Annotated in this window: 49 protein-coding genes and 1 riboswitch (2 of these 50 only partly in view); of the genes, 31 read left to right on the top strand and 18 right to left on the bottom strand. The window is 38.4% G+C overall.

Annotation, left to right across the window (positions count from 1 at the left end; genetic code table 11):
* Positions 1–482 carry the 3' portion of an antiholin-like protein LrgB gene (gene lrgB / locus ACFX4E_RS10075; RefSeq protein ID WP_050689329.1) on the top strand. It extends 199 nt beyond the left edge of the window, so the window shows 482 of its 681 coding nt (coding positions 200–681); its start codon lies off the left edge, out of view; its stop codon occupies positions 480–482.
* A gap of 55 nt (positions 483–537) precedes the next feature.
* On the opposite strand, the gene ACFX4E_RS10070 is transcribed toward lrgB, so the two are convergent.
* Complete coding sequence (locus tag ACFX4E_RS10070) at positions 538–972, bottom strand: hypothetical protein (RefSeq protein WP_050689328.1); 435 nt, start codon at positions 970–972, stop codon at positions 538–540.
* A gap of 337 nt (positions 973–1,309) precedes the next feature.
* On the opposite strand from ACFX4E_RS10070, the gene nirB reads away from it, so the two are divergent.
* The gene (gene nirB, locus ACFX4E_RS10065) at positions 1,310–3,655 is read left to right on the top strand and encodes a nitrite reductase large subunit NirB (protein ID WP_377258332.1); all 2,346 of its coding nucleotides are present in this window, start codon (positions 1,310–1,312) and stop codon (positions 3,653–3,655) included.
* 19 nt (positions 3,656–3,674) lie between these two features.
* Positions 3,675–5,825 (top strand): assimilatory nitrate reductase catalytic subunit NasC, encoded by a 2,151-nt coding sequence (nasC, locus tag ACFX4E_RS10060; protein ID WP_263034574.1) that lies wholly within the window; start codon positions 3,675–3,677, stop codon positions 5,823–5,825.
* A gap of 49 nt (positions 5,826–5,874) precedes the next feature.
* On the opposite strand, the gene ACFX4E_RS10055 is transcribed toward nasC, so the two are convergent.
* A complete protein-coding gene (locus tag ACFX4E_RS10055; RefSeq protein WP_028407520.1) occupies positions 5,875–7,056 on the bottom strand; it encodes an MFS transporter in 1,182 nt (393 codons plus the stop codon).
* A 363-nt stretch (positions 7,057–7,419) separates the two neighbouring features.
* Here ACFX4E_RS10055 and speE point away from each other — a divergent pair, with 363 nt between their 5' ends.
* Entirely contained in the window at positions 7,420–8,307 is an 888-nt protein-coding gene (speE, locus tag ACFX4E_RS10050; RefSeq protein ID WP_028407521.1) for a polyamine aminopropyltransferase, read from the top strand.
* A 3-nt stretch (positions 8,308–8,310) separates the two neighbouring features.
* Here the strand turns inward: speE and ACFX4E_RS10045 are convergent, their stop codons facing one another.
* On the bottom strand, positions 8,311–8,985 hold the full coding sequence (locus ACFX4E_RS10045; protein ID WP_377258329.1) for a hypothetical protein: 675 nt from the start codon (positions 8,983–8,985) through the stop codon (positions 8,311–8,313).
* Positions 8,986–9,230: 245 nt separating this feature from the next.
* Here ACFX4E_RS10045 and ACFX4E_RS10040 point away from each other — a divergent pair, with 245 nt between their 5' ends.
* The 6 genes from ACFX4E_RS10040 to ACFX4E_RS10015 are packed head-to-tail and all read left to right on the top strand — an operon-like array spanning position 9,231 to position 18,176.
* The gene (locus ACFX4E_RS10040) at positions 9,231–11,852 is read left to right on the top strand and encodes a putative amidoligase domain-containing protein (RefSeq protein ID WP_377258326.1); all 2,622 of its coding nucleotides are present in this window, start codon (positions 9,231–9,233) and stop codon (positions 11,850–11,852) included.
* A complete protein-coding gene (locus ACFX4E_RS10035; RefSeq protein WP_028407524.1) occupies positions 11,849–13,258 on the top strand; it encodes a Mur ligase family protein in 1,410 nt (469 codons plus the stop codon). Before ACFX4E_RS10040 ends, ACFX4E_RS10035 begins: the two co-directional genes overlap by 4 nt.
* Positions 13,259–13,271: 13 nt before the next feature.
* Positions 13,272–14,789: a phosphoenolpyruvate mutase gene (aepX, locus tag ACFX4E_RS10030; protein WP_377258323.1), complete on the top strand. Its 1,518-nt coding sequence runs from the start codon at positions 13,272–13,274 to the stop codon at positions 14,787–14,789.
* Positions 14,782–15,912, top strand: coding sequence for a phosphonopyruvate decarboxylase (aepY, locus tag ACFX4E_RS10025; protein ID WP_063670581.1), 1,131 nt, complete (start codon positions 14,782–14,784; stop codon positions 15,910–15,912). The genes aepX and aepY overlap by 8 nt, the downstream gene beginning before the upstream one ends.
* Positions 15,905–17,746, top strand: coding sequence for a 2-aminoethylphosphonate aminotransferase (locus tag ACFX4E_RS10020; protein WP_377258320.1), 1,842 nt, complete (start codon positions 15,905–15,907; stop codon positions 17,744–17,746). The genes aepY and ACFX4E_RS10020 overlap by 8 nt, the downstream gene beginning before the upstream one ends.
* 7 nt (positions 17,747–17,753) lie before the next feature.
* Positions 17,754–18,176, top strand: a complete 423-nt coding sequence (locus ACFX4E_RS10015) for an NUDIX hydrolase (RefSeq protein ID WP_377258317.1) — start codon at positions 17,754–17,756, stop codon at positions 18,174–18,176.
* Positions 18,177–18,286: 110 nt separating this feature from the next.
* On the opposite strand, the gene budA is transcribed toward ACFX4E_RS10015, so the two are convergent.
* The 6 genes from budA to ACFX4E_RS09985 all read right to left on the bottom strand — a co-directional run bounded on the left by budA (position 18,287) and on the right by ACFX4E_RS09985 (position 22,784).
* Complete coding sequence (gene budA, locus ACFX4E_RS10010) at positions 18,287–19,000, bottom strand: acetolactate decarboxylase (protein WP_060744847.1); 714 nt, start codon at positions 18,998–19,000, stop codon at positions 18,287–18,289.
* Positions 19,001–19,016: 16 nt separating this feature from the next.
* On the bottom strand, positions 19,017–20,696 hold the full coding sequence (alsS, locus tag ACFX4E_RS10005; protein WP_098433421.1) for an acetolactate synthase AlsS: 1,680 nt from the start codon (positions 20,694–20,696) through the stop codon (positions 19,017–19,019).
* Between the two features lie 226 nt (positions 20,697–20,922).
* Complete coding sequence (locus tag ACFX4E_RS10000) at positions 20,923–21,087, bottom strand: aspartyl-phosphate phosphatase Spo0E family protein (protein ID WP_081731992.1); 165 nt, start codon at positions 21,085–21,087, stop codon at positions 20,923–20,925.
* 869 nt (positions 21,088–21,956) lie between these two features.
* Positions 21,957–22,154, bottom strand: a complete 198-nt coding sequence (locus tag ACFX4E_RS09995; RefSeq protein ID WP_028407531.1) for a YwbE family protein — start codon at positions 22,152–22,154, stop codon at positions 21,957–21,959.
* The gene (locus tag ACFX4E_RS09990) at positions 22,154–22,333 is read right to left on the bottom strand and encodes a hypothetical protein (RefSeq protein ID WP_060744848.1); all 180 of its coding nucleotides are present in this window, start codon (positions 22,331–22,333) and stop codon (positions 22,154–22,156) included. The genes ACFX4E_RS09995 and ACFX4E_RS09990 overlap by 1 nt, the downstream gene beginning before the upstream one ends.
* Positions 22,334–22,415: 82 nt before the next feature.
* Positions 22,416–22,784, bottom strand: coding sequence for a winged helix-turn-helix transcriptional regulator (locus tag ACFX4E_RS09985; RefSeq protein ID WP_013055500.1), 369 nt, complete (start codon positions 22,782–22,784; stop codon positions 22,416–22,418).
* A 329-nt stretch (positions 22,785–23,113) separates the two neighbouring features.
* Between ACFX4E_RS09985 and ACFX4E_RS09980 the strand changes: the two genes are divergently transcribed.
* The 8 genes from ACFX4E_RS09980 to ACFX4E_RS09945 all read left to right on the top strand — a co-directional run bounded on the left by ACFX4E_RS09980 (position 23,114) and on the right by ACFX4E_RS09945 (position 31,880).
* A complete protein-coding gene (locus ACFX4E_RS09980) occupies positions 23,114–24,313 on the top strand; it encodes an MFS transporter (RefSeq protein WP_028407533.1) in 1,200 nt (399 codons plus the stop codon).
* 57 nt (positions 24,314–24,370) lie between these two features.
* On the top strand, positions 24,371–25,327 hold the full coding sequence (locus ACFX4E_RS09975) for an LLM class oxidoreductase (RefSeq protein WP_377258314.1): 957 nt from the start codon (positions 24,371–24,373) through the stop codon (positions 25,325–25,327).
* A 455-nt stretch (positions 25,328–25,782) separates the two neighbouring features.
* Entirely contained in the window at positions 25,783–26,709 is a 927-nt protein-coding gene (gene mdcH, locus ACFX4E_RS09970) for a malonate decarboxylase subunit epsilon (protein ID WP_377258311.1), read from the top strand.
* A gap of 37 nt (positions 26,710–26,746) precedes the next feature.
* Positions 26,747–28,399 (top strand): malonate decarboxylase subunit alpha, encoded by a 1,653-nt coding sequence (gene mdcA / locus ACFX4E_RS09965; protein WP_377258308.1) that lies wholly within the window; start codon positions 26,747–26,749, stop codon positions 28,397–28,399.
* 5 nt (positions 28,400–28,404) lie between these two features.
* On the top strand, positions 28,405–29,271 hold the full coding sequence (locus ACFX4E_RS09960) for a triphosphoribosyl-dephospho-CoA synthase (RefSeq protein WP_098332469.1): 867 nt from the start codon (positions 28,405–28,407) through the stop codon (positions 29,269–29,271).
* Between the two features lie 23 nt (positions 29,272–29,294).
* Positions 29,295–29,597 carry a malonate decarboxylase subunit delta gene (locus ACFX4E_RS09955; protein ID WP_028407538.1) on the top strand — a complete coding sequence of 101 codons (303 nt, stop codon included), beginning with the start codon at positions 29,295–29,297 and terminating at the stop codon, positions 29,595–29,597.
* Positions 29,584–31,284, top strand: a complete 1,701-nt coding sequence (mdcD, locus tag ACFX4E_RS09950; RefSeq protein WP_377258305.1) for a biotin-independent malonate decarboxylase subunit beta — start codon at positions 29,584–29,586, stop codon at positions 31,282–31,284. The genes ACFX4E_RS09955 and mdcD overlap by 14 nt, the downstream gene beginning before the upstream one ends.
* Complete coding sequence (locus ACFX4E_RS09945) at positions 31,272–31,880, top strand: malonate decarboxylase holo-ACP synthase (protein ID WP_098790865.1); 609 nt, start codon at positions 31,272–31,274, stop codon at positions 31,878–31,880. The genes mdcD and ACFX4E_RS09945 overlap by 13 nt, the downstream gene beginning before the upstream one ends.
* A 39-nt stretch (positions 31,881–31,919) precedes the next feature.
* Here ACFX4E_RS09945 and ACFX4E_RS09940 read toward each other — a convergent pair whose 3' ends face one another.
* Positions 31,920–32,858: a response regulator gene (locus ACFX4E_RS09940; RefSeq protein WP_028407541.1), complete on the bottom strand. Its 939-nt coding sequence runs from the start codon at positions 32,856–32,858 to the stop codon at positions 31,920–31,922.
* A 4-nt stretch (positions 32,859–32,862) separates the two neighbouring features.
* Positions 32,863–34,113: an ATP-binding protein gene (locus ACFX4E_RS09935; protein ID WP_217599001.1), complete on the bottom strand. Its 1,251-nt coding sequence runs from the start codon at positions 34,111–34,113 to the stop codon at positions 32,863–32,865.
* Between the two features lie 266 nt (positions 34,114–34,379).
* Between ACFX4E_RS09935 and ACFX4E_RS09930 the strand changes: the two genes are divergently transcribed.
* Both ACFX4E_RS09930 and ACFX4E_RS09925 read left to right on the top strand, forming a co-directional pair.
* Positions 34,380–35,369, top strand: a complete 990-nt coding sequence (locus ACFX4E_RS09930; protein WP_028407543.1) for a glutaminase — start codon at positions 34,380–34,382, stop codon at positions 35,367–35,369.
* A gap of 102 nt (positions 35,370–35,471) precedes the next feature.
* Entirely contained in the window at positions 35,472–36,902 is a 1,431-nt protein-coding gene (locus ACFX4E_RS09925; protein WP_050689307.1) for an alanine/glycine:cation symporter family protein, read from the top strand.
* A gap of 29 nt (positions 36,903–36,931) precedes the next feature.
* Here the strand turns inward: ACFX4E_RS09925 and ACFX4E_RS09920 are convergent, their stop codons facing one another.
* From ACFX4E_RS09920 to ACFX4E_RS09910, 3 genes are all read right to left on the bottom strand, one after another.
* Positions 36,932–38,431, bottom strand: coding sequence for a sodium:solute symporter family protein (locus tag ACFX4E_RS09920; RefSeq protein WP_028407545.1), 1,500 nt, complete (start codon positions 38,429–38,431; stop codon positions 36,932–36,934).
* Positions 38,431–38,634 carry a DUF3311 domain-containing protein gene (locus tag ACFX4E_RS09915; protein ID WP_028407546.1) on the bottom strand — a complete coding sequence of 68 codons (204 nt, stop codon included), beginning with the start codon at positions 38,632–38,634 and terminating at the stop codon, positions 38,431–38,433. The genes ACFX4E_RS09920 and ACFX4E_RS09915 overlap by 1 nt, the downstream gene beginning before the upstream one ends.
* A gap of 377 nt (positions 38,635–39,011) precedes the next feature.
* On the bottom strand, positions 39,012–39,611 hold the full coding sequence (locus ACFX4E_RS09910; protein WP_081085187.1) for a cupin domain-containing protein: 600 nt from the start codon (positions 39,609–39,611) through the stop codon (positions 39,012–39,014).
* Positions 39,612–39,996: 385 nt separating this feature from the next.
* A riboswitch (ZMP/ZTP riboswitch) is annotated at positions 39,997–40,075 on the top strand.
* A gap of 56 nt (positions 40,076–40,131) precedes the next feature.
* Here ACFX4E_RS09910 and ACFX4E_RS09905 point away from each other — a divergent pair.
* The 6 genes from ACFX4E_RS09905 (at position 40,132) to ACFX4E_RS09880 (ending at position 48,907) form a co-directional block, all read left to right on the top strand.
* Positions 40,132–41,727, top strand: coding sequence for a glutamate/serine transporter AimA (locus tag ACFX4E_RS09905; RefSeq protein WP_028407547.1), 1,596 nt, complete (start codon positions 40,132–40,134; stop codon positions 41,725–41,727).
* Between the two features lie 182 nt (positions 41,728–41,909).
* Positions 41,910–42,956, top strand: a complete 1,047-nt coding sequence (locus ACFX4E_RS09900; protein WP_377237759.1) for a DUF5105 domain-containing protein — start codon at positions 41,910–41,912, stop codon at positions 42,954–42,956.
* Positions 42,957–43,107: 151 nt separating this feature from the next.
* Positions 43,108–43,617 (top strand): acyl-CoA thioesterase, encoded by a 510-nt coding sequence (locus tag ACFX4E_RS09895; protein ID WP_013055518.1) that lies wholly within the window; start codon positions 43,108–43,110, stop codon positions 43,615–43,617.
* Between the two features lie 460 nt (positions 43,618–44,077).
* A complete protein-coding gene (gene ppc / locus ACFX4E_RS09890) occupies positions 44,078–46,846 on the top strand; it encodes a phosphoenolpyruvate carboxylase (RefSeq protein WP_098966068.1) in 2,769 nt (922 codons plus the stop codon).
* A 217-nt stretch (positions 46,847–47,063) separates the two neighbouring features.
* The gene (locus tag ACFX4E_RS09885) at positions 47,064–47,507 is read left to right on the top strand and encodes a hypothetical protein (RefSeq protein WP_050689301.1); all 444 of its coding nucleotides are present in this window, start codon (positions 47,064–47,066) and stop codon (positions 47,505–47,507) included.
* A gap of 392 nt (positions 47,508–47,899) precedes the next feature.
* Positions 47,900–48,907, top strand: coding sequence for an aromatic ring-hydroxylating dioxygenase subunit alpha (locus tag ACFX4E_RS09880; RefSeq protein WP_028407551.1), 1,008 nt, complete (start codon positions 47,900–47,902; stop codon positions 48,905–48,907).
* Between the two features lie 31 nt (positions 48,908–48,938).
* Here the strand turns inward: ACFX4E_RS09880 and ACFX4E_RS09875 are convergent, their stop codons facing one another.
* From ACFX4E_RS09875 to ACFX4E_RS09865, 3 genes are all read right to left on the bottom strand, one after another.
* Positions 48,939–49,694: an ABC transporter permease gene (locus ACFX4E_RS09875; protein WP_028407552.1), complete on the bottom strand. Its 756-nt coding sequence runs from the start codon at positions 49,692–49,694 to the stop codon at positions 48,939–48,941.
* Entirely contained in the window at positions 49,691–50,428 is a 738-nt protein-coding gene (locus ACFX4E_RS09870; RefSeq protein WP_028407553.1) for an ABC transporter ATP-binding protein, read from the bottom strand. Before ACFX4E_RS09870 ends, ACFX4E_RS09875 begins: the two co-directional genes overlap by 4 nt.
* 97 nt (positions 50,429–50,525) lie before the next feature.
* Positions 50,526–51,833, bottom strand: a complete 1,308-nt coding sequence (locus tag ACFX4E_RS09865; RefSeq protein ID WP_028407554.1) for a homocysteine synthase — start codon at positions 51,831–51,833, stop codon at positions 50,526–50,528.
* A 337-nt stretch (positions 51,834–52,170) separates the two neighbouring features.
* On the opposite strand from ACFX4E_RS09865, the gene yknW reads away from it, so the two are divergent.
* Genes yknW through ACFX4E_RS09845 form a run of 4 tightly spaced genes read left to right on the top strand, consistent with a single transcriptional unit; the run spans position 52,171 to position 55,867 of the window.
* A complete protein-coding gene (gene yknW / locus ACFX4E_RS09860; RefSeq protein WP_098248652.1) occupies positions 52,171–52,857 on the top strand; it encodes a YknW family membrane protein in 687 nt (228 codons plus the stop codon).
* On the top strand, positions 52,858–53,988 hold the full coding sequence (locus ACFX4E_RS09855; protein WP_028407556.1) for an efflux RND transporter periplasmic adaptor subunit: 1,131 nt from the start codon (positions 52,858–52,860) through the stop codon (positions 53,986–53,988).
* The gene (locus tag ACFX4E_RS09850; protein WP_028407557.1) at positions 53,985–54,674 is read left to right on the top strand and encodes an ABC transporter ATP-binding protein; all 690 of its coding nucleotides are present in this window, start codon (positions 53,985–53,987) and stop codon (positions 54,672–54,674) included. The genes ACFX4E_RS09855 and ACFX4E_RS09850 overlap by 4 nt, the downstream gene beginning before the upstream one ends.
* On the top strand, positions 54,671–55,867 hold the full coding sequence (locus ACFX4E_RS09845) for an ABC transporter permease (protein ID WP_016763129.1): 1,197 nt from the start codon (positions 54,671–54,673) through the stop codon (positions 55,865–55,867). Before ACFX4E_RS09850 ends, ACFX4E_RS09845 begins: the two co-directional genes overlap by 4 nt.
* A gap of 69 nt (positions 55,868–55,936) precedes the next feature.
* Here the strand turns inward: ACFX4E_RS09845 and ACFX4E_RS09840 are convergent, their stop codons facing one another.
* On the bottom strand, positions 55,937–56,923 hold the full coding sequence (locus ACFX4E_RS09840; RefSeq protein WP_098966075.1) for a S8 family peptidase: 987 nt from the start codon (positions 56,921–56,923) through the stop codon (positions 55,937–55,939).
* Positions 56,924–57,276: 353 nt separating this feature from the next.
* On the opposite strand from ACFX4E_RS09840, the gene folP reads away from it, so the two are divergent.
* Positions 57,277–57,671, top strand: partial view of a dihydropteroate synthase gene (folP, locus tag ACFX4E_RS09835; protein WP_102813466.1) — the beginning only. It continues 454 nt past the right edge of the window; only the first 395 of its 849 coding nucleotides appear in the window; its start codon is at positions 57,277–57,279; the stop codon falls past the right edge of the window.

Genomic DNA, 57,671 nt, shown 5'->3' with positions numbered 1-57,671 from the left:
CAGCAACGATTGCTTTTGCCATCCCTTTATATAAACAAGCTGATAAATTAAAAAAGTACTGGTGGCAAATCCTTTCTTCTATTGCGGTAGGATCAATTTGTTCGGTAGCGATTATTTTTGCGATTGCGAAAGGTATTCATATGGATGAAGTCGTGATGAAATCAATGCTTCCACAAGCAGCTACAACAGCGATTGCGCTGCCATTGTCTCAAGATATTGGAGGTATTCCTGCTATTACTTCCTTTGCTGTTATTTTTAATGCAGTCATCGTATATGCGCTGGGCGCTTTATTTTTAAAAGTATTCAAGGTGAAGAATCCAATTTCGAAAGGATTAGCTCTTGGCACTTCTGGACATGCGCTAGGAGTAGCCGTAGGGATTGAAATGGGAGAAGTAGAGGCAGCCATGGCAAGTATTGCAGTTGTTATTGTAGGCGTCGTCACAGTTGCCGTTATTCCACTTTTTGTTCAGCTAGTCATGTAACAAAAGCCTGAAGGAGTCAGAGATTTTCTGACTCCTTCAGGCTTTTGTTTGTTAATTAATACACCACTCCAAAATGTCGTGATGCGCAGTTTTGACAGGTTGTATGGTCAAAAAGACTCTCAGGAATGATAAATTCAAAACAAAATTGACATTGTTTGAATTGACTTTGTCTATAAAACATTGTCTCTAAGAAAATAGCTGTAATATGTTCGGTTATGTGCTTATGGGAACGTTGTTCTAAAGTGGACCATGGAATAGACTGATGCTCTATGTAAATCGGAAAGGAAGTATAGGGTGTATCCCATTGAATGGCTTGATATCCAAACGTAAGGCCATGATGAGCTGCAGATGTAAATATGATCAGGTTTTGATGGAATTCTGGCAGAGGTAATTCTAGTTTTTGATCTTTAAGCGATCTCGTTTTGGAATGAAGGTTATACAATTTAATTTGAAAATGAATCCACTGAGTGGCGTGAACGGTTATTGACATGTTTTAAACCTCCAATTCAGACTCTTTCTTTTATCATAATTGATTTCAAAATAAATAAATAGTAGGCAAAAAGAAGATAATAAAATTTTATATAGATTACTTATAAGGCGTAGGGAAAGGTGATATAAGCATAGCATCCTTTTTTCTACCCCTTTTTAAAGTATATTAATCTTCTATATAAGAGCTTGCTTTCAACGAATGGTATCGGCGTACTCCTACGCTTTAAACAGATTTTAATGTTAGAAGTTATAACAAGGTTCATTTCTTTTAGAGAAGTTTATGAAATAATAAAAAATGTATATTTTACGGTCTGAATCTATGTGTTGGAGGTTTTTATATGACGAAACAAAAGTTGATATTAATCGGAAATGGAATGGCGGGAATGCGCTGTATTGAAGAAATTCTTATTCATTCTCCAGATTGTTTTGATATTACTGTTTTTGGAAGTGAGCCTCACGTTAACTATAATCGAATTTTATTATCAACCGTTTTACAAGGCAGTACAAAGCTTGAAGATATCAATATTCATTCTTTGGTATGGTATAAGGAAAATAATGTCACTTTATTCAAAGGAGAAAGCGTTACGCACATAGACACCAAGAGAAAAATAATAAAAACAGATAAAAACAGAGAGACGAGGTACGACAAGCTTATTCTTGCTACTGGCTCGAGCCCGTATATGCTCCCCGTTAAAGGGCTTGAAAAAGAAGGTGTTCTCGGTTTTCGTACCATTGAAGACTGTCAAAAAATGATTGAAATTTCCAAACAGTATAAAAAAGCAGCGGTTATTGGAGGAGGCCTGTTAGGACTGGAAGCTGCTAGTGGGCTATTGAATTTAGGAATGGATGTTCAAGTTATTCATCATTCGGGTTTCTTAATGGAACGACAGTTAGACAAAGCAGCATCTAATATGTTAAGAGAAGAATTGGAACAGCAAGGCATGAGTTTTCTATTAAACAAACGTACGGATGAGGTTATAGGGGAAAGCCGAGTAGGAGGCATCCGGTTTGATGATAACAGTAAAATTGCAGCTGATTTAGTTGTAATGGCTACAGGAGTGAGGCCAAATGTTAATCTAGCTAAAAAAAGCGGAATAGAAACAAATAGAGCAATTATCGTAAACGATTATTTGGAAACGAGCATTCCAGATATCTATGCAGTAGGTGAATGCGCTGAACATCGAGGGATGACATACGGTCTTGTTGCGCCTCTTTACGAACAAGGAAAAGTTTTAGCGCGCACCCTTTGCCAAATAAAAAGCGAAGGTTATCAAGGTTCTGTTCTTTCCACTCAGCTGAAAATATCAGGAATAGACGTGTACTCAGTCGGAGAGTTCAAGGAAAATCAAGGTGCAAAAGCTATTACGATTTCGAATATGCTAGATGGCATATACAAAAAAGTTGTTTTTCGCGAAGGGAAAATAGTGGGAGCTGTTCTTTTTGGAGATACCAGTGATGCTGTAAAGCTATCAAAAATGATTAGTGAAAAAAAGGATTTATCACAAGCAGAAAAAGTACAGTTATTTCCTTTTCAACATGAAAAAGAAAATGCAGTAGCTTCCATGTCACTTCCAGATATCGTATGCAACTGTAACGGTGTAACAAAGGGAGCTATTATTGAAGCTGTCCAGAAAAATGATTTAACGACAGTAGATGAAATCAAAAATTGTACAAAAGCTTCAGGTTCATGCGGAGGATGTAAACCTCTTGTAACAGATCTTTTAACATATATTCAAAGCGATGAGTTTGATGAAGTTATTGAAGAAAAGGCTTTTTGTGCGTGTACACACTTATCAGAAGATGAGCTGGTAAGAGAGATGCAGCGATATCAATTTGAAACGGTTCAGCAAGTGAGGGAAGTGTTGAAATTTGAAGACATAAAAGGCTGCTCGTTATGTGAAGGCGGTCTTCATTACTATTTAGAAATGATGAATCCTCATCATGAAAGCGATCCACATTCTTTATTTATTACCGAGAATGAACAGGCCGTTTTGCTTCATGACGGGACTTACTCAGTGGTACCGCAAATTCACGGTGGTCTGACAAATGTACAGGAATTAAGAAACCTAGCAAATGTAGCTGAAAAGTACAACATCTCTACTATTCGTTTAACAAATGATCAGCGCATTCAACTCATTGGAGTGAAAAAAGAATATCTTCCGTTGGTAAGGGAGGAAATAGATAGAGGACTTCAGCAGCTATATGAACGTACAGTTAAAAATGTATCTGTTTATATAGGAAAAGGAACGTGTATTTGTCAGTATGAACCTGCTCTTGCTTTATCAAATGAATTAGATAAACAGCTTGAATATGTAAAGACTCCATGTGATATCAAAATCAGTATTGCTTCGTGTTCTCACATTGCAGAGAATGTAACAACAAGTGATATAGGATTAAGAAGAATAGACAGAGGATGGGAAATATATGCCGGCGGGAGCAGCGCAGAAGCTAGAAGCGGCGAGCTGTTTTATGTGGCCGAAACAAACGAAGAAGCAGTAGAAATCAGCTGTTCTTTGATTCAATATTACCGTGAAACGGGGAACTATTTAGAAACTGTCGGGACCTGGATCGAACGAGTGGGAATTGTTCATGTCAGAGAAGTTTTGTTTGAGGTAGACAATCGAGAGTATTTAATGAAGCAGCTCAGCTCAGAACGCTCTCGTGCAATCACATATTTATTATAGGAAAGAAGGGTGATCTACGTTGACTGAGATGCTATTGAAATATTTTCGTGAGCAGCAAAAGCAAGTTGAAACCGAGCGTATCTATAATACTCAGTGTCCTTACTGCAGCATGCAGTGCAAAATGCAGTTAGTTGAACAAACACATGTAAAAAGGAAAACGTATAAAACAATTGGAACAGACAACCCTACTTCTCAAGGAAGGTTATGTATCAAAGGAATGAATGCGCATCAGCATCCTTTGCATAAAGATCGCATTCAATATCCTTTATTAAAAGTAAAAGGAGAGTTTGTAAAGATTTCTTGGAAAGAAGCTCTTCACTATATTAAAGAAAATGTTACAGAGATTCAAGAGAAGAATGGAGCAGATGCGCTAGGTGTTTATGGAAGTGCCTCTATTACAAATGAAGAAGCTTATTTATTAGGGAAATTCGCTCGAGTTGCGTTAAAGACAAAGTATATTGATTACAATGGACGCTTATGTATGTCGGCTGCTGCTTCTGCTGCTAGTAAAACATTTGGCATGGACCGAGGATTTACAAATAGCTTGCAAGAGATTCCGTTTACTGAATGTATTATGTTAGCTGGAACAAATATTGCGGAATGTCAGCCAACGATTATGCCTTATTTTGAGAAAGCAAAAGAAAACGGAGCTTTTATTATTGCAATTGATCCAAGAGAAACCGCTACAACTAAAATAGCTGATTTACACTTGAAACTTAAACCGGGGAGCGACGCGGCATTAGCCAATGGAATCTTGAAGGTCCTTATCGAAGAAGATTATCTAGATGAACGATTTCTACAAGAACGTGTCAATGGATTTGAAGAAGTAATTCAATATGTGGCGTCTTTAGAATTTAATATCATTGAAGAAATAACGGGAGTGCCACGTGAAGAGATGTATCAAGCTGCCCGTATGTTTGGTCAAAGAAAAACGGGAATGATTTTTACTGCTAGAGGGGTAGAGCAGCAAACAGACGGAAGTGCTGCGGTGCGAAATTTTTTGAATATTCTACTTTCCGTTGGGAAAATCGGTAAACCTCGCTGCGGATATGGGGCCATTACCGGTCAAGGAAATGGGCAGGGAGCCCGAGAGCATGGTCAAAAAGCGGATCAGCTTCCAGGCTACCGTTCAATCGAAAATCATGAGCACCGGATTTATATAGCAGATGTGTGGAACATAGAGGAGAAAGATCTTCCTAGAAAAGGTGTTTCTGCATATGAGATGATTGAAAAAATTCATGACGGTGAAATTAAAGGGCTGTTTTTGATGTGTTCAAATCCAACAGTTTCAAATCCAAACGCTAATTTTGTTAAGAAGGCTTTTGAAAAGCTTGAATTTCTAGTGGTAGCAGATATGTTTGAATCAGAAACGGCAAAATTAGCAAACTTGATCTTACCAGCATCTTCCTACTTGGAAGATGAAGGAACCATGACAAATGTAGAGGGAAGAGTTACATTACGCGAAGCTAGCTTTCCATGCCGCGGCGAAATCAAACACGACTGGGAAATACTATGTGAAATTGCTAAAGTTTTAGGGAAAGAGGAATATTTTTCGTTTTCATCAGCTGAAGAAATATTTAATGAACTGCGAATGGCAAGTAAAGGAGGGATCGCTGATTACTCCGGTATTACGTACGAACGATTACGAGAGGAAAAAGGAATTTTATGGCCATGCAGAAGCTTAACAGATAAAGGAACCGAGCGCCTGTTTGAAACGCGTTTTGCTCATAGTGATGGAAAAGCGATGATGGTCCCTGTCTCGAATCAAGCTATTGTACCTAAAGCAAAAATAACGGAAAAATATCCTCTCTATTTAACAACGGGAAGAGTGATGTCGCACTATTTAACGGGTGTACAAACGCGAAAAAGTGCGTCTTTATCTGCTAGAAATTTCGAATCTTTTATGGAAATCCACCCTTCAACAGCGAAAAAATATGAAATTTCGAATCAAGAATTAGTACAAATTGAATCTTCATATGGAAGGATTGTGGTAAGAAGCAAATTTTCAGAGGGCATTCGGCCAGATACCGTATTTGTTCCTTTTCACTGGGCGGATTCTCAAAATGTTAATAATCTTGTTTCTGAAAAATTAGATCCCGCCTGTAAGATGCCAGGGTTTAAAGTAAGTGCTGTGAAGATTAGCCCTTCTGTAAAAAGAAGCAGCTATTAAAAATGCTGATGCAAAAAGCCTCTTGAAAAAAGAGGCTTTTTGAATGGAATCAGGCAAGGTGCTTTTGGTTAATACGTACATCTTGTTTTTTGAATCCAGAATAATTTAGTAAGAGACAGAATAGGGCAAAAAGCGCTAGTAAAGAAAAACCGACAACGTAATCTCCGCTTGTATCTTTTATAAAGCCTAGCACAATAGGAGGGAAAAAGCCGCCTATTCCTCCGAATGCTCCTACGATCCCGGTAACAGCTCCAATATTTCCTGTTGAAACAGATGGAACCATTTTAAAAACAGCTCCATTTCCGATACCAAGAGTAATGGCTGCAAGTAAGCAACCTACGCTAAATAGGGAGAAGGCAGTGATGGTAAATGCAATAAATAACCCTATTAGTAGCATTCCGGTAAAGACGAAGGTAAGTACTTTTTTTGCTCCGAATACATCCGATAAATATCCTCCAAGAGGCCGTACAAACGTTGCTAGTACGACAAATACAGCTGTTTTCAGCCCACTGTCTACAGTTGAAGCATTAAATTGATCATGCAAAATGGTAGGAAGATAGATGCTGAACGTTACAAACCCACCAAATGTTAAAAAATAGAAAACGGATAAAAACCACGTTTCTTTAAATTTTAATACCGATAAAGATTCCTGCAGCGTTTTGGGGGAAGCAGCAGAAGGGTGGTCTGAAGTTCCTACCCATAATAAAAGAGCCATTAAGGCTACCGCAATTGCTAAACTCCAAAATACCCAAGGCAAGCCAAAAGAAGAAAAGATAAGTGGAATACTAAAGCTTGCTACCGCCGATCCTAAGTTGCCCATCCCGGCAATTCCTAAAATAAAACCTTGCTTTTGAGGTGAATACCATTTAGAGACATATGTAATGGAAATAGCAAAGGTTGTTCCGGCCATGCCAATAAAAAATGCCCAAAAGAGCAGCATGGTATAAGAATGAGTAAAGCCTGCACAAACGGTAGGGAGTAGAAGAGCCAGCATCGTCAAAGAATACACTTTTCTTCCTCCGAAGCGATCTGTTAAAATCCCCATCGGAATTCGCATAAGAGAACCTAATAAGACGGGAGTGGCAATTAAGATACTTTTTTCAGCATTGGTTAATGAATACATCACTTGAATATCTGCAGCGATAGGTGCGAAGACAGACCATACTGAAAAAGCAATAATCATAGATAAAGTCGAGATAAGAAGTACAGATAAAGGCCGTTTAGAAAACATTACTTAAAAACCTCCTTTTTTATATGCAGCGTAAAGCTGTTGCAATATGGTAATTATGATACTACGCTTTCTTTTTTATGTATCATTCTGTGTTAGGTTTTCTTCCGTACTTTTGCTGAAGAACGGACGCAGATAAAAGTGGAGAGATAACTTACACTCTATCTAAGTGCTGATGAAGAAACGGTTAAAAAGCTTTAAAAGAACAGTAAGTAGAAATATTGTCGAAAGAATGGAAGGAAAATTGAAATTAGAAGAGATTAATAGAGTCAGCACCTATAAATTTGTGCTATCGAATTATAGCCAAATCAAAAAAAATTCATATTTTATATAGAACACAAATTTTTGAAATAGAAGGTGGAAAAAGTGACAGAAAAGCATCCTCTTTCAGGTTATAAAAAGGATGATTATGGAGTTCTCTGGATATGGAGTTATGTTGGACAGGCTAGAGTAAAAATGGGGTATAAAGTAAAAAGTCTGCTTCACTATGAGCAATCTTCCTATCAACAAATCAGTATTGTGGATACAAAATGGTATGGGAAAATGTTGGTGCTAGATGGTACTCCACAAATTTCAACAGGAGAAGGATTTATTTATAATGAAATGATTAGCCATGTGCCGATTATAACGCATTCAAATCCTAAAAAAGTCGCGATGATTGGCGGAGGGGATTGTGGTCCTGCACGAGAGGCAATGAAGTATGACGGAATTCAACAAATCGATGTAGTCGAAATTGATCCAAAAGTTACAGAAATATGCCGCACATGGCTAACTCCGGCTTCTTGTTATGATGGTGAAACGAGGCTCAATATGATACATCGAGATGGAATAGAGTGGATTCAAGAACAAAAGGGAGTTTATGATGTTCTTATCATTGACCGACCTGACCCTGTTGGACCTGGAAAAAAATTATTTCAACCTGATTTTTATCAATATGTCTACAATAGCCTTAAAGATGATGGCGTAGTTGTTTTTCAATCGGGATCTCCTTATTACAATACTTCCACGCTACAAGGAACAGTTAAAAATTTAAAGGAACTGTTTCCAATTGTCCGCACATATTTAGTGACGATACCTCTTTTCCCATGCGGCATTTGGAGTTTTACGATTGCTTCTAAAAAAATGGATCCTCTTCAGGCCGATTTGACGAAGCTGCAGCATACACATACTCAATATGTTGATCCTGAAATTGTCCGCGCATCATTTGTTTTACCTAAATATATAAAAGAAATAGTAGACGGAAAAGATTCCTAAAAACTACGTAGCGACGAATGTTTGTTGAAAGTCATGAATAATCTCGGAAAATATATTTGTTATAGCAGATCTATGTTTGCTGCGCAGAGTTCGGGATAATTCAATTTGAAACGTATTAAAATTATGGCTGTAGCCTGTATAGTTCCTATTGTCACCTTGTCTGTGAAAAGCAATTGATTCGTTTCCAATAAATTTATTATCAAATATTACATGGATTTTTGGAAACGAATTTTCGGATTTTTTAGTCAGAACTTGTTGAAACCAATCCTTAACTTCCTTTGAGCAAGATTGTCCATATAAGGTTCCTACTTCAATTGCATGGGGCCCGTAATGTGTGTCCTTCAGTCCATGAAAAGATAAATGCAAATAGGGTGTTAGAAGGCCATTATTGCTATCTATTATCTTCAAAGATTTGATAATTTCTTGGATTGTGCTTCTATATTCTTGTATCCCCTCATAGTTCGTTTTATTTAGATTTCTATTTAAATCTGCTACGGTTCGGGAAACCGTACTAATAATTCCAGCACATCCTGTTTTCTTTACTACATTCTCTACGATTTTATCCGTAAATAAATCAGCAGCGGGTGGTTCGGCATGAAGGGCGTCTACGTGACAGCTTATAAAACCAGTTCCTTTGTTATATTTTAAGTAGTTTCCATGAATGAATTTTAATGCCATTGACTATTTCTCCTTTTATATCGTTTGAAATCTATCCTTTCTATAATAAATGCAGTAAAAATAAAATCGGTGAATTATTACACGTGTTAAGTAAATACATAAAAAGTTTTTAGAGATGGTGGAAATAAATAGATAAATGTACAGGAGTATTTTGTATAGTTACATACTATGTGAGTAGCTGATTATTGTTATAGGGCATTAAAGTAGCAAAATAAGATAGAAAGTTCTAATTAGGAGGCTTTAAAATGGATCCAATGAAAGAAGAGTTAGGGATATTATCTGATAAAGAAATGACGTTGCAAACTCTTAATCTGAATAATGTACCATCTGTTGAATTAGTTGACCCCAAAACCTGTTCATATCCAGTGATAGGGAGGAAGTATGGTCATCACAGCGGAAGAGATGTTGTTATCGTAAATACAAAGGATCAAGCAATATATGAAGGATATGATTATTTTACGAAAATGTATGCAATAGACAAAGAATATTTCCTAGAAGTGGAAGGACTGAGTGTAAAATCAGTACAAGTAGTTACTAGCGAACACGTTGTATTTAATGAAATACCCATTCGAACAAAAGCCTTCGGCTGGAAATTAGAACAGATAAACGGCATGGATGTACCGGAAACGTTGGTAAGCATAGCCATTAGAGCGCTTTATGTAACAGGAGCTAAAAGCGGCTTTGTCAAAATGGGGATATTAGAAAGTGGAGAGTGTATTGTCACAGATATTAACTCATCAGAAAGTGAGTGGATAGAAAATCCACTAAAGCCTACTATCCCTTTTAGCATGGGTGCTGATGTTGAGTTTATGTTAAGCTGTGACGGGGAACTTCTACCAGCTTCTACTTTTTTTTCTCTTGAAGGTGCGGTAGGCTGTGATGAAAGGCAAATAGAACAAGATAGCGGTGAGTATCCATTAGTAGAAGTTAGGCCTGAAAAAGCGAATTCATCAACAGAACTATTCCAGAATATCCAAAAATTAATAGAAAAAGCATCTGCACAGGTACCTTATGAAAATGTTCATTTTCTGGCAGGCAGCATGCCTTTTTCTGGATACCAATGTGGAGGACACATTCATTTTGGCATCCCGCTTTCTTTATCCTTATTAAGAGCTCTTGATCACTATCTGGCTATTCCCGTAGCGCTGATAGAAGAATCTAAGACTGCTAAACTCAGACGGAAAACGAACCATGGAGGTCTTGGACGCTATCGTGAGAAACCGTATGGATTTGAGTATTTAACTTTAAGCTCTTGGATTATCGACCCTAGAATTACTCTCTCCACTTTAGCTCTTGCTCAGCTAGTTGCTACCCATCATCATGAATTAAAAAGCGAATTTTTATTTCATCCACTTACGCAGCGTGCCTACTATCAAGGAAATAAAATCTTTCTTAAACAAATGTGGAAACATATCAAGGGCAATCTTATGAAAACATCCAGCTATCCACACTATCAAAATGAACTATCTTTTCTATTTGAAATGATAGAAAAAGAAATTCCTTGTGATGAATCAAATGATATTCGCAGAAATTGGAATACAAAGATTTCTAAAGAAATCTATGACCGCGGACATATTATCCAAATTCCCAAAAAGCTCCGTTTAAAATACGGCCTTAAAGAGGGGCAGTCTACGATTGTTAGTGCAGGAAAGGCAATATCAACTGCAACTGTGCATTCTTATCCTTTTTCATTTCGCCATCCAAATATGGTTCAACTCTCTAAATCTCTCCGTGATAAACTATCTCTCCCAAAAGATTGGTGCCCCAAGCTATCAGCTTCAGAAGGCATCATAACTTTAGGTCCTATCATTGGCATTCTTGCTAACCGTCCTTTTGAAAGACAAACAACTTATTTCCATCATCTATGTCGCTTAGCAAATGAAAAGCGAATGCTTGTATATGTGTTTGAACCCGAAGATATTGATTGGGAGAAAAAATTGGTTAAAGGAACAGCCATTAACGGTGAAGGGCTCTTTCCTTTTCCTGCTGTTATTTATGACCGTTATTTCATAGATGGTAGAAAAAATATTTTAATAGATGAAGTAAGAGCAAAACTTCAGGCGATTTATAAAATTCCTTTTGTTAATTCTTCAAACTTGTTTCAGCTTACGGGAGATAAGTGGGCAACGTATGAACTTCTTATGAAAGAATATGAAGAATTTCTTCCAGAGTCACGTCTCGTACAAAACTCTGCTGACATTGCAGAAATGCTTGATAGCTACGGAGAAGTTTATTTAAAACCGCTTGGCGGGGCCTTAAGTAAAGGAGTCATGCGCATCGTTCGCCGACCAACAGGCATCTTTTGGTTTGATCTTAATAAAAAGGAGCTGCATCAATTCAGTAATATGAAAGAATTATTTACTTTGCTCACTCCTTTGATGAAAAACAATCCTTATCTTGTTCAAGAAGGAATTCGCAGAAAACAGCATAAAGATAAAAATTTAGAAATACGGGTTTATATGCAAAAAAATGAAAAGCAAATTTGGCTTCGAACGGGTATGGTTGCGCGTCTCACCGGTGAAGATGTGCTAACGGAAGATTCTGAAACGAATATGCGCCTCAGTAAAATATTAAACAGTTTATATCCTGATCCAACAGACAGAAGGCTCATTATAAACCAATTAGCTAAAATATCTAAAAATATTGTTGCAACAGTAGAGGAGAAAGTAGGTCCTTTTGGGGAGCTGGCGGTAGATTTATGTATAGATCAGTACGGTTCCATAAAGTTACTTGAAATAAATGCAAAACCAGATAGTCTATTCTCACAAATTAGAGCCTACAAGCTACGTACTTTGGCGGGGATTCGTCTGCTCAATTATGCGTCTTCACTGGCTGGTTACGAAGAAGAAAAGGAGGATTTAACATGAAGCACTTCACATTGAATGAAATTCTCAAACAAACGGGGGGAGACCTTTGTTATGGATCAGGAAATCCTATTATTAAACATGCTATAAACTACGCTAAAAAAGATATAGAGGATCATACACTCATCTTTCATTTAGATAGAGAACCGATTAGAGGGAAGTATTGGAAAGAAAATCATTCAATTGTCGTGATAACAGATCACCCTGAGCTGTGCACGAACTTAGAGGGAAATATTATTCTTGTTAAAACAGATCAATTAGAAGAGGCTTATTGGAAATTTATCGAATACTACCGAGGGCTTTTTGATCTTCCTGTTATTGGTGTTACAGGAACTTGTGGAAAAACGACCACGAAAGAGATGATCCGACAAATATTAATTGAAGATTATAAAGTGAAAGCTACGTGGATGAGTATGAATTCTATGTCTGTAAATCTACGTTATTTAACAGGTATTGATGATACGACAGAAGTAGCTGTTTTTGAAATGCCGGTCGCTTATCCAGGATATTTAAAAGTTGCGTGTCGCTACTTTCAGCCACAAATACGAATTCTATTAAATATAGGCGTGCACCATCTTGCTGATTGTGAAACACCTGAAGAATATATGAAAGCAAAAGCCGAAATTGTAGAAGGCTTAGATCCAAATAGCGGCATTTTGATTTTAAACGCAGATGACGAAAATATTAAGAGAGTGCTTGATGTAAAGCATCTTCAAAATGTTGTATATATAGGTAAAAATGATAGTTCCCAATTTCAAGCAAAAGATATTAAATATGCTAAGGGAGGAATGGCTTTTACTTTAAAGTACCAAAACAAAGAATACGATGCCTTTATTCCTGGATATGGTGAACATAATGTGTATAATGCACTGGCTGCCATTGCTGCAGTATTTTATGTGGGCGTTGATATTTCCGTTGCCATACAAAGACTTAGCTTATTTGAACAAGTAGAAGAACATTTGGAATTTAAAAGAGGAATGAATGAATGTACGGTAATTAATGATACATGGAACTCTTCACCTTTATCGATGGCTACAGCTCTTGGAGTTCTTAGTGATATGTCAAAAGAGAAACAGTCTATCGCTTTATTAGGTTACATGCCCCAGCTAGGAGAAGGACCTTATGCAATTAAACAATATGAAGATATGGGAAAAAAAGCAGCGGAATCCAAAATTGACATTCTAGTTGTAGTAGGAGATGAAGCAAAAGCTATTGGCACAGGAGCTTTAAAATGTGGAATGGACCCTAAAAAAGTCTATTTTTGTAAGACTGGTGATGAAGTATACAATGTGCTAGCTCCATATTTAAATGAAAATACAGTAATTTTATTAAAAATAACGCACCGTGTTATGACAAAACCTACTTTTAAAGAATTAAGAAATAAACTTATTCCAGATAACGAAGAGTAAAAGGAGGATAGACATGAAGAAAACTAAACAGCTAAGAGAGTTGATAGAAAGTAAACGGCTAGAGTTTATTATGGAAGCTCACAGTGCGCTATCTGCAAAGATTGTAGAAGAAGCAGGTTTCAAAGGGATATGGGCCAGTGGCCTGTCTTTATCCGCAGCACTGGGTGTAAGAGATAATAACGAGGCTTCATGGACACAGGTATTAGACATCTTAGAGTTTATGAGTGACGCAACGTCCGTTCCAATTCTTCTTGATGGTGATACAGGCTATGGGAATTTTAATAATGCAAGAAGATTAGTTAAGAAATTGGAGCAGCGAGACATTCCAGGCGTATGTATTGAAGATAAATTGTTTCCAAAAACAAACTCATTTATTAAAGGTGAAGCACAGCCGCTTGCAGATATTAATGAATTTTGCGGCAAAATTAAAGCAATGAAAGATAGCCAAAATGACGAAGATTTTGTAGTGGTATCGCGTGTAGAAGCTTTTATTGCAGGGTGGGGGCTGAAGGAAGCTTTAAAACGTGCAGAAGCTTATCGCCAAGCGGGAACCGACGCCGTTTTGATTCATAGTAAAAGGTCAGATATGACAGAGATTGAAGCTTTTATGAAAGAGTGGGGAAACAGGCTTCCGGTTATTATTGTTCCAACCAAATATTATTCAGTTCCCACTGATAAATTTAGTGATTTAGGAATTAGCTTGAGCATTTGGGCCAACCATAACTTAAGATCTTCCATTACAGCTATGCAAAAAACGTCCGCTCAGATTTATTACGATAAAAGTTTGATTAACGTAGAAAAAAATGTCTCTCCGCTTGAGGAAGTTTTCCGTCTTCAAAAAGCTGAAGAGCTCGACATCGCAGAGAAACTTTATTTAAGCTCTGCCAATCATAGCACGAACGCTATGATTCTGGTAAAGAAATCAGCAAATGACACTTTAATAACTGAGCAGATAAATCAGTTAAAAAAAGTCGGCGTAACAAATAGTATAAAAGTAGATTCCAACAAAGCTATGGAAGACAATGTGTTTTCTAATAAAGGAGAATTATATGATCTTTATACTGCAAGAGATAAGCTAGGAACGGCTACTTTAATAAGCGATAGTAACATCGTATATAAAACCCATATTTTTGAGGAGTTACTTCATGAAAGTGGCGATATCACGATCGTAGCAGGAGCTGATTATGAGTTAAAAGGGAATCAAACATCTTATGTGACTGCTAAACTTCCCTATTCCAAGCAGCTGTATTCCAAAACAGTAGACTTGATTCAAATGTCGTGCAATCCAAACTCTAAAAACATTCATGGTCAATTCATTGGCCTTTGGAAAGTTTCCGGAAAAGGCACTGAGGTTGTAAAAAAAGCTTTGGAAGAACTGGCACAAAGAAAAGATTTTGCGCAGCTCACGTTTTCTGATTTCTTTAATTATATTAATCTAATTCACCCGGTTGCTGTTAAATATACGATGGGGTCATGGATAGATACCGAAACGTATACAAAGATTCAAAAAGATGGTGGGAAAAATGATTAGTACGTCCGTATTTGGAACTCAATTAAAAAAACTAGGTTTTCAATTTTATAGCGGAGTTCCTTGTTCCTATCTTAAACATCTTATTAACTACGCTATCAACGAATGTGAATATGTTGCAGCAGCAAACGAAGGAGAAGCGGTAGCGATTGCTGCTGGGGCATCAATTGCTGGCAACAAAGCGGTTGTTTTAATGCAGAACTCCGGATTAGCAAATGCTGTTTCCCCTTTAACCTCTCTTATTCATCCGTTTAAAATTCCTGTCCTTGGATTTGTCAGTTTTCGCGGAGAACCTGGATGTCCAGATGAACCGCAGCATGAATTAATGGGAGAAATTACTCCTGCCCTGCTAAATACGATGAAAATAAAATGGGAATATTTATCTTTTGATTTTGCCGAAGTTAAAAAACAGTTACAGCGGGCTAATCAAGCTGTTGAAAATAATGAAAGCTACTTCTTTATTGTAAAAAAAGGAACGTTTGAGCCAGTTAAGCTTTTAGAAAAATCAATAAAAAACGTTACTCCTAAAATGAAAAGTGAACAGATAACAACCGATGAGTTACCTTCAAGGTATGAGGCATTACAAGTAGTTAATTCATTAAAAGACAACGATACTATTCAATTGGCCGCTACAGGAAAAACAGGAAGAGAGCTTTACGAAATAGAAGACGCAAGAAATAATTTTTATATGGTTGGATCTATGGGGTGCGTTAGTTCCATTGGTTTAGGCTTAGCTTTGAGCAGAAATGAAAAGAACATCATTACAATTGATGGAGACGGAGCTTTGCTTATGCGCATGGGAAATCTAGCAACCAACGGATACTACTGTCCAGCAAATTTATTACACATTCTTTTAGACAATCAAACCCATGATTCTACAGGGGGGCAACATACGGTCTCTCATAACATTAATTTTGTAGATATTGCTTCTTCCTGTGGGTATCAAAATTCCATTCATGTTCATAACTTACATGAGTTAGAGACGTATATCAAACAGTGGAAAAGTGATAAAAAATTAACGTTTTTATATCTTAAAATAGCGAAAGGATCTAAAAAGAACCTAGGGCGTCCTGAAATGAAGCCTTATGAAGTCAGAGAAAGACTGCAGGTGTTTTTAGATGATTAAAACAGCTGTTATTCTAGCTGCAGGGATGGGGAGCAGGATTCGTAAAAGAGCTGGAAACCGCCCTAAAGGTTTTTTAATGATTGATGAAAAATCGATTATTGAACATTCCATTTCGAAGTTAATAGAAGCAGGAGTTAAGACGATTTTTATTGGAACAGGATATATGAAAGAAGAATATGAAAAGCTAATGGTTAGATATCCTCAAATAAAATGTGTTTATAATTCTAGATACGAAACAACGGGAAGTCTGTTTACGCTGTATCAATTTAAAAATTATATTAAAGAAGATTTTTTACTATTGGAATCAGATGTAATTTATGAAAAGAATGCGTTGGAAACATTAGTAAACTATTCGAGATCAGATGTCATACTAGCGAGTAAATTGAACGGTGCTGGCGATGAAGTTTATATTGAAGCTGATGAAAATAATAACCTTAAGAATATGTCAAAACAAAAAGAAGAGTTGAATAGTATCTATGCAGAACTAGTTGGTTTAACCAAACTCTCTTATGCTACATTTCAGAGACTTTGTGATGAAGCAAATACGCTGTTTCAGTTTAATCAAACGATCGATTATGAATATGGCCTCGTTAAAATTTCCGAAAAAGCAAATGTGTATGTTCATAAACTGGATAATTTGGCATGGTGTGAAGTGGATGATGAAGATCACTGGGCAAGAGCAACTACTATTGTTTATCCGATTATTAAAGCTCGAGAAGGTATTCCGCATACAGTTAAGAGAAATATACTCCTAAACCCAGGGCCGGCAACTACAACAGATACCGTCAAATATGCTCAAATAGTGGAAGACATTTGCCCGAGAGAAAAAGAATTTGGAGAGACGATGGAATTTATCTCTGCTGAACTAACAAAATTTGTGGGGAATCCAGAGAAGTATACTACGGTATTATTCGGCGGATCTGGAACGGCGGCAGTGGAATCGATTTTAAGTTCAGTAATTGATAACGGTACGGTTGTTATTATCAATAATGGTCCATACGGTGAAAGAATGTGTAAAATCGCTGAGATTTATGGACTGAATTATTTAGAATATAAAAGCTCCGCCGAGCAGGCTATTGATATGAACGATTTAGAAATTTTTATAAAAAAGATTTCAACGAACGTTTCTTATCTGGCGCTTGTTCACTGTGAAACTTCCACAGGGCTTCTTAATGATATTGAACAAATTGGGAAACTTTGTGCAGTGAAAAATATCGAAATGATTGTGGATGCAATGAGTTCGTATGCAGCTGTTCCAATTGACATGCAAAAAATGAATATAAGCTATCTGGCCGCAAGTGCAAATAAGAACCTCCAAGGAATGGCAGGCGTGTCGTTTGTTATAGCAAATAAAGCCCGGTTAGAAAAAACGGAGCAAATAAAGCCTCGTAACCTTTATCTTCATTTATATGATCAGTATCGATATTTCCAAATGAACAAACAAATGCGTTTTACTCCTCCTGTTCAGACTATGTACGCTTTAAAGCAGGCAATTATAGAAACTCAGTGGGAAGGAATTGAGAAACGATATGAACGCTACTCAAAATCATGGACTACTTTAACGGATGGAATTACTCGGCTTGGGTTAACCTATTTGGTTCCTGAAACACATCATTCTAAAATTATTACCTCTATCATCGAGCCTTCCCATAAAAAGTATAATTTTGATATTATGCATGATTTTTTTTATAAACAAGGATTCACCATTTATCCTGGTAAAATTGATAAATTAGAAACGTTTCGAATAGCAAATATTGGTGATATCACATATAGAGAGATAGAAAGATTTCTTCACCTTCTTGAACAATATCTTAACGGTCTAAAAGGAGAGTGAGAAAAAGTTGAATCAAAAATTAGCTGTAGCAGTTATGGTAATAAATCAAGATCACCACGTGCTTCTAGTCAAGAACCATAGACGGGGATGGGAATTTCCCGGTGGTTTTGTCGAAGCAGGTGAATCGATAAAAGATGCGGGTATACGAGAAGTTAAAGAAGAATCTGGAATTGTTATTGAAGTGACCAACTTTCTAGGAGTAGAACAAGATGTTAAACGATCTACTACTGTTATTTTATTAAAGGGAAAAGCGATTAGCGGGGAATTTTCTGTCTCCAGTGAAACGCAAGATGTGGGGTATTTTACGTTAGAAGAAGCAAAAAATATAATTAAATTAGATAACTTTAAGGATCGAATGACTAGATGTCTAAAAGAGGCTGAAACACCATTTTTCTATGTTTTAAAAGACACGGGCTCTTTTTACGTATAGGCGGAAGGTTTCTGTGTTGTGCTAGAAATGAAGCCTGAACTCGATTAAATAAAAAACGCTCATCGTCATGCATGACGATGAGCGTTTTTTATCAGTAAAAGTATCGTTGTTTATTCAGCGGTCGCAATTTCTTCTTCTACATCATGGTCTTCTAAGTTAGCATTTAAAAATTCACTTGTTTCCGATAAATTGAGATTTAATTTCGTTTTTTTGCAGATTTGAATTGTAACATCCTGAACGGAGACATCTAAAACATGTCCCCCTTCTTTTTTATATTCATCAATAAAGTGCAGGTGGTAGCCGGGAACACCGATGCCTGAAGAATATTCTGGCGTGTAAAAACCTGCTAGTGTTCCATTTACATCTGAAGATGTAAATGTAGGCTGATCAGCAGCCGCATCTACCATAGAAGGATAGGGCTTCTCTTGCTTTGCAACCGTGCGCGTTTTTACTTCTTTAAACTTCCCGTCAATGCGAACTGCATAGAATAAATTCGGGCTAGGAATAAGCTCGTTCATTAAGCTTTCTAGTTGTTCACGATTCATTTCCTTTTCTACACGATAAGAGATATCTTCATAAAAGGTTGTCATAATGGCAAAAGGTGTTTTTGCATCTTTACTAATAGGTGCGGCTTTTCCATCAGCAATATGATAAAATTCTCCGTCAAAGGCAATCATTTCACCATCCAATTGATTAAACGTACCGATGCCGAAATCACCTTTCTTAGCTAAATCCTTGTATGTGACAACACCGTCAAATACTCCGTCTAATAAAGCGATCATAGTGGAAGTTTGGTGAATTGTTAATTTTTCTTTATTGCTCATTCTTTACTCAGTCCTTTCAGTTAATTTGATCTGGCAGTAGCTGTGTATTTAGTTTTTCATTATCTTTATAATCTACAGGAACATCAATGATAACGGGGCCTTGTTCACGAAAAGAGCTTGCTAGAGTGTCCAGAAATTCTTCTGGTGAGTTAACTCTAAATCCTTTGGCACCAAAACTTTCAGCAAGCGTAACAAAGTCTACGCTGCCAAACTCTACTGCAGATTTTCGGCCATATTTAATCTGCTGTTGAAAGCCAACCATATCGTAGGTTTGATCGTTCCAGATAATGTGAACAATTGGTAAGTTTAACCGAACGGCTGTCTCGAGCTCCATAGCTGAAAATAAAAACCCGCCGTCTCCAGACATGGACAGAACTTTTTTATGGGGGCGAACGAGTGCAGCTGAAATGGCCCAAGGCAAAGCAACACCTAGTGTCTGCATACCGTTGCTGAATAGTAAATGCTGAGGTTCATAGGAACGAAAATAACGAGCCATCCATATGTAATGCGAACCAACGTCACATGTGATGGTAGTATCATCTTCAACAAAGTTCTGCAGAGCTTCAATTAATTGTAGGGGATGAAGGTGAGTGTCATTAGAAAACTCGTACTGATCGTCAGGTTGTTCAAGTTTGCTTTTTAGTGTTTTTAAAAAAGAAGCACTTTCTTTTGAACGTATTAAATGTGGGAGTTTATCCGCTAATATGTCAATTGTGCTTGGAATATCTCCTACTAACTCAATTTCCGGCTGATAATGGTGGTCAGCTTGTGCTTGTAAATCATCTAAATGAATAATGGTTCTTTGACTTTCTGAGTTCCAAAGAGAAGGAGGGTATTCAACTGGGTCATATCCGATTGTTAAGACGACGTCAGCATGCTTCAATAAGACGTCTCCAGGCTGATTGCGAAAAAGACCTACTCGCCCAAAAAAGTGAGTTTCAAGCTCTCGTGAAACAGCTCCCGCACCTTGGAACGTTTCCACCACAGGAAGGTCATGTTCCGCTATAAGCTGACGGATTGATTCCACTGCTTTAGATTTACTTGCTCTCATACCTAAAAGCAATACAGGTAGTTTTGCTGTGCGAATAGTGTGTATAGCTTGGGCAACAGCATCTAAATTAGCAGCCCCAATCGTAGGAGCTTTTAAAACGGATAGAGTGGAAGCTGATGTTTCGCTATCCATTACATCCTGCGGCAAGCTGACAAAAGATGCTCCTGAAGGAGAAGAAACAGCTTCGCGAAAGGCGTCTGTTATCACTTCTGGAACGTTTGCAGCGTCTTCTACCTCAACGCTGAATTTGGCGATAGATTTAAATAATCCTTCATTATCCATTGATTGATGCGTCTTTTTTAATCGATCTGCTCTTGGAACGGCTCCTGCTAGGGCTACCACTGGATCACCTTCAGAAGTAGCAGTGACAAGGCCAGTGGCTAAGTTAGCGGCACCTGGACCTGATGTGACAAGGCAAACGCCCGGCGTACCTGTCAGTCTTCCCATAGCAGCTGCCATAAACGCAGCATTTTGTTCATGGCGGCAAACAATTACTTCCGGCCCTTTTTCTTTCAAAACATCAAATACGCCATCAATTTTGGCTCCTGGAATGCCAAAAATATAAGGCACATTCTGACTTGCCAAACTTTCTACTAGCAAGTCAGCTCCTTTTTTTGTTTCGGTAGTATCAGCATTACTCATCATGCATTCTCTCCTTTATATTTCTTATATAGGTTTTAAGGCCTACTGATTGAATACCCAATTTGTATGACAACTAATCAAAGGAAAGGAGAAGGTTTTAATTTTCTAAATAAAAAACTTCCCTATTAATTAGGGAAGCAGAGATGTACCTATTGCGAATAAAACATATCTGTTTTATTTGTAGGTTTATGGTACCTGAGGGATAGCAAGTGAAAGTCCTACGCGGCTCTTATTTGGTATGGTTAAAAAGCTTTTGGTAACTAACAATTTTTTGATCTAGCTTTTGACTTAATTTTAAAATCTCACCCTGAGAATAGCTGCTTGTTTTCTTAGCTAATTGGTAAATATCTGATTGTAAGGCTCGAATTTCTTTTTCTAACTGAGGTTGCTTCATTGAAATCCTCTCCAAGTCAGAATACTTCTATCTTCTATGTTTTATCTTTTATCTAATAGTATGAAATTCCTTCATATTTGTAAAATGTTTTTTGTTTTGAAAAATATGACATAGGTGAAGAGCTGCTGACAAGCTTTGTCGAACACTTTTTTTACCTGTTTTCAACAAGTATGATATACTGAGGCTAGGAAAAATGACAATCTGGAGCGCACGTTCAGTTATTCTTAACAAGCGAATGAATTCTTAGCTTTGACAAGTTTAGCTTGTAAGGTGAAGAAATTCATCACATAATCTTATTAGATCTGAACCTTGTTAGCCCGGATGAGGATTTGTCGAAAACGATTCACTAGAAAAAACCTTCGAGACCGCCAACTCGGAGGTTTTTTTATTTTTGTGTATGGGAAGGGAAAAAAAGACATAGACTAATAAAGAAAAAGGTCCCGCACCCATAATCGGCCGTAGTTGATTACACCTTGTCCATTTCTGCAAGGAAGCTGTCTTTTTACTATAGGGAAGTGCCGCCAAACACCATTCCCTAAAGACAATCAGCACACGAGCCTTATGGATGAAGAACCTTTTAGACGATACTTATCGGTGATTACTTATTTTGCTACTGGAAAAATAGCAAAATAAGAGCGACTATGGCTCCTAAAAGCTCGACGTAAGCCGTTAGGAGCTGAACATTCTCAGCATCTAGGAAAAATGACTTGAGGATTTGTCTCAGACTATCCACCACCTTTTTTTCCTTGCGTGAATTCCCAAGGGAAAGAAAGGGGACGACAGTGCTTCTTTATTTTAACAAAAGTAGGAAATGATAAGTAGATTTATTTGAAGGATAAATTAAAAAAGCATGTAGAATACATGCTTTTTTAATTTGGGTAAATTTCTTTTATACGTCCGACTTGTCCATCTGTTAAACGAACTTTAATGCCGTGAGGGTGAAAGCTTGAATTGGTCAGAATGTCTTTGACCGTTCCATGTGTCAGTTTTCCAGAGCGCTGATCTGCTTTTAAAACAATGTCGACTTTAATTCCAGGAGCTACGTCTTTTCTATTTTGTCCGTTCATTATACACCTGTTCTCTTTCGCTGATTATTCGTTTTTTTTGTTTGTTGACTTGTCAGCTTTTTGGTTGCTTGATTAGTACTGCTGTTCTTAGCTTTATTTGAAGATTGGTTTTTCTTATTAGCAAGCTGCTGTTTAATAGCATCTTGAAGACTAATTTTCTTTTTTGATTGTTCTGTCATATGGGCTCCTCCTGAATACGTACATCGTCTGAAAAACAAAGAAAGTAAGGCAATGAAAAAGCTGACTATCTAGTCAGCTTTTTTAATTAGAAACAGTGACTTCTTCTACAGGCTGCATAAGTACAGCTTCTTTATCAGGATACGTTTTTTCAATATGATGTTCTCCCCAAGAGCATAATGAATCAAGAATGCTTTTTAAAGACCATCCGTAATCTGTTAAAGAATATTCTACTCGAGGCGGCATTTCATTGTACATTTTTCTAACAATGATGCCGTCTGCTTCAAGTTCACGAAGCTGCTGCGTTAATACTTTTTGTGTAACGCGCGGCATAATTCTTTTTAATTCTCCAGGGCGCTTTGTCCCTTTAATTAAGTGGCAAAGAATAACGACTTTCCACTTGCCTCCAATGACTTCTAGTGCCGCTTCCACTGGAATATTATATTTTTTCACGTTAACAACTCTCCTTGTTCTAGAGATAACGGTTAAATGCATGGTTTCGCATTTTTTCTGATGTTTATCATACCACTATAGAGCAGAATTTTCTAGGTGTAAGCATTTTTTTAGAATACCCAATAGTTCATGACTTTAGTATTTACGCTTATTGTAACCTCCAGGTACCTATATCACTTGAAAGTGCGTACTTTTTCTTTGGTTTTACATCGCTCATAATAACAATTGTTGATGGCGAGTTAGCGAATATATGAAAGGTACCTAAGCTAATCAGCCATAAAAGAAGCTATTATAAAGAAGTTATTATAACGAACAGGAGGCGTTAAAAAGTGAATACACTTTCACAAACACAACAAAGTAAAAAAAGCGGTGCTTTGCCGCTATTAGCGCTAGCTATTAGCGCCTTTGGGATCGGAACTACAGAGTTCGTTCCAGTAGGTTTATTATCATCGCTTGCAGATGATTTAAATATTTCCATTACACTAGCAGGGTTATTAATTTCAGGATACGCAATGGGAGTGGCATTTGGAGCTCCCGTATTAACAGCTTTAACAAGTAAAATGAGCAGAAAATCACTGTTAATGCTATTGATGGTTATTTTTATCGTAGGAAACTCAGTAGCAGCTTTATCAACAAGCTTTGGACTGCTGCTTATAGCACGAATTATTACTGCATTTTCACACGGAATTTTCTTTTCTATCGGTGCGACTATCGCTGCTGATTTGGTACCGGAAGATAAGCGGGCAAGTGCCATTGCTTTAATGTTTACAGGTTTAACAGTTGCAACGGTTACAGGCGTTCCGCTTGGTACATTTATCGGACAAGCTTTCGGCTGGAGAGCAACATTTTGGGGAGTAGCGTTACTTGGGGTTATTGCCATTATTGCAAGTGCTCTTTTAGTGCCTAAAAACTTAAAAGAAGCGCCGCCGGCAAAGTTTAGTGATCAATTGAAAATTTTGAAAAACGGGCCGCTTTTACTATCGTTTGCTATTACTGCCTTAGGATATGGCGGAACGTTTGTAGCCTATACGTATTTAGCACCTATTCTTGAAAAACTAACAGGATATGCACCAAGCGCGGTTAGTATCTTACTGCTGGTATACGGTGTAGCGGTAGCCATCGGAAATACAATCGGAGGAAAAGCTGCGAATAAAGACCCGTTAAAAGCATTATTTTGGATGTTTCTAATTCAAGCCGTTATCTTAGTTATTTTATCGTTTACTGCATCATTTAAAGTAGCGGGAACGATTACGATTTTTGCCATGGGCTTATTGGCATTTATGAACGTACCTGGACTGCAAGTGCTGGTCGTGAACTTAGCTGAAAAGTATGTTCCTTCAGCAGTGAATGTAGCGTCTGCGCTTAATATTGCTGCATTTAACGTTGGAATTGCTATTGGCTCCTTTGTAGGCGGCCTGATTGTTGATTCGATTGGTCTTGTTCATACTCCTTGGATTGGAGGAGTTATGGTTTTAGGAGCGGTCTTATTAACAGCATGGAGCCGCTCAATAGAAGCAAAAGCAAAATAAAACAAGAGATCATCGCCTTTTGCGATGATCTCTTATCTATAAAAGGAGAGGAAGCAAATGACTGCATTTCAACATCATAAGGCGTATCGTCGTATGTACAAGGAGAATGAGTTAACGTTAGGTTTGCATATGCCGCTTGAAAATTATCAGTATGCCACGCCTACGATGGAAAAACAAGTAGAGCTCACGCAGCTTTCAGAACAATATGGATTTACAAGCTTATGGTTCCGTGATGTCCTTCTTCAAGATCCATCATTTGGCGATCCAGCAACGGGTCAAATTTATGATATGCTTATTTATTTGACTTACCTTGCCAGTCAAACAAAAGAAATTGCTCTTAGTACATCTGCTATTGTGCTGCCTTTGCGTCATCCGCTTCGCGTAGCTAAAGAAATGGCAACCATTGATCAGCTTTTTCCTGAGCGGTTGATTATGGGCGTATCTTCTGGAGACCGTCAAGCAGATTTTCGAGGACTAGGTATTCCTCATGAAGAAAGAGGAAAGCGATTTACAGAGGCTTTTCATTATTTAGAAGCAGCGTTAAATCAAGATTTTCCATCTATCCAGTCTACTTTGGGTTCTGTTCAAGGAGCAAATGTGGTTCCTAAGCCAACGAAACGTATTCCAACGATGATCACGGGATACAGTCAGCAAAATATGGAGTGGTTTGCCCAGTATGGAGACGGCTGGATGTATTATCCTCGTCATCCTCATTTTCAAGCAGAAGCTATTACACAATGGAGGAAACTGGTTGACATCTATCATCCAGGCGTTTTTAAACCTTTTACGCAACCTATGCATCTAGATTTGGCAGAAGATCCAAATGAAATGCCAACGCCAATTCGTTTAGGATTTCGAGCAGGTCGTAATGCATTAATTGAGCTTCTTTCTATTTATAAAGAAATAGGAGTTAATCATCTCTTTTTTGCTCTTTTTGATAGTAAGCGTCCCGCTGAAGAAGTTATACATGAGCTTGGCGAAGAAGTGCTTCCGCATTTTCCGGCTCATCTGTAGCTAAAAGTACTTTAGTTGAAGATCCGAACGAGTTAGATTCTTAATGGAGAATCTAACTCGTTCGGTTTTTTTTATTGATAGGACGAACGTAGATTTTATGTATGTAGTTGCTTCTAGCGGTTGATTGGAGGACAAGACGAAGACTCCTGCGGGAAAAGCGGAATAGGTGAGACCGGCAGAAGTTTAGCGACGAGGAGGCTCAGCGGACGCACGCGGAAAGCGAAGTCTTGCACGGAAATCAACCGTGATGGAACAAGCGAGCCATATGAGCTCATGTATCCCATTTTTTCGTCTTTAGATTGGATTCATTTAGTTATATCCCAACCTCTTTTTTATATAGATTTCAAGTTATAGGATATATAAGAAATATGTATTAGAGTTATTGATCCTATGTTCTTTATAATAAAATTATCCATTATCTCCTTGGATGATATAAAGTCGAAAGGAGAAACACGATGAGTGTTGCATTTCTATTTCCAGGACAAGGTGCACAATATGCTGGTATGCTTCATGATATAAAAAATAAATGGGGATTAGCGACTACGTTTGAAGAAGCAAGTGAGGCATTAAATCAAGACGTATTATCGTTAGATTCGTCAGAAAAATTGAAATATAATAAAAATGTTCAGATATGTCTTTTTATTGCAGGAGTAGCTGCGGCTAGGTCATTTAAAAACAAAGGATACTCGCAAGACGTAGTAGGGGGGCATTCAATAGGGGCGTTTGGAGCAGCAGTTGCATCTGAAGTGTTATCTTTTAAAGAAGCTCTTCTTCTTGTGAAAAAAAGAGGGGAACTGATGGAAAATGCTTATCCTGATGGTTATGGTATGGGGGTTGTAATGGGACTTCGCGAGCATCAGCTTCTCTCTATTGTACATGAACTAGCAACTGATGCAGCTCCTGTGTACGTAGCGAATCTAAATGCTCCTGATCAAATGACGATTTCTGGCACCTTAAAAGCAATCGAGAAAGTTCTTGAAAAAGCATCTAAAAAAGGGGCTAGAAAAACTAAAATGCTTCATGTAACGGTGCCTTCTCACTGTCCTCTTATGGAAGGAGTTTCGAGTGAATTACGAAAAACAATAACTGAAGTAAAAGGAAAAGACCCGATCGTTCCTTTTATAGGTAATTGTAAAGCTCGGAAATTATGGAAAGCTGCTGATGTTAAGGAAGACTTGGCTGCGAGTGTTGCCCTGCCCGTTCGTTGGCATGATACGACGGAAGTTATGTATGAAATGGGCACAAGATTATATATTGAAATGGCTCCAGGAAGAGTGCTGACGGATTTGGCTGCTAAGAGCTTCCCTGAAGCAAGGGCTATTTCGGCAGCCGAATCTACGATGAAAACTTTGCTGATTTTAATGGAAAAAGAAAAAATATAAGCGTATTAATTTAGGAATGTCAGAAAGGAGCTAGAACATGAGTGGCATAAAAAAAACTTCAAAATCATGGACAACTCGCCGAGATCAAAAAGCAGCTCGCCTTGCACAAATAGACCATCTTCTTAAAGGAAAGTTATTGGGTAATGAACACATTATTGAAGCGTTAGAATTGCTTATATCACCCGGAGATAAAGTAGTGCTTGAAGGAGATAATCAAAAGCAAGCATCTTTTTTATCAAAAGCGCTGAATGAAGTAAGCGCTGATAAAGTAAACGGCCTTCATATGATTATGTCTAGTATTTCACGTCCCGAACATCTCGACATATTTGAAAAAGGAATTGCTGAAAAAATTGATTTTTCGTACGCCGGTGCTCAAAGCCTTCGCGTGTCTCAAATGATTGAAGATGAGACGTTGAAAATGGGAGAAATTCATACATATCTAGAGCTTTACGGACGCCTTTTCATTGATTTAATTCCGAACATTGCCTTAGTGGCTGCTGACAAAGCGGACGCACAAGGTAATTTATATACAGGAGCAAATACGGAAGAAACACCAACCATTATCGAGGCAACGGCGTTTAAGGATGGAATTGTTATTGTGCAGGTAAATGAACTTGTTGAAGAACTTCCGCGAGTGGATATTCCGGCTTCTTGGATTGATTGTATCGTCGTGGCGGATCAGCCTTATCAATTGGAAGCTTTATTTACGCGAGATCCTCGTCATATTACAGAGCTCCAAATTTTAATGGGTATGATGACAATTAGGGGGATCTATGAACGCCACAGCGTACAATCATTAAATCATGGCATTGGCTTTAATACCGCTGCAATTGAGCTTTTGCTGCCTACTTATGGAGAAAAGTTAGGACTGAAAGGTAAAATATGCAAGCATTGGGCTCTGAATCCTCACCCTACGTTAATTCCGGCTATTGAAAGCGGATGGATCGAGAGCGTGCACTGCTTTGGCGGAGAAGTAGGGATGGAACAATACACAGCAGCGCGTCCAGATGTGTTTTTTACAGGACGCGACGGCAGCCTGCGCTCAAACCGTGCGATGTGTCAAGTGGCTGGTCAATATGCGGTAGATGCTTTTGTAGGATCAACTTTGCAAATAGATGGAGAAGGAAATTCTTCTACCGTCACATCTGGACGTTTGTCAGGGTTTGGCGGAGCGCCTAATATGGGACATGACCCTAGAGGCCGCCGACATTCTACCCCTGCTTGGCTAGATATGATAAACGAGCAGCACGAACTAGCAAGAGGCAAAAAGCTAGTTGTTCAAATGGTTGAAACCTTTCAATCAGGAAATGAGCCTGTTTTTGTGGAGTCTTTGGATGCGATAAAGGTAGCGAAACAAGCAGGATTAGCTACTGCTCCTGTCATGATTTACGGAGATGATGTGACGCATGTTGTGACGGAAGGAGGAATTGCTTATTTATATAAAGCACAAAGCTTGGACGAAAGAAAAGCAGCGCTTGAAGCAGTAGCAGGGGTAACACCTATAGGCCTGCGACATAACCAAAATAAAGTGGAAAAGATGCGCAGAGATGGCCTAGTGGCTTTTCCCGAAGATTTACAGATTCGCCGTACAGAAGCAAAGCGTTCATTATTGGCAGCGAGAAGTGTCGAAGATTTAGTAGAATGGTCGGATGGCTTGTATAATCCGCCTGCTAAATTTAGGAGCTGGTAAGGAATATGCGTATTCAAAGTATTCAAGAAGAGCCAAGACCAGCTGTGTTTTACTCATGTCTAATAGCTAAAATGGCAGTTACCGCTCTGGTTGATGAAGCGGTGCTTACACCTAAGCCTGGGCTTGTAGATGCAGCAACAACTGGATCTCATCAAGATATGAATATTGAGACGCTGTTAACTTCTGCTTATGCTTTACAACCGACCTTTTTACAGATTGCATTATACAGTCAAGGAAAGCAGCCAAGTCAGATGCTGAGGGAAGAAATTGCTCGAATTGGACGCGAGGGCGAACAAATTATGTACGCGGCTACGGATGGTGTTAATACACACAAAGGAGCCATTTGGGCATTAGGTCTACTTGCTTCTGCAACAGCAGTTTGCGGCATTCAAGCATCACCTGCATCCATCACAGAAGCTGCAGGACAAATTGCTCGTTATGCAGATCGTTTTTGTCCTCTGCATTCATCTAATGGGCTTCGTGTGAAAAAACAGTATGGCGCAAAAGGAGCGGCTGGAGAGGCGAAGCAGGGGTTTCCCCACGTGATTCATATAGGCTTGCCTGCTTTACATAAAGCTCGCAAGCTAGGCATACATGAAACATCAGCAAGGATTGATACTTTAGTAACATTAATTGCCAACCTTGATGATACGTGTATTTTGCATCGTGCTGGTCCGGTTGTGTTAGAGGAGGTTAAAATGGCGGCATCCAATGTGTTACAAGCTGGAGGGGTATCTACATCAATGGGAAAACAGCGGCTAGAAGCGTTAGATCATATGCTTCTATCATCTAACGCTTCTCCAGGCGGAAGTGCAGATTTGCTGGCTGCTGTATTATTTTTAGATCGAATATCTCTTTTTAAAGAATCGTAAACGTCTGCAGGGAGGAGTGGCTAATGGAAACGTTAGTGTTTAAATACAAAGCCGATCGAAAGTTAACTCAGCGCGCACATGTAGGCGTTGTTGGTTCAGGGGATTTAGAAATTTTATTGGTTCCTTCGGATGAAGAACATGCTCACGTATCAGTACGAACAGGAAGTGAAGGGTTTAGTGAAACCTGGAAAGCCGTATTAGACCGGTTCTTTAGCGTTCATACCATTCAAGCGAAAATTGTAATTAATGATTTCGGTGCTACGCCTGGTGTAGTCGCCTTGCGTCTTGCACAAGCTTTGGAGGTGAGTGAAAATGGGAGTGAATAGTCAAAGCTTTATTGAGTTAAATGGAAGAGAACGAGCGAAGGCAATCTTAGATCAAGGAACATTCTATGAGCTGCTTGGCCCTTTTGACGGAATCGAATCGCCTCATTTACCTAAGCAAAATATTGTTCCTCAAAGCGATGATGGTGTCATTATAGCAGGTGGGCTGATAGCAGGAGAGCCAGCCGTTGTCATTTCCATAGAAGGAGGATTTCAAGGGGGAGGCATTGGTGAAGTATCGGGAGCTAAAATTGCAGGAGCTTTAGAACTAGCCCTTAATAATCACAAAAAAGGTGTTCCTGTCAGACCTGTTTTTCTATTCGATACAGGAGGGGTAAGGCTCCAAGAAGCGAATTATGGACTTTTGTCGATATCTGAAATTGGCTCAGCTGTGGTTGCTTTGCGTGAGTATACACCTGTTGTTGGAGTTATCTCAGGAAATGTAGGCTGCTTTGGAGGAATGTCCATCACTGCTTCACTCTTTAGTTATCTCATTATGACAAAAGAAGCAAGGTTTGGCCTTAACGGCCCTGAAGTGATCGAGCAAGAAGCAGGGGTTGAAGAGTTTGATGCAAGAGATCGAAGCTTAATCTGGAAAACGATTGGCGGTATTCAACGCTATGAAACCGGGTTTGCAAATGCCTTAGCACAGGATGATGTCACTGCTATTCAACGAGCGGTTCAAGAGACGTTTCAGAAGAAAGAAAAAGCAACTAGTAAAACAGAACAAGTAGATTTTTACAGACATTTGCTTAGTAAGGTTGATCCTTCAGAAAAAATGGCTCCTGATCAGTTTCAACAATTGTATAAAGCAACAAAAAATGAACCTATCCCTTCAACAGTCTCTTACTCATTGAATGAAGTTCCAGGTCACATGCCCAACAGCCGCGGTCGCGTGTGGATCAAGGCCTTAATAAATGATGAAGAAGCAGATTTTGAAATTCCTTCCGTTCTTTATAAAGACGCATTGCTAGGAAGAGAAAAGGTCCGATATATATCGGTTGTACCTAATCCTTATAATCGTTTCTTACGTGCACGAAAAGGGGGAGTAGGACTCGATGAAGGATGGGCAATTGCCAAGCACGTTCGTGAAGTAATAAACGAAGATCGAAATCAATCTCCGCGCCCTATAATTGCCATTGTAGACGTACCGAGTCAAGCGTATGGCTATCATGAAGAACTTCTAGGTATTCACTATGCTTGCGGTGCTGCGGCTGATGCTTATGCAGCAGCGCGCTTAGCAGGTCATCCGGTTATTACGCTAATTGTCGGAAAAGCAATTTCAGGAGCATTTTTGGCTCATGGATACCAATCAAATCGAATTGTGGCTTTAAAAGACGAAGGAGTAAATGTTCACGCCATGTCCAAACAGTCGGCAGCGCGTATTACTAAAAGAAGTATAAAAGAACTTGAAGAAGCTTCAAAGAAAGTCCCGTCCATGGCTTATGATATTGAATCATTTGCCTCACTTGGCGCTTTATATGAGCTGGTTAGCGGTATTCAAGCAGAGCAGCCCACAGAGCGCGACGTTCAAACGATTCAAGATATTTTGACTGGAGCAGTAGAAGATGTACGCCGTGAAGGTGTGTACGATTTAAGCACCCGGCTATACAGTGAGCAAGCAAGGAAGGAAGGGCGAAAAGCTTCTTTATTAGTAAGAGATGAGTTGGAAAAACAATGGAATATATAGCTCATGATTTACTTCAGTTAAAAGAGGAAGTAAAGCTTATCAGTTATACACCTATCCCCGATTGGGTGGAGCATTCTTTAGCGAAGGCTCCGCTTGTCGTTGTAAGGCGGGCTGTTCACCGAGATAGCCTGATACCTGTTGGAGTAAGGGGAGAAAGAAGAAATCAACGTTTTGGAGCATTTGTATCTGAGCAGGCCGTTAAACAAAGAATTAGGCCGGAAGATCTCGTTTCTATTTTTCAAAACGGCCACTTTAGAAACATGCCAGCCATAGGTGCTTTAAAAGAAGTCACAATTATTTTAAAAGATTTTGCGTGGGGACCAACCGGCAGTGTGGGATTCGAATTTGCAAGTGGTGCCGAAGTTGTTACAACAACTAGTGATTTGGATATACTTATTCGACTTTCTTCTTATTTGTCGGTGGAACAAGCGCAACTGATAGTTAATCAGTTAAAAGAGTGTCCAGTTTCTGTAGATGTACAGGTAGAAACAGAAAAAGGAGCATTTTCTCTGATGGAATATGCAAGAGGAGAAAAGAAGCTGCTTCTGCGTACTGTATATGGACCTACCTTAGTAAAACTGAATCAATTAGTATAAAAGACGGAAGAGGTATTTGCACCTTTTCCGTCTTTTCTATCAATACCAGCTTTTTTCCTTGCTTAACAAGCGTTTTGCTTCAAAAAAGAATATTTGAATGAACTTTTTAGTGTTAATGCGAATCGGCAAAATTTTAGAATCTCCCTGCAATTCTTTCATTTTTTTACGAACGGCTGTAAAGTCAAAAAACTTAGAAGCATAATTTTCAAACTTTGGATTTGAAAAATCTGTTAATCCAATAGAAGCAAAGTGATTTAGTGAGTGAGTAACTGCTCGTCTTATACGCTGTTCACAAGCTTTGGTTTCACGGTTAATTTCAATAGAAGACGCGTGAGCTCCTAATTTTTTCTCCGCAACATTTACAAAAATATTTTTTAGAGAAGGAAAATGTTTTTCCACACTTTCTCTTTGGTCATAAGTGTACAGAAACTGTAAAATATCCAGTAAATCTTTTGCACCATTTTCTCCTACAATACCTAACTCGGCTAATAAGAATTTTCCTACATCGTATAGATGGGCTTGTTTCGTTATCGGCTGGCTTGAAGGGGGAGCGTGATGAGCTGTCGCTAAACTATTCAAGGAGGTTTTAATATCGTCGATTGATTTCTCAAGGGAGATTCGTTCCATTACTTTTCGAATAACCGTTAAAATTTCAATTCGATTAATTGGTTTTGTAATATAGTATTCAATTCCTAATGAGTAAGCCTCTCCTATCAATTCTTTGGACTCTACCTGTGAAATCATAATCATTTTTCCGTTAAATGAATCTTTTAAATGACGGATTGTTTCGATTCCGTCCCGTCCTGGCATAAGTAAATCGATAAATAAAATATCAATTTGTTTTAAATTTAACGTAGAGGCATCTAAAAAGCTTCCGTCGACGACTTCTTCTACAACTTCTCCTAAATCCTCATCTTCAATCAGCTGACTGAGCGTTGAACGAATAGCTGAATCGTCATCTGTAATACAAAATCGCATAAACTCATCCTTTCTGAATTAGATTACGAAGGGGGATTTGAATGATAAAGGTCATTCCGCTGTCTTCTTGTGTAGCTTTAATCGTACCTTCAAGTTCTTGAACAATATCTTTTACATAAGAAAGACCAATGCCAGTAGAGGGGTTTCCAAATTGATCGTACTTTGAGGTGAAACCAGGTTCAAAAATAGCTTTTTCGTACTTTAAAGGTACTCCAGGACCGTTGTCTTGTACATGAAATTCTACATGTTCAGCTTGTCTATGTACCGATAAAACAATCCTTCCCTCATCTTTAATCGCCTCCACTGCGTTTGCTACCAAGTTATTAATGATCGATAAAATGGTATAAACGTGGTAGCTGAAATGTTCCCCGTTTACAGAAGAAAAAAAGGTGATTTGTTTGTGAAGAGAATCGGCATATTTTTTGTTGATGCGTACGATCAGCTCGATTAATTCCTCTGCTTTCATATAATTTTGGAAACTTTCATTTGAAATTGTTTTAGATAAGCCCGCAAAAATACGCTGGTTGTCTTTTTTTACTTCGTGAATATCTCCGGCAATCCGAAGCGCTTTTTTACTGAGCGTTTGGTTTAGCACAGAATGATCTTTTTCCTGCTGATTTAATACACGGTATAAATCGTACGAAGCTTTTGTAATGGCTTCTGTATTATGAAGGGTCTTTTTTAAATGAACGGTTTCTTCATAAAGGCTTGTAATGAGCATTAGCATGTGCTCATTTTGTTTGCGTATTTGACGTTCCCGTGACTGTGATTCATAAATCGTCATCATATTAAAAAAGCTGAGTACAATGAAGCTGTGAGCAAAAGCAATAACGGCCATGTCAGATAATGAATCGACATGGATTGTTGTGTGCAAAACTATATACTGCGCAGTTAGTTCCACTACATCAGCAGCAATTTCAATGATGAGTCCAATCACTCCAATTACAATAGCACTATAGTTCATGCGGCTTACTTTAAAAATAAAAAATAAAAGTGCATACGTAAAGTAGAAGAAAAACGTAGGGTAATGCGTATGTGCAGAAGCCGCAAATTGAAAATGATCGAGCATGATATAATCGAGCATGATGCGAAAGAGAACGACGCTTAAAGCGGTTAACAAGCCCCCGGCTAAAACGGTTTTCCGTTTTAAAAGCAACAGGAAAAAGAAAAATGTAGGAGCTCCAAATGTAATTCGAAATGTTTCATTTAACGGATAAAATTTTAACTCTCCCGCCAGCGGGACAGTAATGAGCATGAGCAATAAAATGTACGGATCTTTTCGAATGAAAGATTTAAAATTCAGACAATTCCACCTCCTGAAGTGATTCGTGAATTAGTATACATTGTGACGGCGTCCAGCACAATGGAGAAGAGTGCCAAAGATAAAAATATAATTCCAAAAAGTTTTGTAGGTTTTTGTATGCTCTCGTAGGTTGCATTGTACATTAAAAACGAAAATGAAATCTCGCTTTATGAAAGCGCTTTAAAATAAAAAGTTAATTAAGTGATGAGGTGATTTTAATGAAAAGAGAAATTGAACAGGAAATGTCTTACTTACAGCTCACTGCAAAAGACCGGTTACATGAGTGGGTGCAACAAATAAAAGAATTTTCGTCAGAAGGAAAGACGGCTGATTACATTCCAGCGCTGAAAGATATGGACTCGTCTCAATTAGGTATTTGTTTGATTGGTGCTGACGGAACAGTTATCCAATCTGGAGATTATGAATCGGTATTTACTCTTCAAAGTATTTCCAAAGTCATTAGCTTTATAGCAGCTTGCTTATGCTGCGGCATTCCTTATGTGCTAGAGAGAGTGGATGTAGAGCCGACTGGAGATGCATTTAATTCTATTATAAGACTGGAAATGCATAAACCAGGAAAGCCGTTCAATCCTATGATTAACGCTGGTGCTTTAACGGTTTCATCTCTTTTATCTGGGGAGACGGCAAAAGAAAAATTAAGCTATTTGTTTGATGTGATAACGATGCTTACCGGGAAAACACCACTCATTAATGAAACGGTCTTTGAATCAGAATGGCAAACGTCTCATCGAAATCGTGCGCTTGCTTACTATTTAAAAGAAACGAACTACTTGCAAGGAGAAGTAGAAGAAGTTCTAGAGGTTTACTTAAAGCAGTGCTCAATTGAAGTAACGACTGAAGATATTGCACTGATTGGATTAATTCTGTCATTAGACGGATACCATCCAGTGTTTCATAAACAAGTAATTCCAAAAGAAGTAGCTAAATTAACAAAAGCGCTCATGCTTACATGCGGTATGTATAATGCTTCAGGAAAGTTTGCGGCATTTGTTGGTATGCCAGCTAAAAGCGGTGTATCGGGAGGAATCATGTCATTGGTGCCACCTAATACGAAAAAGCAGTCTCCATTTCCAGACGGATGCGGTATCGGAATATACAGTCCAGCTATTGATGAATACGGGAATAGCGTAAAAGGTGTTACGCTGCTAAAAAAAATCGCAAAAGAATGGGATTTGAGTATTTTTTAGTCTATTTACGTACTCTTCATTCGCTTCAATAATATAAACACCAAGAGAAAAAACTTTCATGTTTTGCATTTGTTCTACCAAATTTTTAATGAGGTGATAGGCATGCAACAAGCAATCGAAAGTGTGATTAGCGTCATCAATGATTTTTTTTGGTCGAATTTATTAATTATTTTACTTGTCTCAATTGGTATTTATTTTACGATTCGCTCTCGTTTTTTGCAGTTTCGCATGTTGAAAGAAATGGTACTTGTTTTGAAAGAAGGACGAGCGGCTAAAGGTGGAGGAGTCTCCCCGTTTCAAGCTTTTTGCATAAGCATGGCAGCTCGAGTAGGAACGGGAAATATTACAGGGATAGCGATTGCTATTGCACTTGGTGGCCCGGGTGCTGTATTTTGGATGTGGATTATTGCCATTATCGGTTCAGTATCAAGTTTTGTAGAAAGTACACTCGCTCAAATTTATAAAGTAAAAGGATCAAACGGGTTTCGAGGAGGACCCGCTTATTATATGGAAAAAGGGTTAAATAAAAGGTGGATGGGCGGGCTATTTGCTGTACTCATTACACTATCATTTGGCCTGGTGTTTAACGCTGTGCAGTCTAATACGATTACGCTGGCATTTGAGAACTCTTTTGGAACGAGCCGCTTGTTGGTTGGGATTATTATGACAGTTATATTTGCGGTAATTATTTTTGGCGGAATCAAACGCATCGCCAAGATATCGGAATACATCGTGGTCGTATTGGCCGTTTTATACATTGGAATGGCTCTGTTCATTATCTTTAAAAATATTGATCAAATGCCTGCGGTTCTATCTCTAATTGTGAAAAATGCATTTGGATTTGAACAAGCGCTTGGGGGATCAATTGGTGCAACGTTAATCAATGGAGTAAAGCGCGGACTGTTTTCCAATGAAGCAGGAATGGGAAGTGCTCCCAACGCGGCGGCAACTGCAGTGACGAGTCATCCAGTTAAACAAGGTCTTATCCAAGCATTTGGTGTCTTGACGGATACACTCGTGATTTGTACAAGCACAGCATTTATCGTTCTCTTATCCCCAGCCTATAAGCAGGGACTAAGCGGCATTGAACTAACGCAGGCTTCTCTTAGTACCCATATCGGCTCTTGGGCATCGGGGTTTTTAGCTATCATGGTATTTCTATTTGCTTTTAGTACGTTAATTGGCAATTATTATTATGGAGAAACGAATATTGAGTTTTTAAATTCAAATAAGATGTGGCTTTGGTCTTATCGTGTAGGTGTTTTAGCGATGGTTATTTTTGGATCGATTGCTCAGCTTCAGCTTGTATGGAACTTGGCAGACTTATTTATGGGGATGATGGTAGTCGTGAACTTGATTGCTATTTTTCTATTATCGAAAGTGGCATTTTCCGCCTTGCATGACTATACTCAGCAGAAAAAGGAAGGGAAAAATCCAGTCTTTTATAGAGATGCGTTAGAAAACAATCAAAATATCGAATGCTGGGAAAGAGAATCTACTCCACCCCCTTCTGAAAAAGAGAATATTATCTAAAAAAAGTTCAGCCAATTGGCTGAACTTTTTTATGCGTTTTTCTTTAATTCAGTTTGCGGAGTGCCTTTAGAAAACAATGTTTCTTTCACACCGTTAGTTGCTGCTTTTGTTTTGGCCGAAAAGATTGGATTTAAAATAACAACTACGAGTAAGTTAGATAATAATCCCCAGAACCCTTCATAAAGACCAAATGAATTTCCTGTGGCATGGACGGTAAACGTTACAACCAGCCCTACTACTAATCCAGCAATCGTACTTTCTTTCGATTGATTTCTCCAGAACAGGCTGATAACGATAGCCGGGAAGATTTGTACCATACCAGATACCCCTAGTAACTGTAGGGAAACAAGTGCTTGAGGGAATAATAAACCGAATAAAAGTGCCAGTCCAATAACAACGAAAACCATAGAACGAGTAACCATTGTTAATGTTTTACCCTGTACATTTGGATTAATTAAATCTCTGAATATATTATTTGCAAATAAGTTAGATGCTCCGATAGCCATGATAGAACATGGAATTAATGAAGCAAGAGCAATCGTTGCATAAGCTAACCCTTGGCCAATGCCGCCATATGAATACTGAATTAAGGTTAATAATGCTAATCTAGGATCCGTTGTATCTTGAGGTAATACTTGATAAGCAATAAATCCTAAGAAGATGACTAGAATTAAAACAATATTGTAAAGCGGTAAGAAAATAGCATTTTTACGAAGCGAATCTGCACTTTTAGCAGTGAAAACACCTGTAGCAGCGTGGGCCCACATGAATAAAGCTAAAGCAGATACGAGTGATGCTGTAATAAACCATGGAATGCCTTTAGGTCCTTGTGTTGGGATCGTTAATAGCTGAGGTGCATCCTTTGCAACATTGTCGATCATGTTGCCCCAGCTTCCAAAATGCATAATTGGCAGAGAAACAACCATAAATAACATAATGGCCCATACTAAAATATCTTTAATAATTGCCGTATATGTGGGACCTTTAATTCCGCTGAAAAAGGTATAAAGAGCCACAAGAAAGAATGAAAGAATAACGACTGCTTTTACGTTAATGTAGCCAGTTCCTGCAACGCGAAGAGTATCTTGAATACCGCTAAGCTGAAGATCAATATATGGAATGAGCATCAATACACCTACTATAGCAATTAAAGAGGAGAGAAATTTACTGCTAAAACGTTCTCTGGCATAATCAGCAAGCGTAGTAAGTTTGTGCTTTTTAGCAACAGTCCAAAGCTTTGGAAGAAAAAAGTATGAAATTAAAAAGGCTAAAACAGAGTAAGGGATGGCAAAAAATGCGATGCTTCCTCCCTGATAAGCTGTACTTGTAAGACCTAGGAATGTATAAGCAGTATATAAATCTGCTCCTACTAAAAGCCAGACGAGCAGGCTTCCAAAACGTCTTCCACCTACAGCCCACTCTTCAACTGAGCTTCTAGATGATTTGTCACGTCCCGCTATAAAGCCAATTGCGATAACAACAAGAACAATTGCTGATGTGATTAAAAGTGCTGTTAAATTTCCTTGCATTATTCAATGTCCCCCCAAGATTTTTGTAAACGATAAATAATAAATGTACATACAGGCGTTAAGAAGACCCATAAAAATAACCATAAATGCAAAAGAGGTAATCCAAAAATAATTGGATGAATGTTATTTACAAAAGGTAAAACAGCGAATTGAGCAATAAATGGAATGATGAATAAAATAAAAATTATGAATTTTCTGTTCAATTTTACTCCTCCTACTAAAAATTTATCTAACAATGTTCACTATGATAGCAAGTCTGACATGGTAAAGCAATAAGTTTTTTGAAAATTTCGTTATAATCTATGAAAATTTTTTTAGAAAAACAAAAAAGAGCTTGTGATGAGAGTATATTTGAAATGATTATGAAAGAAAAAAAGGGGAATAATCTAAGCGAAGTTGCTCTTGAAGCAAAAAGAGAACGGAAAAGAAGAAATTTAGTTTTGACCGGGAAGTTTTTGTTATTTCGCTGAGATAAAGTATATTGCTATTGCATCATAAGAAAAGAATTTGTATGTTCAAATAGAGATTCATGGAAAGAATAAAACAGAGCAAATAAAAAAACTAGACAATAAGTGCTTGTCTAGTTCCACCACTCTGTCAATGGTCCTTTGTCGCCATAAACAGGATCTGTTGTAGGAATAGGTACTTGTGCAATTTCATCAAATACGTGAGGGCGGTCAGTTTGTTTTCCTGTTCGTAAATTGTAATCCATGCCCTCTGGATAAGCTCCAACCACTTTAAAATCAGCAGTTGACTGCAGACGCATATGCCCTGTTCCTGCAGGAAGTACGAGCACATCGCCAGCATGCACCACGATATTTTCCCCCATATGTCCACCTAGTTTTAAACGTGCAGATCCGCTAATTACACCTAGTGCTTCATGGGAATTGCTGTGGTAATGGTGAAAATCATGTATGCCACCTACCCAGCTGTTTTTCCAGTTGTGAGAATTAAAAATGCTCTCCACTTTCTCTTTCTTACTAATAAATACGTGTTCATACAATAAAACTGGAAGACGAGGGTGATTTGGAATGGTTCCGTCGTCATCAAAATAAAGAACTTTTACATTTGCATAATTCATAAGCATCCCTCTAACAATCTTTTTTCGTAATTTTCCCTGTTTTTTGCTTGCGTAAACAGAGAAGTTTGCTCGAAGTACTTCATTTGTTGCGAAGTGCATGATATGTAGGTTTTAACGTTTTCCTAAAAGAAGTCTCCCACTTCAAGCGTAGCTAAGTGGTGGACAGTTCACTTTAGTATCTTTTCTTCATATTGTATATAAGTAAAGGGTCTAGTGCAAGAATTCTATGGATATATAGCTGTTAATTCTTATTATGTAAATGAATACTATATATTAGTATAATCTTTAGAAGGTAATCTACTCGTGGAGTAAAAGAATCAAACAACAAGAAAAGTTAGGGTTTTAGTTATTTTTGTAATTAAAAAGAGGTTTCTAGAAGTTTTATTCGGAATTTTACGAATAATTTATTATTTTTATAAAAGTAATGTAAACATTTTTGTGTATTGAGTAATAGAAATGAATGTTATATACTGATAAAAAATATATTCCTATATGTGACTGGCGCAACATGGATGACCATGGGGGAGCATATAGCGTATAAGCCGCGCGCCTGGGCAAACACTTGAGAAATTTTCGCAAGTGTTTTTTTTATTTTCCTAGGGAAGAGGAGTAGATTTGGATGAGCAATATGCAAAGGAAGATGGGAACATTTGCTTTAACCATGACAGGCATAGGTTCGATTATCGGTTCAGGGTGGCTGTTTGGAGCATGGAAAGCAGCTCAAATTGCGGGACCCGCGGCTATTTTTTCATGGGTTATTGGAATGGTGGTTATTTTGACCATTGCTCTATCATATGCTGAACTGGGCGCGATGTTTCCACAAGCAGGGGGGATGGTTAAATATCCTCAGTATTCACACGGATCATTTATTGGTTTTTTGGCTGCTTGGGCTAACTGGATTTCAATCGCTTCAACGATAACAGTGGAGGCTATTGCATCTGTGCAATATATGAGTACTTGGCCGTGGAAATGGGCTCGCTGGACTCACGAATTAGTAGATAATGGAATTTTAACGTCCAAGGGGTTGGCAGTTGCGTCTTTGTTATTATTCGTTTACTTTTTTGTGAACTATTGGACGGTAAATCTCTTTGCTAAAGCAAACTCATTTATTACGATTGTTAAATTAATTATTCCTGGTTTAACGGCAGGGGCTTTATTTTTTGCTGGTTTTCATAGCGGAAACTTTTCAAGTGAGCATGGGGTTGCCCCTTATGGATGGGCCAGTGTTTTAACGGCAGTGGCAACATCAGGTATTGTGTTTGCATTTAATGGGTTTCAAAGTCCTGTAAATATGGCAGGAGAAGCAAAATCACCTAATAAATCGATTCCGGTAGCTGTAATTGGTTCAATTTTTATTGCAGGAATTGTATACATTATATTGCAAATTGTTTTTATCGGAGCAGTAAGTCCGTCATCAATTGCTGATGGATGGAATCATTTGAATTTTAATTCTCCTTTTGCTGATTTAGCGATTGCGCTTGGAATTAACTGGCTAACAATTGTGTTATACGCAGACGCATTTGTTTCTCCTTCCGGCACAGGTGCTACATATACGGCAACTACTTCTAGAATGTTATACGGGATGCAGCAAAATGGATATTTGCCAAAGATCTTTGGTACGCTTCATCCACTTTACAATGTCCCGCGCCCAGCTATGTGGCTAAATTTAGCAGCTTGCTTTTTGTTTCTCTTTTTATTTAGAGGATGGGGTGTCTTAGCAGAAGTGATCTCAGTAGCGACGCTTATCTCTTATATTATGGGTCCTGTAGCGCTTATAACATTAAGAAAAACGGCTTCACACTTTTACCGTCCATTTTATTTAAAAGGGGCATCAGTTATTGCGCCATGCGGCTTCGTTTTTGCTTCCTTGACGCTTTACTGGGCAAGGTGGCCACTTACAGGTGAAGTGATCTTTATTATGGCAATTGGCCTGCCTGTTTATTTTTATTACCAAGCGAAAAATAAATGGGTGGGCTTTAAAAAAGAATTTTTAACCGGGGCTTGGATGCTTATCTATTTAGCGTGCATGATTTTTATTTCCTACATAGGAAGCGAAAAATTCGGAGGCAAAAATATTTTGCCTTTCGGATGGGATATGCTAGTGATTGCTTGCGTATCATTAGCTTTTTATTACTGGGGAATTAAGAGTGGCAAATCTAACCGATATATGAAAGAAGCTGAACAAATCAATCAAGAAAATTTTAAATCTAAATAAAAAAACACGAGCCAGTGCTCGTGTTTTTTTATTTAGGTGAGTGGAGAGTTTAGACTTAGTTTTTATCAAAATATTGTAAAAAATATAGATTTTAAGGTTTAAGTATTTATACAGAGGGAACCTTTATTTGGGATAAAGTTCTAAAAAAACAAAATAAAGGGGATTAGGCAGCTGTGAAAAAAATGAATGTTTTGGCTTTAGCTTTTGTACTTATGCTAGTATTAGCGGCTTGCAACAGTTCTAAGGAAACGGGAGGGTCTACTTCGGCTAAAAATAAGGCGATTGAAGCATCTATTGACAGCGCTTCTTACATTTTAGTAGATAGTGATGAAGGAGCTACAAGTGAAGAAAAAGGGCTGTTGAAAGTTGATTTAAAAGTGAAAAATGTCTCCAAAAACAGTATATCTTTATCGGATTATGACGGTGTTTATTTATACGAAGGAGATGAACAGCTGTCTCCAAAAACGGGAGTGAACAGTCGTGAGCTCGGACTAGAAAGCAGTGCATCTGACAAAATTGGTGCTGGAAAGCAAAAAAATTTAACGTTTGTCTTTGAAGTCAAAAAAGATAAAAAGTATAAAATTGGGCTTCAGCCAAAATCATCTGATTATGATGAAGAAATTGACGAAGTGACATTAACACTGGATACAAAGAAATACGCGAAAAGCTATAATAAGCTGCAAGACCCAGAAAAAGCTCTGCAAGCTTATACAGAAGTCCTTTACTTAAATAAAGAAAACGTAGACTATGATAAATATGTAACAGCAGATAAAACAGCTGTTATAGAAGAACAGAAAAAAGCGTTTAAAGAAGAATTAAAAGGTGCGTTTTCTAATAGTTTAACCGACAAAGCAAAAAAAGACTTTTTTAACATGTATAAAGATGTTTTAAAAGAAAAAGCAAGCGTGAAAACAAATGTGATTGCGAATGCAAATAATAAAGCAGTAGTAGAGGTGGAGTACACGACTCTTAATTTATCAGACTTGTATTCATACGTATCGCAGCTTAAACGAGCCTACACAGAGGAAACGAAGGATTATGATACAGAACACTCTGAAGAGTTTGCCGCTTCTCACTTCAAAGATATTGTAAATGAATTGGAAACAAAAGAAGGAAGTCGCCCCCTACGAATTTTTATGGTGAAAGAAGATGGGAAATGGACTGTGAAACCAAGTGACCTATACAGTGATTCTTTAGGTAAAACGTTTGGATCAAGCTATATTCGATAGACAAAAAAGAGAAGAATTTTTCTTCTCTTTTTTGTTTTCTGTAAATAAATCAACGAGTTTTTTGTAAAGCTAAATTTATCAAAATATGCTAGTATAGGTTCATTCATTCTTTTATTCTTATTATGATAGGCATCAATGGAGGTTCTTACTAATGAAAGCAAATTATTGTAAAGATACAAAGGCTGTTCGAACGAGCCGCATTTTTCCTAATGATATTAATAATCACAATACGTTATTTGGCGGAAAGTTAATGAGTGATATTGATATGATTGCGTCCATTTCAGCTTATCGTCACAGTCGTACAGAGTGTGTAACAGCTTCAGCAGACTCTATTCATTTTCTGCACCCTATTACGCCTCAGGATTCTGTATGTTTGGAGTCATACGTATCATGGACAGGTCGTTCATCCATGGAAGTGTTTGTGAAAGTGATTAAAGAAAATTTAAAAACCGGGGAGCGTCAAATTGCAGCCACATCATTTTTAACTTTTGTGGCAATGGATGATGATGGAAAGCCCCGTGCAGTACCGGAGCTTATTCCAGAAACAGAAGAAGAAAAATACCTGTTTCAAACGGGGGCAGATCGCGCTGCCACGCGTAAGCAAGTGCGTAAAAAAAGCAATGAACTAGCATCGGTATTGGATTTAGGACAACCTTGGTAGCATAAAAGAGAGGCCGAGACAAAAGTGTTTTAGCTCAAATGAAAAACGAACCAGTGATCAACGTGTTTGATTAGTGGTTCGTTTTTTTTGTTATGGTGAACGTAGGTTTCATCTGTTTCGTTCCTTCTAGCAGTTGATTGGAGAGCAAGACGAAGACTACGGGGGAAAAGCGAAAGAGACGAGGAGGCTCATCGACCGCCCGCAGAAAGCAAAGTCTTGCACAGTAATCAACTGCGGTGTCACAAGCGGTTCAGCTTATGTATCCCATTTGTTCGTCTTTAGATTGGATTCATTTAGTTATGTCTTAACCTCTTTCTATATTTGATGAATCTCCTCTCCTGAACGAGAGGAGGAAATAAAATTATATGAAATTTATTTTCGTTCATGGTAATATGGATTTAATATAATTTTCTAAAAAGTTTAAAAAGTACAACATTTATAAAGAAAGGTGTCGTGTCTAATGGTAACAGTAGAAGCAGCAGAAAGACAAAACAGCAGCACTGCCCTGCGCCGTGATGTAAAGTTTCTCGGTCAATTGTTAGGGAAAGTTCTGGTTCACCAAGGTGGAGAAGAACTGCTCAACAAAGTAGAAAAAATACGCGAAGTAGCAAAATCACTTAGAGAAAACAAAGATGAAGTTATCTATAAAGAAATAAAAAATGAAATCGTTACTCTTGAACAGCCGATGCGCGAGCAGGTTATTCGGGCGTTTGCAGTTTATTTTCATTTAGTTAATATTGCAGAGCAAAATCATCGAATTCGTCGCAGACGGGAATATCAGCAGCAAGAAGATTCTATTATGCAGCCGGGCTCATTGGAAAGTGCCGTTGTTTCGCTTAAAAATAATGGAGTGGCGCCAGACGTAATTGCTAACTTGCTTCAAACTTTATCTCTAGAGCTCATCATCACTGCTCATCCAACAGAAGCCACTAGACGAAGTGTTCTTGATATTCATAAACGAATGGCTGAGCTTCTCAAAAACTTGGATAATCCAACGTTAACAAAACGCGAACGTACGGAAATTGAAGAAAGACTGTTTAGCGAAGTGTTGATTTTATGGCAAACAAATGAACTGCGAGATCGCAAGCCAACCGTAATGGATGAAGTATCGAATGGATTATATTATTTTGATGAAACGTTATTTGAAGTGCTTCCTCAACTTCATCAGGAGTTGGAAAATTCATTGCAGGAGAATTACCCCCAAGAAAATTGGAAGGTGCCTAATATTCTTCGATTTGGTTCATGGATTGGCGGAGACCGGGATGGAAATCCAAACGTAACTCCCAAAGTAACGTGGCAAACGCTTGTCAAACAAAGAAAGTTAGCTATTCGTAAATATAAAGAGTCGCTTACTCAATTGAGACAAAGGTTAAGTCAGTCTACAAAAAGAGTCGCAGTTTCAGATAATCTGCTTGATTCTATTAATCAAGAAATATCGCTGCTGCCTGAGAAAAAGCGATGGAGAATCAAACACGAAGTGTATCGCTGCAAGCTTACGATTATGCTTCATAAATTAAATTTAGTTGGAGAGTCGGAAGCGGGTTATCAAAGGTCGGAAGAACTTCTACATGATTTACTTCTAATCAAAGACAGTTTGCAAAAGCACCAGCCTCAGGATTATCAGTTAAAAAGCTTATGTAAATTAATTCGCCAAGTTGAGCTGTTTGGTTTTCATTTAGCAACGCTTGATATCCGTAATCACAGCGGGGAACATGAAGCGGCAATCAAAGAAATTTTCCATGCGGTTTCTTTAGCTGAAGATTATTCAGCGTTAACAGAAGAGAAAAAAGTTGAGCTGTTAGGGAAAGTTCTTCAAGACCCAAGACCTGTGCTATCGTTTGTAGAGAATTACTCTAAAGAAACGCAGCAAGTAATTGAAGTATTTAATATGATACATCGAGCACATAAAGAATTTGGAGAAAGATCTATTGAAGTCTACTTAATCAGCATGACGCAGTCTGCAAGTGATTTGTTAGAAGTCATGGTACTTGCCAAAGAAGCAGGTATTTATCGCCTTCATGCAGATGGCCGCATTGAAAGTAAGTTAAATATAGCTCCGCTGCTTGAAACGATTGATGATCTCACAGCGGGTCCTAAAATTATGGAACAGCTATTTCAATTAGATTTTTATCGTGAGCACTTAAGGAAACAGCAGGATTTGCAAGAAATTATGCTTGGCTACTCAGATGGAAGTAAAGACGGAGGAACGCTTACTGCTAATTGGAAGCTCTATAAAGCGCAGCAGGAAATTCACGATATGGCGAGGAAGTATCAAGTTCGTCTGAAGTTTTTCCATGGCCGAGGCGGCTCACTAGGCCGAGGAGGTGGACCGTTAAACCGAAGCATTTTATCTCAGCCTGTTGAGACGCTAGGAGACGGCGTGAAAATTACAGAGCAAGGAGAAGTTCTTTCTTCTAGATACGCTTTATATGACATTGCCTACCGAAGCCTTGAACAAGCGGTCTCAGCTCTTCTTACAGCGGCAGCAAATGTTTCTCAAGAAGCTGAACAATGTGATATTCGTACACATGAATGGGAAGAAACAATGGACGAGATTTCAACTGCTTCTTTACGTAAGTATCAAGAGCTTGTTTTCAAAGATCCAGACTTTTTAACGTATTTTAAACAAGCTACACCTCTTCCTGAGCTGGGAGCTTTAAATATTGGGTCACGTCCAATGAGTCGAAAAGGAAGTGATCGCTTTGAAGACTTGCGAGCAATTCCGTGGGTATTTGCATGGACGCAAAGCAGACAGCTGCTTCCAGCCTGGTACGCTGCAGGTACGGGCTTACAGCATTTAGTAGAGAAGTCGGGAGATATACAGCTTCTTCAGCAAATGTATAAAGAATGGCCATTTTTCCGCTCGACCGTCGATAATCTGCAAATGGCCTTAACAAAAGCAGATTTAATGGCAGCAAAAGAATACACGGAAATGGTACAAGACCCGGCTATTTCAGAGCGGATTTTTACCGCCATTAAAAAAGAGTATAATCTCACAAAAGAAATGATTCTTCAAATCACAGGTCAAAAAGAACTAATGGATCATCTTCCTACGATTAAAGAATCTATTAAATTACGAAATCCGTATGTGGACCCTCTAACATTCTTACAAGTTAAAGTCATTTCCAAGCTGCGTGAAGATGAGGCTGGAACGTTAAATGAAGAACTTTTAAAAGAAGCGTTATTAACGATTAACGGCATTGCAGCAGGGTTGCGTAATACAGGCTGATGATACCAAAAGACACCTCAAGAAAATAAAAGAGGTGTCTTTTGCCTATTCTTCTCACATAAAGAACTGCCTGTCAGTTCCCTCTCTTTTAAAGAGAACTTCCGCCTGTTAAATAGGCACTGAGAAAAATCAATGATAGAATAGAAAAAAGATGGAAATATTCTACAACTGAATGCGAGTGATGGGGGAACTAGATTGAATATGGAGGACGAGGACAATGGTAAAAAATTCGCAAATCTTTATTGAAGCTGACTCCGAGAATTCTGTATTTATTGGACTGGAATTTTGTGAGTATACACAAAAAATGAATCCTACTTGTTTGTCCAAACAGCATATAAATGTGTTTATTCATCCGGAAGAACTCACCGTGGAATTTAAGAAAACAAAAAGTGATAGAACTATCGATGATTTTCATCTCATGCATATCGTTCCGGTTCATTGCTTTAATTATTTATTATGTTCGATTTCGCAAGGTATTGTTACAGATGTTCAGCTGAAAGCGGTTGGTCATCAAGGAGAAACGTTGTTTGAAGAAAGTCTTACATTGAAGTTTCATGAAAAAGCGACGGATTATGAAGAAACCCTCTCATTTTTCAAACATTTAAATCAAGAAATACAAAAGCAGACGAAAAAATATACAGCCAGTTATATGAGCTCATAATAAAGCAAGCTGCGGTTTTTAAAACCGCAGCTTTTATTCGTTTAACCGAAAAAATTATGTTAGAGATGCTTACAAATCAAGAGATTTTTCAGTGGGAAATTGATAAAGTAAAGCTAAGAGAAATCAGTGGACAGAAAAGCTTTTAGCGGCTGGCCGCTCTTTATTCAATATATAAGGGTTAGGTTTTGAGATTAAAAAAATAGCGATGAACACGTATTGTCATTGTAGATGAAGTGCTAAGGTCGCTCTATCTGCAATCATGTAGAATCTTCGCGCGCTTATAGTCTGTTTTACGGAACGAAAAAGCTGCGGAAGTAGAAGCACTCCTTCTATTTCTGCGGTTTTTTTTATAAACAAGAAATAAATTTACTTATTGTACGGAGGCGATGCAGATGATTAAAGATTTAGTATTGGCTAAGGAATGGCTGCCTGCAGCTTATTCACATGATTTAACAGATCAGCCCTTGCAAGTAACGATTTTAGAAGAGCGAGTTGTGCTTTTTCGCACAACTAATGCCATTAAAGCATTTAAAGATTTGTGCATCCATCGCGGTGCAGCGTTATCTCTTGGAAAGGTGGTAGATGATTGCATTGTATGCCCTTACCACGGATGGAAATACGATGATGCCGGGGCTTGTGTGAAAATTCCTCAACAGCCGCCAGGAAGAGCTATTCCTTCAAAAGCAAAAGCACAGGTGTATGACTGCGTTGAAAAGTACGGAATTATATGGGTGAAGATGAATAGAGAGGCGGGCGATACTCCTCTTCCCCTGTATGACGAACATCTTAACTCCGGATTCAAAACGGTTTGCGCCAACTCTCATACTCTGCAGGCAGCAGCTCCTCGTGTCGTAGAAAACTTTCTAGATGTAAGCCATTTGGCTTTTGTTCACGAAGGAAGCCTTGGACACTCTGACTACGCCGAAATTCCTGATTATAAGGTGCATTGGAAAGATAACCGATACGTTTCTGATGAAATCGCTGTGTACGCAGATGCAGATGGTACGGGTAACTTTGCGACTATTTATTATACCTTTGAAATTCTTCGTCCTACTGTTGCAAGATTGAAAAAAGTGAACTATGAAACGGGTGAAATCTTTTCAATGCTGTTTGCGGTTTTACCTGAAGAGGAAAGAAAGTCCACGGTGTTTGCGCTGGTTTCTAGAAACTATTCGTTTGATGCACCTGATCAATATTTCCGCGATTTTCAGCAGCTTATTATTGAACAAGATACCAGTATTGTGGAAAGTCAAAAACCAGAAGAGCTGCCGCTTGACTTACAAGCAGAGCTTCATTTGAATCCGGACCGATTGAGTATTGCCTATAGAAGATGGCTCGGTGATTTAGGAGTGACCTTTGGAAGTGACGTAGGATCAAGATTAAAAAAAGCTGCTCAGTAAAAAAAGAAGAAAGGAGTCTCCTTTCTTCTTTTTATGTATGCTCACGGATAAGCTGCTGATAGCTATTAAAAAGGGTAGGGTATGTTAATCGGCTTAAGATGACGCAGGAAAGCGTAGCAGACGCTAGAATAGTAAAAACGATAAGCAGCTGGAATTTGACAGCTTGTATCGGATCTGCCCCTCCAATAATCTGGCCTGTCATCATACCCGGAAGCTGAACAAGTCCAATTGTTTTTTGGCTTTCTACCGTAGGAATCATGCTAGCTTTGATTGCGGCGTTTAAAATACTATGAATAGCTTGTTTAGGAGTACCCCCAAGCGCCAGAATTAATTGAATTTCCTCTCTTCTTCGACTTACTTCAGCATCTAACCGATTTAAAAATAAATTAGCCAAAATCATCGAATTTCCAATAATCATACCGCTGACAGGAATGACGTAGCGCGGAGTAGCAGGGATAATATGTAGACCGAGCATAACGCTTTGGGTCAGGATTTCTACAATAAAAAGAGTGACAAATACACGAAAAAAAGCTTTAAATTCCTGCTTTTTTTTCTTTACAACGTTTTGAGAAGCGACTGTGAGCATAACGAATAAAATGAGAATCATAAAAACAGGATGATTCGCGTCAAAAATAAACGATAAAACATATCCGATCACTAACAGCTGAACGGCTGCTCGAATACTGGCAATGATAATATCTTTTTCGAGTCCTATACGAAAAGATTTTGATAAAAAAAGAGCAATAAAAACAAAAACAATTGTAAAAATCAGTGAAAGTGAACTCATAGAAAGGCTCCTTCAATAAATTGTTTTGTTTCAGCTTTTACAGGAGCATGAAAAAAGGTCTCCGTCTTCGCTTTTTCTACAATCACTCCGTTCATTAAAAGCCAGACTTCCTCTCCTAAACGTTTCGCTTGATCTAAATTATGGGTAACCCAAATAATCGTTTTATTCTGCTCTTTATGTAAATGAGAAATAAGCTGCTCAATTTCATGAGCAGAAGTGGCATCCAAAGCAGAAGTGATTTCGTCTAAAAGTAAAAGGTCAGATCCGTTGGACAGCGTGCGGGCTAATGATAACCTTTGTCTTTGACCACCGGATAAATCTCTGGCATCCTGGTCTAACAAGTCAGGGGAAAGACCGGTCAAGGCACAGAGTTCTTCAGGCATAATATCCTGTTTGCCGTGCAGTTTTTGAACAAGCATCATATTATCTCGCACTGTTCCATCAATAACAGGAGCAGATTGAAAAGCAATGCCCACTTTTTTTCGCAAATCAGAAATAGTCCATTTGCTAATGTCTTTTCCATATACTTCAATACTTCCTTCATCAGGTGCAGAGAGTAAATTGCACATGGAAAGAAGGGTGCTTTTTCCGGATCCTGATGGTCCTACCATCATGACGAGCGAGCCTTGCATCACTGTACCCGATATGCCTTTTAAAACACTATGTTCTTTATCCTTAAATGTTTTATGAACGTCTGTAAATGTGATAGCAGGTATTGAATTGAACGTGTTCATAGTAACTCCTTTTTCATTCGTTTTGTTTATTGTAGCATAAGCGAAAGTATAAAAAGTTATTGGATGATATAAAAAAAGCTGTGAAAAATCACAGCTTTTAAACAGTTGTATTCACTTTTTGGCTGGCTTTTAAGGCATAATCCAAATCTTCAAGAAGGTCGTCGATTGCTTCTGTTCCAACCGATAAACGAATGAGTTCTGGCGTCACACCCGAAGCTTTTTGTTCGTCTTTAGATAGCTGTTGATGAGTGGTGCTTGCCGGGTGAATAATGAGTGATTTAGAGTCGCCGATATTGGCTAAATGAGAAAATAACTGAACCGAATCAATTAACTTAGCCGCAGCGTTTTTTCCTCCCCTTACACCAAAGGTTAAAATTGCTCCTTGCCCTTTAGGCAAGTATTTTTGTGCCAAAGAATAGGAAGGGTGGGAAGGAAGCCCCGCATAATTTACCCATTCTACTAATTCATGCTGCTCTAAAAATTTCGCTACCTTTAATGCGTTTTCGCTGTGACGCTCTAATCGCAGATGGAGTGTTTCTACCCCTTGAAGGAGTAAAAAGGAATTAAAAGGTGATAAAGCAGCTCCAATATCTCGTAAAAGCTGAACGCGCGCTTTTGTAATATAAGCAGCTTCACCGGCAGCTTCTGTGTATACGAGGCCATGGTAACTTGGATCTGGAGTTGTTAAGTCTGGAAATTTCCCGCTCGCTTCCCAATCAAATTTTCCACTGTCTACGATAACACCCCCAATTGCTGTTCCATGCCCTCCAAGAAACTTAGTAGCAGAATGAACGACAATATCTGCTCCGAAATCGATGGGACGAAGAAGGTAAGGGCTTGGAACCGTATTATCAATAATAAGAGGAACTCCATGTTCATGAGCAATGTCTGCAACTGCTTCGATGTCTAGCACATTTCCCTGCGGGTTTCCAACGGATTCAGCATAAATTGCCTTTGTTTTGGAAGTGATTGCACTTCTAAAGTTTTCTGGATTATCGGCGTTTACAAATTTGACGGTAATGCCCAGTTTAGGAAGCGTAGACGAAAAGAGGTTATATGTTCCCCCATATAAACTGCTTGCTGATACAATTTCATCTCCTGCCGAAGCGATATTCAAAATGGAAAAGGTAGTAGCTGACTGACCCGAAGCTACTCCTAGAGCACCTACTCCGCCTTCTAACTCAGCAATTCGCTGTTCAAAAACGTCCGTAGTAGGGTTTACAATTCGAGTGTAGATGTAGCCTTGTTCACTTAAATTAAATAAAGATGCAGCATGCTCCGTATCTTTAAATCCAAATGAGCTTGTTTGATAAATAGGTACCGCACGCGAAAAAGTAGCCGGGTCAAGCTGTTGGCCAGAATGGATGGCTTGTGTTTCAGGACGAAATGGTTTCTTAGCAGACATTGAAACTCCTCCTTAGATATAAAACTTATAAAAAGCATAGGAATAATAAACTTTAATCATAATATACGGATTCTATTGAATGATGTCAAATAATAATTAGAATATTTAGAAATTATAAGTAAGATTAATACTTTCATTCAGACATCTCTTTAATTTCTAAAAATACCATAAAAAATATAAAATGTAAGAAAAATGTCAATTAATTTGTATAATTATGTTAGAATATTAGGTGTTTGAGAGTTTCTTAGAAAGAGTCGATTTTGCTAGAAAACTTTAAAAAACAGCAAAAGACGGGTCTTAAGAGCTAATAACGAAACAAAATAAAAGGAGTTTGATTATGAGCACAGAAGTTAACGTATCTTCGGAAGTCCAAGAGAAAGGAAAGCCTTCTATTTTTGGTTTTATTACGAGTCCAGTTGTACAGTTTGAGAAAATGAAAAGCAACCCGGTCATTTGGGGCCCTCTTTTACTTATCCTCATCTTAACAGCTGCAACAACGATTCTAGCCGTCTATACCCCTCAGGCAAAAGAAGCATTACAGCAGCAAAAAGAAGCTGGCATTGAAGTGAATTCAACATTTAGTATGATCGGCGGAACGGTTGGAGGAGTGATTGCAATAGTTGCTACACTGGCATTCACGAGTTTAATTTTGTTTTTAATTGCAAAGTTAGGGACTGGAAAAACAACTTACCGCCAAATGTTTAGCTTAAATTTGTTTGTTACGTTCATCACAGCAATCGGTCAGCTAATTAATACGGGAGTAGCTGCACTAGCACATACTTCAGCTAATGTGACTTCGTTAAATGGAATGGTTGGTGCGAAAGGTGCTATGGGAGGAGTATTTACTTCCATTGAAATCTTTTCTATCTGGGGACTTATTCTGACAGCAGTAGGACTACAAAAAGTGGCAAATGTATCAAAAGCTGCTTCTATTATTACAGTGATTATTTTATTCATCTTAGGAGCCGCTATTTCAGGAGTTGGAGGAGCTGCTTCAGAAGCGCTTAAAGGAGCAGGATTGTAAATGAAAAAAGGAATAATTATTACAGCTGTAGCAGTTGTTATTGTTGCGGTTATTGGAATTAACGTATATCGTGCACAAAGTGTAAGTGGGAAAGCAATCAATGTTCACGTAGCAAATATAAAGGAAAAAAAGTTAAGAAATACAGTTATGGTTCCCGGTACGTTAAAGCTTGCTGATGAGCAATATGTCTATTTTGATGCTGAAAAAGGCGAGGTTGAACGATTTCACGTAACGGAAGGATCTCGTGTACAGCAGGGAACCTCTCTTGTAACATACGAAAGCGATACGCTTGATTTAGAGCAAGAACAAAATAAGCTAGAAAAAAAATCCAGCCAGCTGCAAATTGACTCAGTAAGCAAACAGCTTTCTAATTTAAATAAAAAACAAAAAGAATTGGAAAAAGAAATGAGTAAGCAAGAAGCGAGAGATCAAATCGATACAGAACGTACGCAGCTCAATCTCGATTTAGAAACGGCTAAAATTGATTTAGAACGAAACAAACTAGAAGCCAAATCAATTGCTAAAAAAGAACGTAATTTAGACGTAGCGAGTGATATTAATGGGACGGTGCTAGAAGTAGATAAAGAAGCGGTTAATAACACAAGTGACGTTCAAAAACCGCTTATACATATTGGTAATACCGATGAATACTTAGCTACTGGTGTGCTGTCTGAGTACGATGCATTAAAAATTAAAACCGGTCAAGCTGTCAAAATTACATCAGATGTGCTGCCTGATAAAGAATGGGCAGGGAGCGTTAAACAAATTGACTATCTACCTCAGCAGCAGGCATCAGCAGAAGCGGGCAATGATGGGGCTAATCAATATCCAGTTGAAGTAAAAGTAGATGACCAAGATATCACGATGATTAAGCCGGGATTTAAGCTGCTGCTTGAAATTGAAACAAGCAGTAAAAAAGCTTCATCTTTGCCGATAAAAGCAGTTGTAAATGAAGATGGGGAAAAATATGTATATGTGGTGAAAGATAAAAAGGCGGTTCGTAAGGAAGTAAAGATTGGAGAAACAACAAATAAATTTATTGAAATCAAAAGCGGCGTATCTTCTAAAGACAAAGTCATTACAAATCCTACAAAGAACTTAACTGATGGTGCGGAAGTGACTGTTCAATGATTGAGCTTGTGAATATTCATAAAAGTTATCATCTTGGCAAAGAGGAAGTGCCAATTTTAAAAGATATTAATTTGAAGATTTATGACGGTGAATTTGTTGCGATTATGGGACCTTCTGGCTCAGGTAAATCAACGCTAATGAACATTATCGGATGTTTAGACCGTTCGTCGTCAGGGTCCTATTTATTAAATGAACAAGAAATCTCCACTTATAGTGATGAGCAGCTTGCAAAAGTAAGAAATATTCATATCGGTTTTGTTTTTCAGCAATTTCAGCTGTTGCCGCGTTTAACAGCGGTAGAAAACGTAGAGCTTCCAATGGTATATGCAGGTGTAACGCGTAAGGAAAGACGAGCCAGAGCAGAAGCTGCGCTTGAAAAAGTAGGGCTGAGTGAGCGGATGAAACATTTACCGAGCGAGCTATCAGGAGGGCAAAAGCAGCGCGTTGCTATTGCTCGTTCTATTGTTAACAATCCGACGCTTATTTTAGCAGATGAACCAACAGGAGCTCTAGATACAAACACAAGTGCTGACATTATGGAGCAATTTTCTCAGCTTAATGCAGATGGCACAACGGTTGTAGTCATTACCCATGAACCTGAAGTGGCAGAATACACATCGCGTACAGTTATCGTTCGTGACGGTAAAGTGCTAAGTCATAGCGATAAGGAGAACGATAGCCTATGAGTTTGATAGAAAATATTCGCATGGCGCTCTCTTCGGTTCTTGCTCATAAAATGCGCTCTATTTTGACGATGCTTGGTATTATCATTGGCGTAGCGGCTGTTATTATCGTTGTAGCCATTGGTCAGGGCGGAGAACAGATGATTAAGTCGGAAATAACAGGAGCAAGCAATACAGTTGATGTATACTATCAGCCTCCTGAAGACGAGATGCAAGCTGATGACCTTTCAATGACGGGTGAGCCTATCTTTACAGAGGATGATATCAAAGCTCTTTCGACTATTCCCGGAGTGAAGAATGTGGTGGCCTCTAGTTCAATGGGAATGGGGATAAGATATAGAGACAAGGAATCTGATACGACTGTTAATGCTATTAACGAAGGCTATATTGAAGTTAATCAGCTGGAAGTTTCAAAAGGAAGAATGTTAGACAGCTCTGACTTTTTATCAGGTAATCGAGTAGGTGTTATCACAAGCGATATGAAAAAAGAGCTATTTGATAAAAAAGAAGCCCTTGGACAAGTAGTATGGGTGCAAGGTCAGCCTATCAAAATTATTGGTGTCACAAAAAAGGCAACGGGCTTTTTAGCATTTGAAATACCAACCATTTATATTCCGAATAATACGTATAAATCAAGCTTCGGTAAGCTCGATTACACAAACCTTAGTGTTCAAGCAAAAAGCTCTGATCAACTAAAAAAAGTAGGCAATGACGCAACGGATTTGTTAAATAATTTGCATGATGCGGAAGATGCTTACCAAGTGCAGAACTTAGAAGAAATAGCAGATAGCATTGGAAATGTAACGCGGATTATGACAACGATTATTGGATCGATTGCAGGCATTTCCCTGCTTGTTGGCGGGATTGGCGTTATGAACATTATGCTGGTTTCTGTAACGGAACGTACAAGAGAAATTGGTATTCGTAAAGCGTTGGGAGCATCTAAAAGACAAATTCTAACTCAGTTTTTGATTGAATCCATTACCCTCACGTTAATTGGTGGTTTGCTTGGAATTGGTCTCGGCGCGGGCGGGGCAGCTCTTGTTTCATTATTTGCTGGCTGGCCGTCGTTAATTTCGTGGCAAGTGGTACTTGGAGGAGTGTTGTTTTCCATGACGATTGGCATTGTATTCGGCATGCTTCCTGCAAACAAAGCGGCGAAGCTAGATCCAATCGAAGCATTAAGATATGAATAAAGACATGCGTTCGCATGTCTTTATTTCAATTTAACGAGAACCAAGAAGATTTCTCGTTTTTCTTATTTATTACTTACTAGGGTTGATACGGGCTACGTTAATAATATCATGTATTTTCTCTACCAAATCGAGCATGAGAAACCCGTTTCCTTCAGAGCTTTTTCGATATCCAAGAGGAAGCGTCCTTCTTACAAGTTGAGCATAGATTTCGGCTTCGATTAAAGAGCGGCCAAATTCCTTCTCACATAAGTTAATTAATAGAGCTAAAGCTCCTGCTACGTGGGGAGTTGCCATTGAAGTTCCTGAAAGAGTCGCATATTTACCTTCTAAAAAAGTAGAGATGATTTTAACTCCCGGTGCCACTAAATCCACTTCTTCATTGACGTTGGTAAAAGGAGCCAAGCTTAAGCTGTTGTCCACTGCTCCTACTTGAATGACTTCGTTGTAACTTCCTGGATATGAATATTCAAAGGTTTCTTCGCGGTCGTCACCTTCGTTTCCAGCTGCAACAACGACAGAAACATCTTTATTCACAGCATTCTGAACAGCTTCGTGCAGTTCTGGAACGTCTTGTGGTCCCCCCAGTGACATGGAAATAACTCGTGCTCGCTCATTGTTAGGACCGCGCCATTCGACGGCGTAGTTAATAGCGTCAATAATCCATTCGTAATTTCCCGATCCTTCACCGGTAAGTACTTTTAAGCTTAGAATTTTTGCTTTTGGTGCCACTCCTACTACCCCTTCATTATTAAGCGCAGCAGCAATGGTACCAGACACGTGAGTGCCGTGCCCATTATTATCTTCAAATACAGAAGAATCTCCGTCATAATCCGAAGTGAAGTTTCTTCCTCCGATAATACAATCTTTTAAGTCAGGATGATTTGTGTCAACACCAGTGTCGATAACTGCAATTACAATGCCTGCTCCTTGATTGCTTTGTTCCCAAATAGCAGGCGCTTGAATTAAGCTTACTCCTTTAGGCGTTTCGTTTGTTGAGTCGATAATCGACTCAATTGTATAAGGAATTAATTTGACTTGTAACGGTTGTTGAGTCATAGTCATCCTCCTTAAAATGAATTCCATAAAAATGGAAGTTACTTAATTATAAATTCCCAACTATTGCTATAAATTAAACACTTTTCATGCGAATCCTTTCTTTTTGAATAAAAAGACTCACAAAAGATGTGAGAAAAGGAAAAAAGACCCTGAAGACAAGCCCGATAGAGATTTTTAATGTTATCTATGTATTCACTTTTAATGTTTATCTCACACTATAGAAGAAAGAAACTCTAAGAAAAATCACATAGGACCGGCGACTTTTGATATAATTACGAACGGTATGACATTCTCAAAATACATGATATTTATAAATATACATCAATTTGCAAATTACGAAGGGGCTGAGGATAGTGTCAACTTTAACGTCTCAATCCGTCATCAAATGCGGAAAATATGAACTGAATTATGCGGACCGTACGCTTATTATGGGGATTTTAAACGTAAACCCGGATTCATTTTCAGATGGCGGAAAATACTACGATGTAGATAAAGCGGTGGCTCATGCTGAGGAAATGGTGAAGCAAGGAGCAGACATCATTGATATCGGAGGAGAATCAACTCGTCCTGGGTATACAAGAATTAGTGATGAAGAAGAGATTAAACGGATTGTGCCCGTTATTTCTGAAGTGGCTAAGCGCGTAGAGGTGCCGATTTCTGTAGATACATACAAGTCGGAAGTGGCCAAACATGCGCTAGAAGCAGGAGCACATATTATTAACGATATATGGGGCGCAAAGGCTGATCC

It is taken from the genome of Priestia sp. YIM B13491, assembly GCF_042787605.1.
Taxonomy (GTDB): domain Bacteria; phylum Bacillota; class Bacilli; order Bacillales; family Bacillaceae_H; genus Priestia; species Priestia megaterium_E.
The sequence above is the reverse complement of the archived record's forward strand: the minus strand, read 5'-3'. Positions and strand labels throughout refer to the sequence as shown.

Bases quoted from the DNA above. Each gene is read 5' to 3' on its own strand.
- ACFX4E_RS10070 (WP_050689328.1), bottom strand. From the start codon at position 972: ATGTCAATAACCGTTCACGCCACTCAGTGGATTCATTTTCAAATTAAA.
- nirB (WP_377258332.1), top strand. From the start codon at position 1,310: ATGACGAAACAAAAGTTGATATTAATCGGAAATGGAATGGCGGGAATG.
- ACFX4E_RS10055 (WP_028407520.1), bottom strand. From the start codon at position 7,056: ATGTTTTCTAAACGGCCTTTATCTGTACTTCTTATCTCGACTTTATCT.
- ACFX4E_RS10045 (WP_377258329.1), bottom strand. From the start codon at position 8,985: ATGGCATTAAAATTCATTCATGGAAACTACTTAAAATATAACAAAGGA.
- ACFX4E_RS10040 (WP_377258326.1), top strand. From the start codon at position 9,231: ATGGATCCAATGAAAGAAGAGTTAGGGATATTATCTGATAAAGAAATG.
- ACFX4E_RS10035 (WP_028407524.1), top strand. From the start codon at position 11,849: ATGAAGCACTTCACATTGAATGAAATTCTCAAACAAACGGGGGGAGAC.
- aepX (WP_377258323.1), top strand. From the start codon at position 13,272: ATGAAGAAAACTAAACAGCTAAGAGAGTTGATAGAAAGTAAACGGCTA.
- aepY (WP_063670581.1), top strand. From the start codon at position 14,782: ATGATTAGTACGTCCGTATTTGGAACTCAATTAAAAAAACTAGGTTTT.
- ACFX4E_RS10020 (WP_377258320.1), top strand. From the start codon at position 15,905: ATGATTAAAACAGCTGTTATTCTAGCTGCAGGGATGGGGAGCAGGATT.
- budA (WP_060744847.1), bottom strand. From the start codon at position 19,000: ATGAGCAATAAAGAAAAATTAACAATTCACCAAACTTCCACTATGATC.
- alsS (WP_098433421.1), bottom strand. From the start codon at position 20,696: ATGATGAGTAATGCTGATACTACCGAAACAAAAAAAGGAGCTGACTTG.
- ACFX4E_RS10000 (WP_081731992.1), bottom strand. From the start codon at position 21,087: ATGAAGCAACCTCAGTTAGAAAAAGAAATTCGAGCCTTACAATCAGAT.
- ACFX4E_RS09995 (WP_028407531.1), bottom strand. From the start codon at position 22,154: ATGAACGGACAAAATAGAAAAGACGTAGCTCCTGGAATTAAAGTCGAC.
- ACFX4E_RS09990 (WP_060744848.1), bottom strand. From the start codon at position 22,333: ATGACAGAACAATCAAAAAAGAAAATTAGTCTTCAAGATGCTATTAAA.
- ACFX4E_RS09975 (WP_377258314.1), top strand. From the start codon at position 24,371: ATGACTGCATTTCAACATCATAAGGCGTATCGTCGTATGTACAAGGAG.
- mdcH (WP_377258311.1), top strand. From the start codon at position 25,783: ATGAGTGTTGCATTTCTATTTCCAGGACAAGGTGCACAATATGCTGGT.
- mdcA (WP_377258308.1), top strand. From the start codon at position 26,747: ATGAGTGGCATAAAAAAAACTTCAAAATCATGGACAACTCGCCGAGAT.
- ACFX4E_RS09960 (WP_098332469.1), top strand. From the start codon at position 28,405: ATGCGTATTCAAAGTATTCAAGAAGAGCCAAGACCAGCTGTGTTTTAC.
- ACFX4E_RS09955 (WP_028407538.1), top strand. From the start codon at position 29,295: ATGGAAACGTTAGTGTTTAAATACAAAGCCGATCGAAAGTTAACTCAG.
- mdcD (WP_377258305.1), top strand. From the start codon at position 29,584: ATGGGAGTGAATAGTCAAAGCTTTATTGAGTTAAATGGAAGAGAACGA.
- ACFX4E_RS09945 (WP_098790865.1), top strand. From the start codon at position 31,272: ATGGAATATATAGCTCATGATTTACTTCAGTTAAAAGAGGAAGTAAAG.
- ACFX4E_RS09940 (WP_028407541.1), bottom strand. From the start codon at position 32,858: ATGCGATTTTGTATTACAGATGACGATTCAGCTATTCGTTCAACGCTC.
- ACFX4E_RS09935 (WP_217599001.1), bottom strand. From the start codon at position 34,113: ATGCTCATTACTGTCCCGCTGGCGGGAGAGTTAAAATTTTATCCGTTA.
- ACFX4E_RS09930 (WP_028407543.1), top strand. From the start codon at position 34,380: ATGAAAAGAGAAATTGAACAGGAAATGTCTTACTTACAGCTCACTGCA.
- ACFX4E_RS09925 (WP_050689307.1), top strand. From the start codon at position 35,472: ATGCAACAAGCAATCGAAAGTGTGATTAGCGTCATCAATGATTTTTTT.
- ACFX4E_RS09920 (WP_028407545.1), bottom strand. From the start codon at position 38,431: ATGCAAGGAAATTTAACAGCACTTTTAATCACATCAGCAATTGTTCTT.
- ACFX4E_RS09910 (WP_081085187.1), bottom strand. From the start codon at position 39,611: ATGCACTTCGCAACAAATGAAGTACTTCGAGCAAACTTCTCTGTTTAC.
- ACFX4E_RS09905 (WP_028407547.1), top strand. From the start codon at position 40,132: ATGAGCAATATGCAAAGGAAGATGGGAACATTTGCTTTAACCATGACA.
- ACFX4E_RS09900 (WP_377237759.1), top strand. From the start codon at position 41,910: ATGAATGTTTTGGCTTTAGCTTTTGTACTTATGCTAGTATTAGCGGCT.
- ACFX4E_RS09895 (WP_013055518.1), top strand. From the start codon at position 43,108: ATGAAAGCAAATTATTGTAAAGATACAAAGGCTGTTCGAACGAGCCGC.
- ppc (WP_098966068.1), top strand. From the start codon at position 44,078: ATGGTAACAGTAGAAGCAGCAGAAAGACAAAACAGCAGCACTGCCCTG.
- ACFX4E_RS09885 (WP_050689301.1), top strand. From the start codon at position 47,064: ATGGTAAAAAATTCGCAAATCTTTATTGAAGCTGACTCCGAGAATTCT.
- ACFX4E_RS09880 (WP_028407551.1), top strand. From the start codon at position 47,900: ATGATTAAAGATTTAGTATTGGCTAAGGAATGGCTGCCTGCAGCTTAT.
- ACFX4E_RS09875 (WP_028407552.1), bottom strand. From the start codon at position 49,694: ATGAGTTCACTTTCACTGATTTTTACAATTGTTTTTGTTTTTATTGCT.
- ACFX4E_RS09870 (WP_028407553.1), bottom strand. From the start codon at position 50,428: ATGAACACGTTCAATTCAATACCTGCTATCACATTTACAGACGTTCAT.
- ACFX4E_RS09865 (WP_028407554.1), bottom strand. From the start codon at position 51,833: ATGTCTGCTAAGAAACCATTTCGTCCTGAAACACAAGCCATCCATTCT.
- yknW (WP_098248652.1), top strand. From the start codon at position 52,171: ATGAGCACAGAAGTTAACGTATCTTCGGAAGTCCAAGAGAAAGGAAAG.
- ACFX4E_RS09855 (WP_028407556.1), top strand. From the start codon at position 52,858: ATGAAAAAAGGAATAATTATTACAGCTGTAGCAGTTGTTATTGTTGCG.
- ACFX4E_RS09850 (WP_028407557.1), top strand. From the start codon at position 53,985: ATGATTGAGCTTGTGAATATTCATAAAAGTTATCATCTTGGCAAAGAG.
- ACFX4E_RS09845 (WP_016763129.1), top strand. From the start codon at position 54,671: ATGAGTTTGATAGAAAATATTCGCATGGCGCTCTCTTCGGTTCTTGCT.
- ACFX4E_RS09840 (WP_098966075.1), bottom strand. From the start codon at position 56,923: ATGACTCAACAACCGTTACAAGTCAAATTAATTCCTTATACAATTGAG.